Genomic DNA, 57,025 nt, shown 5'->3' with positions numbered 1-57,025 from the left:
TGTGGAGGAGTCTTCCATGTCCGCGAGCCAGACCTTCGCGCCGGAATTCAGCGCATTGATCGTCATCTTCTTGTCCACCGGGCCGGTGATCTCCACGCGGCGGTCCTCCAGCCCCGGGGCCGGGGGAGCGACGCGCCAGTTCGGATCGTTGCGGACTGTTTCGGTTTCACGCAGGAACCGCGGATCGTGGCCCTTGGCGATCTGCTGGCGCCGCTCCCGGCGGCCCTGCAGCAGCTCCAGGCGCCGATCCGCCGTGGCCCGGTGCAGCTTCGCGATGAACGCCAAAGCGTCCGGCGTCAGGACCTCGCTCTGCCGGCAAATGGGCTGTGCGGTCAGCGTGATGCCGTTGATGGTGAAGTTGTCAGTGAAGCTGTTCATTTCTGTCTCCTTAAAGACGAAAAGGGGATTGCGACGACGGTTGGCGGGCGTCAGGCGAGATTCGCACGGGTCCGAAGGCCGGACGCAAGGACCGCCGTCGAACGCTAAGTGTTAGTGGAACTGGCCTTCTTCGGTGGATCCCACCAGGGCCAAAGTGGACGCGTTCGGGTTGAGCGCGGTCGCGATGTCGTCGAAGTAGCCGGTACCGACCTCGCGCTGGTGCTTGGTAGCAGTGTAGCCGCGGGCTTCGGAGGCGAATTCCTTCTCCTGCAGCTCGACGTAGGCGCTCATGCCGTCCCGGGCGTAGCCGTGGGCAAGGTCGAACATCGAGTAGTTCAGTGCGTGGAACCCGGCCAGGGTGATGAACTGGAACGTGAAGCCCATGGCGCCGAGTTCGCGCTGGAACTTCGCGATCGTGGCGTCATCGAGGTGCTTGCGCCAGTTGAACGACGGCGAGCAGTTGTAGGAGAGCATCTGGTCCGGGAACTCGGCCTTGACCGATTCGGCGAATTTGCGGGCCAGCTCCAGGTCCGGCGTGCCGGTCTCCATCCAGATGAGGTCGGAGTACGGGGCGTAGGCCTTGGCGCGGGCGATGCAGGGTTCGATCCCGTTGCGGACCTTGTAGAAGCCTTCCGGGGTGCGGACCGGCTGTCCGCCTTCGCGGAGGATGAATTCCTGGTCCCGCTCGTCGACGTCGGAGGTGATCAGGGTGGCTGCTTCCGCGTCGGTGCGGGCGATGATGACCGACGGCGTGCCGGCGACGTCGGCGGCGAGGCGGGCCGCGTTCAGCGTCCGCACGTGCTGCTGGGTGGGGATCAGGACCTTGCCGCCGAGGTGGCCGCACTTCTTCTCCGAGGCGAGCTGGTCTTCCCAGTGCACGCCCGCGGCGCCGGCCTGGATCATCGACTTCATGAGCTCGTAGGCGTTCAGCGGGCCGCCGAAGCCGGCCTCGGCGTCGGCCACGATCGGAACCATCCAGTCCTCGACAGTCTGGATGCCTTCGGAGAACTCGATCTGGTCCGCGCGGAGCAGGGCGTTGTTGATGCGGCGCACCACGGTCGGGACGGAGTTGGCCGGGTAGAGCGACTGGTCGGGGTAGGTGTGGCCGGAGTTGTTCGCGTCGGCGGCGACCTGCCAGCCGGAGAGATAGATGGCACGGAGGCCCGCCTTGACCTGCTGCACGGCCTGGTTGCCGGTCAGCGCGCCGAGGGCGTTCGTGTAGTTGCCGGTGCTGCGCTCCTCGGTGAGCTGCTTCCACAGCTTCTCCGAGCCGCGCCGGGCCAGCGTGTGTTCTTCGGAGACACGGCCGCGGAGGCGGACGACGTCGGACGCCTTGTAGTCCCGGGTGACACCTTCCCAGCGCGGGTCGGCGGCCCACTCGAGCTCCAGGGCGGCGGCCTGCTCGCTTGCCGTGTCCTGCACGGACGGCTGCCGGGTGGGCTCAAATGCTGCAGTCATCTTTGTCTCCTTGGTGGGGTCCGGGGCCGGCCGGCCTGCGTCTCTGCGGGCCTGCCAGGTTGATCCCCGGGTAGTGAATCTTTCCGTAAGACCTACTTTTCTGTACTTTCAAGGGTCTTTCTAGAGCAAGAGTGTGGAAAGAACCGCACTTCTTCACGTATTCTCAAAAAATGCACCCCGCCAGTTGGAACCGCCCGGCTTCGTCACCGTCGTTGCCCTCTGCCCCGGAAGTCGATGTCATCAGCATGGGCCGCCGCGTCCGCCACCTCCGCAAGGCCGCCGGGCTCACGCTCGATGACCTGAGCGCCGCCGTCGGCACAGCACCGAGCCAACTGAGCCTGATCGAAAACGGCAAGCGCGAGCCCAAACTCGGACTGCTCCAGCAGCTTGCCGCAGCGCTCGGGGTCAGCATCGACGAACTCCTCGGCGCGGAACCGCCAAACCGGCGCGCGGCCCTCGAAATCGAGCTGGAGCGCTACCAGCGCAGTCCGATCTACGAGTCCCTCAAACTGCCCAAAATCCGCATCAGCTCGCGGCTTCCGATGGATGTGCTGGAGTCCATGGTGGGCCTGCAGCACGAGCTCGAGCGCCGGCTCAACGAGCAGATCGCGACGCCGGAAGAGGCCCGCCGCGCGAACGGCGCACTGCGGGCGATGATGCGCGAACGGAACAACTACTTCCCGGAGTACGAGGCCGAGGCGCAGAAGGTCCTGGCCTCGGTGGGCCACACGAGCGGGCCGCTCTCGCACCACGTCATCGCGGACATCGCCGGCCACCTCGGTTTCAGCCTGCACCACGTGGGCGACCTGCCGCATTCCACCCGGTCCGTGACGGATCTTAAGAACCGCCGGATTTACCTCACGCAAAACGCCCGGAGCGATCACGACCCCCGTTCGGTGCTGCTGCAGGCCTTGGGCCATTACGTATTGGGGCACCAGACCCCCACCAACTACGGGGACTTCCTGATGCAGCGCGTGGCGACGAACTACTTCGCCGCGGCGCTCCTGCTGCCGGAGCAGGCCACCGTGGAGTTCCTGCAGAAAGCCAAGCAGGCCAAGGAGATCGCCGTGGAGGACATCCGGGACGCCTTTGCCGTTTCCTATGAGACGGCGGCGCACCGCTTCACCAATCTCGCCACCCAGCATTTGGACATCCGCACGCACTTCCAGAAGACGCACAAGAGCGGCATCATCTACAAGGCGTATGAGAACGACGGCGTGACGTTTCCGCAGGACCATACCGGCGCCATCGAGGGCCAGTTCTCCTGCCGGAACTGGACGTCCCGGGTGGTCTTCGACGTCGCAGACAAGTTCAGCGCCTACAACCAGTACACGGACACCCCGGCGGGGACCTACTGGTGCACGGCCCGGACGGAGCGCTCCGCGAACGGCGAGTTTTCCCTCTCCGTGGGCGTGCCCTACGCGCAGGTGAAGTGGTTCCGCGGCCGCGACACCACCGAGCGGTCCAAATCGACCTGTCCGGACGAGAGCTGCTGCAAACGTCCGCCGGCGGCCCTGGCCTCGGAGTGGGCGGGCCACGCCTGGCCCTCGGCGCGGGCACATTCGCACTTGCTGGCCGCCATGCCGCCAGGTGCTTTCCCCGGCGTGGACGAAACCGAGGTCTACTCGTTCCTGCAGGCGCACTCCGGGAACTGACCCTCTCTCACTTCCTGCGCGTTTTGGCCTGACGCTCCCTCCCTTCCGGCGGCTTTTTGGGGGATGCTCCCTCAGGGCCCGCCACAAGTTGCCCGACGCTCCCTCAGATCAGGTGAGGGAGCGTTCGTCGATCTGTTGCGGAAGGTGAGGGAGCGTCCGGGGATCTGTTGCGGAAGGTGAGGGAGCGTTTGTCGATCTGTTGCGGAAGGTGAGGGAGCGTCCCCTGGACGCGGCTGACAGCGGTCCGGACTATATTGGCCTGTGTCAGCTCATCGATCCACCTCGCGGGAGTGCGCACCCATGGCCAAGGAACTTGCAACCCAGCTTGTCGAACAACTCAAGGCTGCCGGCGTGCAGCGCATCTATGGGATCGTCGGCGACAGCCTGAACCCGATTGTCGACGCCGTCCGCAAAACCGGAGGCTCCAAAAACGGCGGCATTGACTGGATCCATGTCCGGCACGAGGAGGCCGCGGCGTTTGCCGCGGCGGCGGAAGCCCAGCTGACCGGCCGGCTCGCGGTGTGCGCAGGCTCCTGCGGGCCCGGCAACCTGCACCTGATCAACGGGCTGTACGACGCCAACCGCTCCGGGGCGCCTGTCCTGGCCATTGCCTCGCACATCCCGAGCAAGCAGATCGGCAGCAGTTTCTTCCAGGAAACCCACCCGGACCGGCTCTTCAACGAATGCTCGGTCTATTCCGAACTGATCAGCACCGCCGAGCAGGCGCCGAGGGTGATGCACAGCGCCATCCAGCACGCCGTCGCGCTCCGCGGGGTCGCCGTCGTCACCCTTCCCGGTGACATCGCCGGACTGGAAGCGGCCGCCGAAACCCCGTCCCCTGCGGCATTCCGGCCGGCGAGCCTGACACCGGACCACGCCAGCGTGCAGGAACTGGCCGACGCCATCAACGCCGCCGGCAAGGTGGCCATCTTTGCCGGTGCCGGGGTCGAAGGCGCGCACGATGAGGTCATTGCGCTCGCCGAACGGATCAAGGCGCCGATCGGCCATTCGCTGCGCGGCAAGGACTTCATGCAGTACGAGAACCCCTACGACATCGGCATGACAGGGCTCCTGGGCTACGGCGCGGCGGCCGAGGGCATCGAAGATGCGGATCTGCTGATCCTGCTCGGCACGGACTTCCCGTACGACCAGTTCCTTCCGGGGACGCGCACGGCGCAGGTGGACCGGGCCGCGCAGAGACTGGGCAGGCGGACCGACGTCGACGTCGCCGTGCATGGCGACATCCTGCCCACGCTCGCTGCCCTCATGCCCTTGATTGAGGCGAAAAAGAGCCGCCGGTTCCTGGACCAGATGCTGAAGAAGCACGACAGGCTCATGAACAAAGCCGTGGGGGCGTACACCCGCAAAGTGGAAAAGACCGAGCCGATCCACCCGGAATATGCTGCTTCCCTGCTGGACCAGGTGGCGGCGGAGGACGCCATTTTCACCGCGGACACCGGCATGTGCAACGTCTGGACCGCGCGGTACATCAACCCCCTCGGTACCCGCCGGCTGATCGGTTCCTACCTGCACGGTTCCATGGCGAACGCGCTGCCGCACGCGATCGGCGCCCAGGTGGCCTACCCCGGGCGGCAGGTGGTCTCGGTCTCGGGCGACGGCGGCCTGTCCATGTTGCTGGGCGAGCTCATCACCGTCGCCGCGCACCGGCTCCCGGTCAACGTGGTGGTCTTCAACAACTCCACCCTGGGCATGGTGAAGCTCGAAATGCTGGTGGACGGACTCCCCGACTTCGGCGTGGACGTGCCCGATGCCAACTATGCCGCGGTGGCCCGGGCCCTGGGTTTTCATGCCGTGCGCGTCACCGACCCGTCCAAGATCGAGGCCGCGTACCGGGAGGCCTTCGCGCACCCCGGGCCGTCGCTCGTGGAGCTCATCACGGACCCCAAGGCCCTGTCCCTCCCGCCGAAGATCAAGGGTGCACAGATCCTGGGCTTCGCCACGGCCATGTCCAAGGTGGTCCTTAACCGGGGCGCCGGCGAAGCCGTCAGCATGGCGCGGAGCAACCTGCGGAACATTCCGCGGCGCTGACAGCCCCGGCTGTGGCCCACCCCCGTTTCGACGGTTCCGTGCGGGTTCGACGTCGGGATGCATCGAGTGGGCCGGGAACCGTCGAAATGGCCAAGGGCTAGCGCGAGTGTAGCCCCCGCTGGTTGACTGGCCGTAGGCGGATTCCCGCCTACCGTCGCTGTGTGCGGGCCTTGGGGGCGCGATGAAACAGAAGTCTTTGGTAAGGATTCTCGCAGCCGCGGCTGCCGTGACGCTGGCGTTGACGGCCTGCTCGGCTACGCCGCCGGCGCTGCTCAAGGCCGACGGCGTCGAACGCGTTTCGGCGGACCGCTCCGCCTACCCGGCCGAGCTGGCCCAGCTCCGGGCGTCGGCGCGGCAGCTGGGCGCCGCGCTCCTGGCGGACGGTGGAGACGCCGGAAACGGGAACGTGGTCTCGTCCCCGGGCAGCCTGCTGATTGCCCTCGCCATGCTGCGGGCAGGCGCGACCGGGGCAACGGCTGCCCAGATGGACAACGCACTGAACCTCCCCGCGAACCACCGCGACGAAGCCATGAATGCGTTGCTCGCATCCCTGGAAGCCTTCGACGGCGATCCCGGCTCGGTGGACGAAAAGAACCCTCCGCGCCGGCCGGTCCTGCACACAGCAAACGGCCTGTTCGTCGACAAGGGCGTGCCCACCGGGGAGCGGTATCTGGACTCCCTTGCCCGGTATTACGGGAGCGGGGTGTACCCGGTGAATTTCCAGGACGAGGCCGCCACCAGGCCCGCGATTGACGCCTGGGTGAACAAGAACACCGGCGGGCGGATCAAGAAAGCCCCCGCGGGGTACCGCCGCGAGAACACCCTCAGCCTGCTCAACGCGGTGTACTTCGCCTCGGCCTGGAAAGTCCCCTTCGACCCGTCCGACACCTCCGATGGTCCCTTCACGACGGCGGACGGCCACCAGGTCACAGTCCCCACCATGTCCGGCGTTCAGGACCTCGCCTCCGCCCGGGGCGCGGGCTGGGAAGCGGTGGACCTGCCCTATGCCGACGGCTTCGTGATGCGGCTGGTGCTGCCGGATTCCGGGGCTGCCGCGCCCGGCGCGGAGGCCTTTGCCGACGCTGCCCGGGCGCTAGACTCTGCCACCCCCTCGCCGGTGCAGCTCTTCCTGCCGAGGTGGGACCAGAAGAGCACCTTTGAGCTGCGCAGGGTTTTTGCTTCCCTGGGCCTAAGGGAAATGCTCGAGACCGAGACGGGCTTCGACTCGATCCAGCACGGCCTCAAAATCACGCAGGCAGGCCAGTCCGCCAGCATCACCGTGGCGGAGAAGGGCACGATTGCCGCCGCCGTGACCCAGATCAACGCGGAGGCGGTGAGCGGCACAGCCGCCGAGAAGGTGGTCCGTTTCGACAGGCCGTTCCTCTACGAAATCGTCCACGTCGAGACGGAGCTGCCGCTGTTCATGGGCAGGGTGTCGGACCCCAGCGCGCCCGGGGCCTAGCGGTCGGGACGGCCGGGGCTAGCGCGGGCCGCCCTGCCAAAGGGCGTCGAACGGTGCGCCCGAAGCCACGCGGTTCCGGATCCCCGCGGTGACAAAGGCCTTCGCCGTGCGGGCGGCCTCCAGCGGCGTCGCGCCCTTGGCCAGCTCGGCCGTCACGGCCGCGGCCAGCGAGCAGCCGGCGCCGGAGACTGCCACTTCGCCGACCTTCGGGGCGGAAAGGACTTCCAGCGTCGTGCCGTCAAAGTAGACGTCGACGGCGTCGGGCCCGGCCACGCGGACGCCGCCCTTGGCGAGCACCGCGGCCCCGCTGAGCTCGTGGATGCGCACGGCCGCGGCCTTGAGGGACTCGACGTCGGTGATTTCCAGACCGGAGAGCGACTCGGCCTCGAAGTGGTTCGGCGTCACGAAGGTGGCCAGCGGCAGGATCTGGGCTTTGAGCGCCTGGTCGGTATCCAGCGCATGCCCCGGCTCCTGGCCCTTGCAGATCAGCACCGGATCCAGCACAACGTTGGCGAACTGCCCGTCCGCCAGTGCCGCGGCCACGGTCGCAATCGTCGCGGGGCTGCCCAGCATGCCGATCTTCACGGTGTCCAGCACGGACGGAGCCCCGGACGCGGCACCGTAGGCCGCCGTCGTCGACTCCAACTGGTCCGCGATGACCTGCTGGTCCATGGGGACGAAGCGGTGGTTCCAGTTGTCCTTCGGATCGAAGGAAACGATGCAGGTCAGGTTCGCGATGCCGAAGACGCCGAGTTCCTGGAACGTCTTGAGGTCGGCCTGTGCCCCGGCGCCGCCGGTGGCTTCAGAGCCTGCGATGGTCAGGACGACGGCGGGGGAGGAACCGTCGTCCGAGGCGGTATCGGAAGCAGCCAGGGCAGCGGAATCAAAGGAAGTGGAAGTCATAGACCCATCCTGCCATCCCGCCAAACCAACGCATTGGGCTCATGGACGGGCATTCCATGAACAGTATGAACAAAACCCGCGTGTTCCGCATCACGCGGACTAAGGTGGCCGACGGTGTTGCTTACTGGCGGCGCCGAATCGAGGAAGGTTCATTGATGAGCACCCAACTGTCCGAATCGGCACAGACCAGAAGAGCCGTCGGCAACATCCTTAAAGGCTCCGCCGGCAACCTCGTGGAGTGGTACGACCTCTACGTCTACACGGTCTTCGCAGCGTATTTCCAGTCGCACTTCTTCAACTCCAAGGACGAGCTCCAGGCAGGCCTTGAAGCCATGGCTGTCTTCTCGACGTCGTTCCTGATGCGCCCGATCGGGGCCTGGTACTTCGGCCGCTATGCCGACCGGAAGGGCCGCAAGGCCGCGCTGACCCTGAGCGTGACGATGATGTCGGTGGGCTCCTTCGCGATCGCGATCCTGCCGACCCAGGACGTGATCGGCCTCTGGGCCATGATCCTGCTGGTCCTGATCCGTGTGCTGCAGGGCTTCTCCGTGGGCGGCGAGTACGGCACCAGCGCCACGTACATGTCGGAGGCGGCGACCACCAAGCGCCGCGGATTCTTCTCCAGCTTCCAGTACGTCACCCTGATCGGTGGCCAGATGCTGGCCTTGCTGGTTCTCGTGGTCCTGCAGAACGCCATGCCCAAGGCTGACCTGGGGACGTGGGGCTGGCGCATCCCGTTCGCGATCGGCGGTGTGGCCGCGCTGGTGGTCCTGTGGCTGCGGCGTTCCATGGAAGAGACGTTGTCGGACGAGCAGGTCGAGGCCGCCAAGGCTCCCGCGGCGGCCGGCGAAGCGCGCCCCGGCTCGATGAAACTGCTGTTCACCAGGCACTGGAAGCCGCTGCTGGTCTGCATCGGCGTCACTCTCGGCGGAACCGTTGCCTTCTACACGTACACCAACTTCATCCTGAAGTTCATGAACGATACGTCCGGGATCGCCAAGACGGACACGTCGGTGATTAACTTCTGGGCGTTGTTCATCTTCATGCTGCTGCAGCCGGTCTACGGCATCATCTCGGACAAGATCGGCCGCAAGCCGCTGCTGCTGTGGTTCGGCATCACCGGCGTCCTGTTCACCTGGCCGCTGCTATCCACCCTGGCCGGGACCAAAGATCCGTTCACGGCCTTCCTGCTGATGATGGGCGGTCTCGTGATTGTCGGCGGCTACACCTCAATCAATGCGCTGGTGAAGGCTGAGCTCTTCCCGGCGTCGATCCGTGCCCTCGGCGTCGGACTCGGCTACGCGATCGGCAACTCGCTCTTCGGCGGCACGGTTCCGCTGATCGGCGCCGCGTTCCAGACCGTCGGCCGGGAAGACCTCTTCTTCACCTACGTGACCGTGGCGATCGCGCTTTCGCTGCTGGTGTACATCTTCGCGCTGAAGAACAAGAAATCCACGCACCTGGACCACGAGCAGGGCCATGCTTGGACGCCCGTTACTGACAAGGACGAGGATCTCATCGACGCCTCGCGCCGTTAGGGTTCCTGGGAGCCCCCGCCGCCGTTTCGACGGTTCCGCACCCAAGTCGCCGGAAAGCTGCGGGGTCGCCGTTCGGTAACGGCGACCCCGCAGCTTTGCGGCGATTTCACAGCTCGGTGCCGTGTCGACGACGGCCCGGCCCCGGAGCCTACTGGGCGTTGTCAGCAAACCGCAGTTGCAGGATCGTCGCGGCGGTGCCCGCTACGAACATTCCCGCGAGCACCACGTAGCTGCCTGCCGGGAGCATGTCGACCGGGTCGGCCACCATGCCGATCAATAGCGGGACGATCGAGTAGGGGAACCACTCCGCCCAGCCGGTCTTGCCGAACAGGTTTCCCAGGGCCAGCATCACGAGCGAGAAGGCGATGGGGGCCACTTCGCCGCGGCCCCACACGGCGATCCAGGCGATCAGCGGCGCGAGCAGGAACGAAATCGTCGCTGCGAGTAGCACGTTCGTGATTCCGGTCGCGGCCAGGCCCGCAGAGAACTGCGGCAGCTCCATCGCCAGTCCGATCGCCAGCGCCTCGACGAGCACTATGACGACGAGCGCCATCCACCACACCGCCGCGACCGCCAGCTTGGCCGCGGCGAACCAGTGACGGGCCACGGGCAGCGCGAGCATGTTCTTGGCAGTGGCATCACGGTACTCCCGGCCAAACAGGTAGGCGACGATGAATGCCAGCAGCAGCATCCCGCCGATGCCAACGATCAACGTGAGCATGTAGAAGTACGCGGGCCACGTCGCTTCGAGTCCTGCGAGGCTCGCTTTGGTGCCCAGGAGCCCTAGCTGCGCCGCCCGACCCGGTTCTCGCACGATCCACATGAACAGGGCGATACCAGGCGGCATCATTGCGAGCACCGCCAGGGTGGCCCACGGCGCCTTGGCACGGTGGAGCTTCATGAACTCGGTGGCGAGAACCTGACCGAACATCAGGCATCGCCACTCTTCGGACCATCGCCGGTGCGCGCGAGGAAATAGCGCTCCAGATCCAGGGTGAGCAGCGACTGCTCGCGATCTTCCGGGGTATAGGCGTCAGCCGCGAAGGCGCGCGCCTTCGCGGCGAGTTCTTCGCGCGACGATTCCTCGATGAGGCGGCCGTCGTGGACTATGCCGATACGGTCGGCCAGGTGCGCGATCTCGGCGAGGATGTGACTCGACATGAAGACGGTGACGCCGCGCTCGTCGGTGAGCGAGCGGAGCAGCTCGCGGATCTCGACGATCCCGGCCGGGTCGAGGCCGTTGGCGGGCTCATCGAGCACCAGCAGTTCGGGGGAGTGCAACAGCGCGCGGGCGAGTGCGAGGCGCTGCTTGTTGCCAAGTGAGAGCTGCCCGGCGCGCCGGTCTGCGTACGCATCGAGGCGCAGCAACCCGATCGAGTAGGCGACCGATCGCGGCGGCGAGCCGGTAAGACGCCGCTGAATGTCGAGGTTCTCGCGCACGGTGAGGTTGGGGTAGGCGGTCGCGGTCTCGACCACGAAGCCGATCTTCGAGAAGATGCTCGTCTCCCCGGGCCGGATCCGCCGGCCGAGTACGTTAATTTCGCCGCTGCTCGGACGGATCAGGCCGAGCAGCATGCGGATCGTGGTTGTTTTACCCGCGCCGTTCCTGCCGAGGAACCCGTAAATTTCGCCTCGGCGGACGTCGAGGTCGAGCGAGTCGACGGCGGCGACATCGCGGTAGCGCTTGACGAGTCCGCGCGTGGAAACCGCGGTCTCAGGCAAAGGTCTCCTCCATGGCCCCATCCTGCCACCAGACCCGGAGCCTTCACAGGGTCAGTGCTGCCTCCCCGGGGACGGGACGGGTAGGGGCGCCCTTCACAGAGTCAGGGCCCTGTTCGGTCGGCCAGGGCTCGAAGCAGTCGGTTCTTGAACTCCTGCTCACGGAACAGGTGCTGCCACTCAACGCGGACGAAGCGCCAGCCCTCCTCCATCAAGGCCTTCTCCCGGCGCCGTTCCTCGAAGATCACCTCGGCTGTGGGCCTGTAGTCGAAGTATTTGGTCTTGCCGTCGAACTCGAGGGCGACTTTCTCCTCCTTCCACGCAAAATCCAGCCGGTGGCGCCCGGCGCGGCTTGACACTTCCAACTGCGGCTCAGGAAGCTTGATCCGAAACCGCAGAATCAGCTCGCGGGCCAAGGTCTCGCCGGGAGATTCGGAGCGTGGATCGGCTGTGGCGAGGACGCGGCGGAACGTCCGGATCCCGCGGCGGCCATCCAGGGCATCAGCCATGGCTTGCAGGGCGGCTGGGGCCGCACCGAGGCGGAGCGCATTGTCCGTGAGGATCAATGCCTGCCGGTAGCGCAGCATCATGGCGCAGTCGGCGGTCGTCCGCTCCAGGGAAGTTGTCCGCAGGCCGTTCACTAGGGTGACGTCGTGTTCGGCGAACGGACGGGTGTGGCAGCGGACGTCCCTGCCGTGGCGCTCGTTCGACGGCCGCACCTTCTGGAGGACATGGATGGCGTCATCCACGTCCCACAGATAGAGGCGGCGGAGGCGCGCCGCGGACGTGTGGCTGTAGAGGAAGCCGCCTGTCGACGTCGTACGCGTTCCGTGGGCGTGCGCGAAGATGAGCTGCCTGCTCCGGACGGCCGGGGACTGGGCGTTCCAGAGGCTGGCACGGATGTAGCAACCGTGCCGGAGCCGGACGAGGTCGCCGGCATCCAGGAATGAGCGGACGGCCCGCGAGCCGTAGCCGAGATCAAGTAGTTGTTCGGTGCGCCAGAGGTTGCCCGTCGGCGGCAACTCCAGCAATCTGTTCTGCGCCATGCCACCAGCTTCAGGTGCCGCGGGGGCGCGCGGAAGGCGCCGGCGTCGCTATGTGGAAAAGGCCAGGTCGCCCGACGCAGCCGGAGGTGGTGCCGCACGAGATCGCTGGATCGTGGCGGGGTCGCCGGGAACTTCCGGCGATTTCGGGCCTTTCCGGCGATTTCGACAGCGGGCGGGAGCATAGCCGCGTCTGCGGCGACCGGAGCAGCCTGTCAGCCGGAACGCCGGAGGTGCTGCGGCCGACGAGGGCCGGCTCGATCAGCGCCCCGGGGAGAACCGTGAGATCGCCGGAAAGCTTCGAGATCGCCGGAACCAACCGGCGATCCGGCAGCGTTCCGGCGATTTCGACGCCGGGGAGGGCTGCGGGACGGCGGCCGGGCCGCGGGCGGCTCTAGGAGTAGTACTTCCCCAGGGTCTCGGCCTTGAACTCGAAGAAGTCGCCGGCCTCGATGGCCAGGCGCGCGTCGTCGACCATTTTCACCACGAAGCGCTCGTTGTGGATTGAGATCAGCGTGGCCGAGACCATCTCCTTGGCCTTGAACAGGTGGTGGATGTAGGCCCGGGAGTAGTTCAGGCACGCGTAGCAGTCGCAGCCTTCCTGGAGCGGGCCGAAGTCCCGCTTGTACTTGGCGCCGGAGAGGTTGTACCGGCCCGTGGGCGTGTAGAAGGCCGAGTTGCGGGCAACCCGGGTGGGGGACACGCAGTCGAAGGTGTCCGCCCCGTTCTCGATAGCGGTAAAGATGTCGTCCGGCTCGGAGATGCCGAGGAGGTGCCGCGGCTTGTTCTCCGGCAGCTCCTCGTTGCACCAGCGCACGATCGTGCCGAGGTTCTCCTTCTCGAGCGCACCGCCGATGCCGAAGCCGTCAAAGTTCATGGCGCCGAGGTCGCGGCAGGCCTTGCGCCGCAGGTCCTCGTACTGGGCACCCTGGATCACCCCGAACAAGGCCTGGTACGGCTTGCCCGCACGCTCGGCGGTCAGCCGGAAGTGCTCGGCGATGCAGCGCTCGGCCCAGCGCCGGGTCCGTTCCAGGGATTCCTCCTGGTAGCCGCGCGAGTTCTGCAGCGTGGTGAGCTCGTCGAAGGCGAACATGATGTCCGCGCCGATCCGGTGCTGGACATTCATGGAGATCTCGGGGCTGAAGCGGTGCCGGTCGCCGTTCAGGTGGCTCTTGAACCACACGCCGTCCTCGTCCACGTGGGCCAGGCGTTCCTTGCCGGGGGCGACGGCGTCGTCCGGGCCGGAATGGTCCACCGACTTCATGTCGATGACCTTCTTGAACCCCGAGCCCAGGCTCATCACCTGGAACCCGCCGGAATCCGTGAAGGTGGGCCCGGGCCAGTTCATGAAGGCGCCCAGCCCGCCCGCCTCGTCCAGGATGTCCGCACCCGGCTGCAGATACAGGTGGTAGGCATTGGCCAGCACGGCCTGCGCGCCCAGTTCGGCGATGGATTCCGGCAACACCGACTTGACCGTGGCCTTCGTGCCGACGGCGATGAACGCGGGCGTCTGGATCTCGCCGTGCGGGGTGGCGATCGTCCCGGTCCGGCCCAGGAACTCCCCGCCGTTCTCCGCCACCTGCCCGGCCGACGGCGGGCACGCCTCGCTCAGGCGTTTGCCCACGCGGAAGGAAAACTCGGATTGCCGGGCGGGCGCGGCGGGCAAAGGACCGGAGACAGGATTGGCTGGCACCGTTCAAGTGTGCCAGCTAACAGCCGTCAACCTTTAGTGCAGGGGTTCGGATGTGGGGTAGTTCTCAGCCCGCCATTTGTCCCAGTAGTTGCGGACCGACTCCAACTGATGCGCCCCGAGATCGTAGGTCGAGACGATCACGAGGGAGCCGCCGTCGGGCCGGATAACAGGGATGGCGGGCTGGTCCGCCACGATCACCAGGCCCTCCCCGTGTTCGGCGTAGTGGTGGACCGTGAGCCCCACCTGGTGGTTGCTGCGGAACCACACCTTGCCGGCAACTTCCTCGCCGGTGGCCAGGGTGAGGGAGTAGGGTTCGCCGGGCTTCGGGACATCGCTGAGCCCCAATCCTTCGATCGCCGACCCGCCGCTCCCGGGAACGGAGAAGAAGAACGTCCTCCGCTTCCCGTGCGGGTGGCGCTCGAGGACGAAGCGCAGCTGCTGCAGGAAGGTCAGCCAGCCCTGCGTGATGTCCTCGTCCCACGCGGCCCACTCGGAATTGTGGTCCACCGCGGCCCGGGTGACGCTGACTTCCGTGCCGGCGGGGACCGGCCTCAGGGTGAAGATATCTCCGCCGTCGACCACGAGGGAGGTGTGGTCCGCGCCTTCGACCACCTTGGGACTGAAGTAGATTTCGTTGATTTCGGCGGCCTGGTCATCGGCTTCCCAGCCGTGCCACTGTGCCACCTTGGACGGCTCGCGCAGCATGGTCCAAACTTGCTGCGCGTCGGAGTTGATCACAACGCTCAGATTGTTCGTCATGGGCTGAATCTACAACGCCCTGCCACGGGCGGGTAGGGCCAAGCAGCTTCCAGTTCTCCGCCGGGCCTGGGCGCGCCCCCAGCCGGCGTCCCCAGCCGGCGCCCCCGCCGGGCGCCGCGGCGCCCGCCCCAGCCGCGGCGTCCCTGTGCGGGTCAGGAGCGGACGGATTCGAGTTCGTTGGCGATCCTGCGTTCGAGCTCAACCGCGCCGATGGTTTCCGAGCCGCCGTGGGCGCGCAGGAACAGCAGGGCCTCAAGCCGGAGCCGCCGCCATTCGCGTTCCGCGTCCGGATTGGAGTTATCGATCGAGCGGAAGATTTCCTTGTCGTACAGGTTCGGTTCGTTGAGCGAGCGCTGCCGGACCTTGGCGTTGATCCGGGCCTTGAACGGATCCGCTTCCATGGCGTCCGGGGTGCGGAGGAACTTCTCGTAGACTGCAGCGCGTTCCTCCTGGCCAAGCTGGCGGCAGATGAAGCTGGACAGGGCCAGGGACGCCTCCACCGACGCCCAGCGGCCCGGGTTGCCGTCGAAGGGGAGGACGTTGAGCAGGTCGGCGACGGCGAGGGCGTTCTCGGCGTCCTTGAGCATGATGAACAGCTCGTGGGCGAGGTCGCTGAGGTCCTTCAGGCAGCTGCCGGACTTGGTGTTGATGCCCTTCGCCAGCCGCTCGCTGACCAACAGGACGCCTGCGGCGCCCGGGTGCGCCTCCGCCACGGCTTCCACCACGGACTCCGGGGTGCCTTCAAGTGAGGGGATCAGCGCCAGGTCCTCCTCGCTGGGCCCGCTGACGGCAGGCGGTGCGGCCGGCAAGGGCGGCACGACGACGGCGGGCGCGGCTGTCTCGCTGCCCTCAGTCCCTTCCTCCGCCGGGAGCCGGCCGGCAGCCACCGGGGAGCCTGCGTCCTCGGAGTCGGCCGGGGCGGTATCAGCGGCGGCCGCGATTTCCGTGGTCTCCGGGGCGGATTCGGCGCCCGTGGTCAGGACCGTGGAGCCGGCAGCGATCCGCAGCACGCCGCCGCCGGTGAGGGTGGCCAGAACCATGGCGGGCGAGCCGAAATCGTCGGATTCGACATCCACCCGCTGGATCTCGGCCGATCGGTTCCCGTCGGGCAGGAGCAGGTGGTCGCCGCTCTGCAGAGATCCAGCCTGCTGTTCGCTGTAGTTCCGGGAGGCTGGCAGGTGGGTCATCGGGAGTCCTTAAATTCTCTTGCGGTCCGCCCACTAGTCTACAAAGGCGGATGCGTGAAGTCGGGGACGCAGGGGACCCCTCGAGCGTCCCGGGCGTGGCTCCGGGACCGCCCGCAGGGCTTAGTTGCCGACGCCGGCGAAGGCCAGCGCCTGCCGGATGAGGGCGCCGCGGCCGCCGCTGAATTCGAGCTGCACGTCCGAGCTCATGACTTCCTGCGGTGTCATCCAGGTCAGTTCGAGGGCGTCCTGCCTCGGGGTGCATTCGCCCGTGACCGGGATGATGTAGGCCAGTGCCACGGCGTGCTGCCGGTCGTCGGTGAAGCCCGTGTGGGACGGGGACGGAAAGTATTCGGCCACGGTGAACGGCACGGGGCTGATGGGCAGCTGCGGGAAGGCCAGCGGGCCAAGGTCCTTCTCCATGTGGCGGAGCAGTGCTGCGCGGATTGTCTCGCGGTAGAGCACCCGGCCGGAGACCAGGGAACGGACCATGGTGCCGTCTTCGTCGGCCTGCAGGAGGGTGCCGACTTCGTTCACGAACCCCAGGGGGTCCAGCCGGACGGGAACGGCTTCGACGTAGACCATCGGCAGCCGGCCGCGCGCCTCAAACAAATCGTCGTCGGAGAGCCAGCCGGGATTCGGGTCAGGGGTGCGAACGTTCATGGTTAAGTTCTACCCCATCCCCGCGTGTCCGGCTCGCCGCACTCACTCGGCAGAGGGCGCCGCGGAAATCCAGATGGCGTGTGGGTGGGCGGCGTGGCCTTCAGCATCCGGGCTGCCCACATGGAGTGTGGGGACCGCGGATTCCTCGATGACGGCCACGTCGTACCCTGCCTCGCCAAGGCGTTCACGCAGGGCGTCAAGGTCGCCGCCGTATTCGAATCCCAGTCCTGCACGCCCGGACCCGGGCCCGGCGCCGACCATCAGGACGCCGCCGTTTTTCGTCGTGAACGCCTCCGCCTCGCTGCTGTCGGCGCCGCCGCTGCCCGGAACCGGGCGCGGCAGCGCACCGATGCTGCGCAGGGTCTGTGCCGCCGCCGCGGCATCCTCGGCAAACCAGACGCCGACGACGGCCAGTCCGGGGTCTGCCTCCGCCGAGCCGCCCCAGCTGCCATCGGCCGCGCGCGTTGCCGGGTCGGCCAGGAAGCTGAAGCCGTCCCGGGCAGTGACGCGGCAGGATGAGCCGTGGTCAGCCTCGATGACCTCCGCCGACGTGCCGCCGTCGGACGCAGCCTCGTTGGTCCGCCGGGCGAACTCCGCCAGGTCGCCGACTTCGACGCCGAGTGAGGTGGTGCCGTCCTCGGCGGAGCCGTCCTCCACGCGGTGGAGCGCGAGCCGGCCGGAGCCGGCGTCGAACTCCCGCCAGGTGGGCTCATCAACGGTCTTGACCATGCCGAGGTCGGTGAGGAGCCGCTCCCACTCGTCCAGGCGGGAGGTGAAGTGAATCGGGCGGACGCGCAGCATGGTTTCTCCTCGGTGTGGACGGGTTCCTGCTCTCAGGGATATCGTGCCACCTAGGCGCCGCGTGCGCTCTGCCCGGGAGAAGATACGCAATGGCCATTGAACTTGAAGAACTGCTGGTGAAGGACGCCGCCGACTGGCGCGCGTGGCTTCAGGCGCACCACGCGCAGAGCCCCGGCGTGTGGCTGGTTCTGCACAAAAAGGGCGGTTCGGTCACGGAACTGGACTACGACGCCGCCCTCGACGAGGCGCTGTGCTTCGGTTGGGTTGATGGCCAGCTCAGGCGACGCGACGAGGAAAGCTATTGCCAGCGGATGACCCGCCGCGGACCCAGAAGCCCGTGGTCGGCCCGCAACGTGGGCCACATCCAGCGCCTCGAAGCAGCCGGGAAGATGGCCGCAGCCGGGCGTGCCGCCGTCGAACGCGCCAAGGCGGACGGCCGGTGGGAGGCTGCCTATTCCGGCGCGGCCGAGGCGGAGGTGCCGGAGGATCTCGCCGCCGCGATCGCCGCCGTTCCCCGCGCGCAGGCGATGTTCGAGATCCTGACATCCGTCAACCGGTACGCCCTGATCTACCGCACCAACGCGGTCAAGCAGGCCGCGACCCGGGAGAGGAAGATCGCCGGGTTCGTGGAGATGCTGGCCCGCCACGAGACCCCGTATCCGCAGGCCAAGAGACCCGGCCCCTAGCGGGCCCCCAGCGAGTTCCCAGCCGTTGTCTTGGGTACCTGCAGATACGGATGGCAGACTTGATCGATGCTCTCTGTCCAGCGCCAGCCGCGCACCTCTTCCCTTCCGCCGCTGCGCTCCCAGCGCGCCATCTTCTTCGGCGCCGCAGGCTTGCTGGTGGCCGGGGATGCGGTCTTCTGGGTCGTCCTGGCCGCGGTCCAGTCCAACAGCGGCCTGGCTGCGCTGGACGCCCCCGTTCATGACGGTCTCGTCGCGTCGCGGAACCCGCTGGCCACCGCACTGCTCACCGCCGTGACCACGGTGACGTCCCCGCTGTGGATGACCGTGATCGGGGTCGCGCTGGCCCTCGTGTGGGCCGTGTGGAAGCGGGAAGTCTGGCGGCCGGCCCTCCTGATCGGCGCCATGGCGGCAACCTCTGCGGTGTCCACGGTGATCAAACACCAAGTGGTTCGCGCCAGGCCCTCGGCAAGTGATTTCATGCTCGGCCCGGACGACGCCTTGTCATTTCCCTCCGGCCATACCTTCGGTGCCGGCGTCTTCCTGTCCGTCCTTGTCTATCTGCTGGTGGCAGGCCGGGTGAAGCGGACGACGGCGGTGGCCGCCTTCGCGGCGGCAGGCCTCGGAACCGCCGCGGTGGCCCTCAGCCGGCTATACCTGGGCTATCACTGGCTGACGGACGTGCTCGCCTCAATGGGCCTGGCGGTCGCCGTCACGGGAATCGTCATCCTTGCTGACGGCCTGCGCACGGCCAGGAACACCCGGGTCACTCCGGTTCCCCAACCCCCAGCACCCGGCTCCGCAGCACCCGGCTCCTCAGAACCCGACACCCATCGCCTGGGCGAGAACCACGGCGGACGCTGAGGACCACGCCTGCGGGTGGCACGACGCCGGATACGGGACCGCTGCGCCGGACTCCTCAGACCGGACTCCGGCAAACACCTCCGGCAGCCGGTGCCCGAACGAAGCCGCAGCCGCGAGCAGGCCGTCGGCAAGGGTCCGTGCCTCCGGCATGAAGCCTTCGACCAGGAGCCCGCGGACCGCAATGGCGCTGTCGTGGCTCCAGACGGAGCCGCAATGGTAACTGAAAGGCCAGAAGCCCGCGGCACGCCGGGAGATGGTGTGCACGCCATAGCCGGAAAAAAGCTCCGGGCTGAGCAGCCGGTCTGCGACCAGCCGGGCTTCGGCCCCGTCCAGGATGCCAGTGCCCAGCAGGTGTCCCATGTTGGAGCCCGGGATGTCCAAGGGGACGCCGTGCCCGTCGAGGGCCATGGCGGGGAAGGGCCCGCCGTCGTCCTCCACCCAGAAGTGCTCGCGGAATTTCTGCTGCAGGGCCCCGGCGAAGTCCCGCAGCGCCTGGCCGCCGGGTTCGCCGTAGGCATCGAAGAGCTCCGCCGTCTGCAGCGCGGACTGGTAGGCGTAGGCCTGCACCTCGGACAGGGCGATCGGGCCCTCTGCCTGCCGGCCGTCGCGGAACTGCATGGCGTCCCGGGAGTCCTTCCAGCCCTGATTGCTCAGGCCGTGGCCGGTGGCATCCCTGTAGCTCAGGAACCCGCCGTCGCCGCCCGCAGAGAGCATCCACTCCGCTGCCCGCCCCGCGTTCGGGAGCAGGGCCCGGACGGCGTCGTCGTCCCGGCCGGCACGCCAGAGCTCGCCGAGCAGGCAAAGCCACAGCGGGGTGGAATCCACGGCGCCGAAGTACACCGGAGGCAGGCGCAGGCCCTGGCTCTCGAGTACCAGCTCCTTGGACCGGAGCTCGTGGAGGATCTTTCCGGGCTCTTCTGCGGCCGCGGGGTCGGTCTTGGTGCCCTGGTAAGCGGCGAGGGCACGGAGCGTGCCCTCGGCCAGCCCGGTGTCCAGCGGCAACAGCAACCGCGCCGCCCACAGGGAATCCCGTCCGAACAACGTGAAGTACCAGGGTGCCCCGGCGGCAAGGAACGGCGCATCCGGAAGTTGGCGGGTGGCCAGGCGCAGCCCCGCCACTTCATCGAGCGAATTGTCCAGGAGCAGTCCCAAAGTCCCGGACGGGCTGGTCCGGGGGCGGCGTGAGGCCAGCGGGCGGGCGGCCACCACGGCATCGTCGGCATCGGCCAGCACGGCCTGCCATTCCGCCTCGAACGGGCGTCCGCGCCCGGCCGTCCCGCGCCAGATGAGCCGTTCTCCGGGTGTTACGTTGCCTGCGGCCGCCACCGTGAGGCTCCTGCCGCCGTCGCGCCAGCGCAGGGCCGAATCGTCCGCCGACAGCGGCTCGACGGGATCCCGGAAGCGGCTGAGCCGGATGGCGGCCATGTCCGTGAAATCCGCGGCCAGCTCGATTTCGATCTCCACATCGAGGGCCTCAAGCGAGGTGCTCAGGTGCAGCGAGTGCCTGACCACTCCCGGTGTGACCGTCCAGACCTGGAGGAGCTCGACGGCGGGATCCTCCGTGGGCCCCGGGATGCCGCGGACGAGTCCCCTCACGCGCAGCACACCGCCGGGTTCGGCCTCGACAGTGGCTGGTTCGGGCTCGAAGCCGTTGACCCGGACAAGGGCCCGGCACAGCATCCGGGTATCGCCATGGAGCAGCCCGGTGAACCCGCCGTCGCCGGCCGCGCCGCCCGCCAGGCGCCCGTCAGGGTCCAGCCACAGCTGTGTAGGGGCGGCAATGGAGCAATGCTGGCGGTGAAGCCCTGGCTGAACAGTCATGCGCTCCACACTATGCCGGGCGCGGGGCGCGCTCAATGCTCCGCGCCGGGTTCGGCGAGCCGGAGGCAGCGGCCGGCAGGGCGCCTATTCGGCCGCGGTGTCCTCCATCGGGAACGCAACGCCCTCGCCGACGACGCGCAGGGACAGCTCGGTTCCCGGGCGCGCGATCGAGGCGTTCCAGTGCCGGATGGTGATGATTTCGCCGCCGCCGGGGTAGCGGTGATCGGCGACGGCCCCGGCTGCGAGGAGCGGCGGGACGGCGAGCTTGAGCCGGACGGTGGTCTCGGGTCCGAAGTAGTCGGTGTCCACCACCACGCCGCGGATGGGTCCGTCCTCGGCGATGCGGATCTGCTCGGGACGCAGCATCAGCTGGACCCGTCCCTGGGCCGGCGGACGGCGCACGGGGATGCCGCCCAACGAGCACGTGGCCAGTGAGCCCTCCATCCAGGCATCAAGGATGACGGCGTCGCCCAGGAATTCCGCGGTGGCCCGGTCCGCCGGCCGGGTATAGACGACGAACGGGTTGCCGATCTGCGCCAGCTTCCCGCCGCGCATCACCGCAACCTGGTCCGCAAAGGACAAGGCCTCAGCTTGATCGTGCGTCACCAGGATCGTGGTCACGCCGGCGTCATGCAGGACTTTGCCCACGGCGCGGCGTGTGGCCACCCGGAGGCCGGCGTCGAGGGCGGAGAACGGCTCATCCAGGAGCATGAGCTCCGGCTCCCGGGCAAGCGCGCGGGCCAGGGCGACGCGCTGCTGCTGGCCGCCGGAAAGCTGGTGGGGCCTGCGCTTCGCCATGGCCGCGTCCAGCGAGACCATGTCCAGCAGCTCGCCGACCCGCGCTTTGACGCCGCGCCGTCCGCCGGGGAGTTTGTCTGCGTCGAGGCCGAAGGAGATGTTCTGCCCGACTGTCAGGTGCGGGAACAGGGCGCCGTCCTGTGCCACGTAACCGACGTGGCGCCGGTGCGCCGGGACCCAGACGCCGTCGCCCGCCACCTTGTTGCCGTTGAGGGAGATGGTGCCGGTGTCGGGGTGCTCAAAGCCCGCGATCAGCCGCAGGAGAGTGGTCTTTCCAGAGCCTGACGGGCCGACAATCGCTGTCGTTCCGCCTTTGGCCACGGAGAGGTTCACGCCTTTGAGCACGGACTGGGGGCCGAAGTTCTTGGTGACCGCATCGACCTCCAGGTGGCTGTTGGTGCTGGGGGCCACGGATGCCGCGATCCGGGGTTCCGGGAGCCGTGCGGAGGAGTTGTGCGAAACGGAACGCTCGGTCACTGTCCGGCTACTTTCTTGGACTGCTGGAAGAGGAGATAGGTCATGGGTGCCGAGATCACGATCATCAGCAGCGCGTAGGGGGCCGCGCCGGCATAGTCGATTTCGCTGCTCTTGCTCCAGAACTCCGTGGCGAGCGTCCGCGTGCCGTTGGGGGAGAGCAGCAACGTGGCCGTGAGTTCATTGACGATTCCGAGGAACACCAGCGCGGCCCCGCCCGCGGCGGCGGGGGCGGTGAGGCGCAGCGTCACGAGGAGGAATGACAACAGCGGAGGCTTGCCCAGCGCCTGGGCCGCCTCGTCGAGTTCCCTGGGCGCCTGGGACAGGCCGGAACGGATATTGACCAGCGCCCGCGGCAGGAAGAGCAGCACGTAGGCGGCGATCAGCAGCCCGGCCGTCTGGTAGAGGCTGGGGACCATCCGGATGCTTACCGTCACGAACGCCAGCCCCACCACGATCCCGGGCATGGAGCTGGTGACGTAGTTCGACAGTTCCAGCGACTTGCTGAACCAGCTGGGATGCCGCACGGCCAGATAGGCCATGGGGAACGCGACGGCGGTCGTTGCCACGGCGGCGGCCACGCCGTACGCGAGTGTCTGAAGCAGCGCCGGCAGAAACTCATCCGCTGCCCAGATCCCCGGGCCGCCGGCGACAATCCAGCGCAGGACGAACGTCAGCGGAAGGCCGAAGGCCAGCCCGGTGAGGGCGAGCAGGGAGAGCTGGGCGGGGAGCTGGTAGCCGCGCAGGGGCAGGCGCAGGGCGCGGGCCTGGGCGCCGGAGCCGACCCTGGCGTACCGGGCGCTGCCACGGCTGCGGACTTCGACGAGCAGCAGGATGAGGCACAGGAAGACCAGCACGCTGGCGAGCATGTTACCGGCGGTGCCGTTGAAGGTGGACTGGTACTGCACCATGATCGCGGTGGTGAAGGTGTCGAACCGGATCATGGCGAAGGCCCCGTATTCGGCCAGCAGGTGCAGGGAGACCAGAAGGGCGCCGCCGGTCATGGCGACGCGGAGCTGGGGCAACACCACGCGGAAGAAAGCGCGCCACGCGCCGAGGCCCAGGGAGGCCGCGGACTGTTCGATCGCCGGGTCAAGGCGGCTGAGCGTCGCGGCGGCGGGGATGTACACGAGCGGGAAATACGACAGTGTGGCGATGAGGACCCCGGACCACAGGCCGCCGAGGGCGGGAACGGCAGAAACCCAGGCATAGCTGTTGACGAAGGCGGGGATGGCCAGCGGCGCGGCCAGGAGCACGGCCCACCATTTGCGGCCCCTCAAGTGCGTGCGTTCCACCAGCCAGGCGCCGCCCACGCCGAGAACCAGGCACAGCGGCACCGTCACCACCGTCAGCAGGACCGTGTTCAGCAGGAGTTCGCCCACCCGTGCCCGGAAGATCAGGCCGACGGCGGTCTCCCAGCCGGTGGACGCCGTCATGACGATGACGTAGCCCAGGGGAATCAGCGAGAACACGGCGATCAGCACCGCCACGATCGCCACAACAGAAACGCCGAAAGGCGGGCGGGGGCGCGTGCCCCGGCCCGCCGTCGTCGTGTCCCCGGCTTTGCCGGGAACCGCCAGCTTGTTTGTCACCTCGGTTACAGCAGTCCCGCCTGGGTCATCAGCTCGGTGACCTTGGCGGAGTTGAGCTTGGCCGGATCCACGGTGGGTGCCTGCAGGTCCTTGATCGGCACGAGCTTGTCATTGGACGCGACGTCGGAGGCAATGGCGTACTCGAAGGAGGTGCCCTTCTGGAGCACTTCCTGGCCCTTCTTGCCGGTGATGAACTTCAGGAACGCCTGGGCTGCCGCCGTGTTCTTGGAGGACTTCAGCACGCCGCCGCCGGAGATCGAAAGGAACGCGCCCGGATCCTGGTTCTTGAAGTAGTAGGGCGTGACGTTCTTCGAGTTCTCGCCGGTCTTGGCCATGTCGCCGTAGTAGTAGTAGTGGTAGATCAGGGCGGCGTCGACCTCACCGGCGTTGACAGCCTTCATGGCCGTGCTGTTGCCCTTGTAGGACTTGTAGTTCTCCTTCATGCCCTTGAGCCAGTCCTTCGTGGCGGCTTCGCCCTTGAGTTCCAGCAGGGCGGAAACGACCGCCTGGAAGTCGGCGCCGGACGGCGACGCCGCCCATTTGCCCTTCCACTCGGGTTTGGCCAGGTCCAGCATGGACGTGGGCAGCTTGTCCTCACTCAGTTTGGTCTTGTCATAGACCAGGACTGTGGAGCGCGCCGCGATGCCGGTCCACTTGTTGGTGGAGGGGCGGAACTGGGCGGGCACCTGGTCGACGGTGGCCTTGTCGACGTCGGTGAACAGGCCGGCGGTTTCGACCTGGGCCATGGCGGGGGAGTTCTCGGTGAGGAAGACATCGGCCGGGGAGGCCTGGCCTTCCTGGACGATCTGGTTGGACATTTCAGTGTCGTCACCTTGGCGGAGGGTGACCTTGACGCCGGTTTCCGCCGTGAACGCGTCCACCCATTCCTTGGTCAGGGCCTCATGCTGGGCGTTGTAGACCGTGATTTCGCCGGACACTTTGCCGTCCGCGCTGCTGCCGGAGGGGGAGGCCCCGGAGCCACAGGCGGAGAGGCCGAGGGCTGCGGCGGCGGCAAGGGCTATGCCCGCCAGCGCGTTGGTGCGGATCTTCATGGGGCTACTTTCTGCCAGGAAACGGTTAGTAGCCCTAACCCCCGTGAGCGGGGAAGTTAGGGCATGCTCACTAACAAAAACTGTAGGTTAGCCAAACCTAAGCAACCAACCCGGATGCCTGTTAAGTGACAAGGATCACAGGAATTACGCAACTATTGCGTGACTTAATTCCCGATGGGCCCCTCTGGGGCGGATCGCGGCGCAAGATGTTCGGGTCTCCTCCCGATTGCAGCGGCTGCCTCCAGTGCCATCCAGGCCTGGAGCTGGGTGGAAAGTTCGACGGCGGCGCCCGCTGGGTACCTGCGGCGCGCCGGCACGTCGGGGTGGCTGGAGAAGACCAGCCGGCCGCCCCTGCGCGCCAGGGGTTCCTGGGCGGAAACGATGCGGCGTCCTTCCCAGAAGGCTTCGGCGGTGTCGTACACCAGCATGGCTGCGGTGGCGCGGGTCGCGGCAGGGAGCCGTTCGTCGGCGGCGGCCAGCGCCAGGTAGCGGACCAGGATCCCGGTGAACAGGCCGCCGTCGCCGGTTCCTTCGCAGCACAGCACCGTGGCACCGCGTCCCGTCAGCGGGGCCGGCAGCGTGAGGCTCCGGGCCACGGAGGCCACGAGGTCCGACGCCCGCGCCAGGTTGGCATCGCCGCCAAGCTCCAGGAGGGCACCGAGGACGGGGCCCTGGTTGTAGGTGTAGATGGCGCCTTCCAGGACCGTGTCGCCGGTGCCGGTGATCCGGAGCCCGTCCTGGTACATGCCTTGTTCCGGGTCGTAGAGCCGCGCGTCGAGCCAGTCCAGCAGGGCCTGCGCCCGGTCCCTCCGCCCGGACCGGGCGCAGAAGAGGGCCACAGGCGCCGTGGCGGGGGTGTTCTTGAAGTCCCGCTTCTTGCTCCAGAAGATCCCGCCGCCCAGATCGTCCGTGGCGGCGGATTCGAACTGCAGTGTGAGGCGCTGCAGAACCCTGGCGTTGCGTGGGCCGCCCGGCTTGCCGGCATCTTCGGCAAGCTGCTTCAGCCGCAGGACGGAAAGGGCCAGCCAGGCCATGTCGTCGTAGTAGTTGTTGACCACGGTGAAGAAGTTCCGCAGCCGGATGCCCGTGAGCAGCCGGGAGGCGAGCCTTCCGGCGCTGGGCCGGTTCTCGCCGTCGAACCTTGCCTTAGGACGGAACCCGCTGCCCTGTTCCCGGTGGGCGGCATCGACGAGGCAGTCCAGATAGTGTGCCTGCCACCAGTAATGCCAGGGCCGGCCCAGGTTCTTCAGCCCGCTGGAGGGCCGCACGGTGGCGGCGATGTGGGTCTCCGGCAGGAAGAAGAGCCGCTGACCGAACAGCCTCGTCACTGACCGGGCCGCCTCGTCGGCGCGGAACAACCAGTTGGGGCTGGCAGGGGGTTCTGCGGGGGTCATGGCCCCAGCCTAGTTGCGGCGGCGCTGAAGATCCGGCATCGTCGCCGTCCTTGGTGCCGGGACCGCCGGGGCGAAGGTGCGGAATGTGCGCATTCCAGTTAACATTCACTAACTAACGTTCCTTGGAGGCCGGCGGCTGCAGCGCAGTCCGCGGCGGCACTTCACGGCCGGAATCGGGTTCCACATCAAGGAGGATGCATGGACATCAAAGGTACTGTTGCGCTGATTACGGGCGGGGCCTCAGGACTGGGGGCCGCGACAGCCCGGCGCCTGTTCGACGCCGGCGCGTCCGTTGTGCTGGTGGACCTGCCCGGCTCGGCCGGGGACGCCTTCGCCGCCGAACTGAACGCCCGGAGCGCGGTGGGCGCGGAGGCCCCGGATGCGGGCACGTCCGCAGGGCCTGCCAACAGGGCCGTCTTCGTCGCCGCAGATGTCACCAGCGAAGAGCAGGTACAGGCCGCCGTCGACGCCGCCGCCGCTGCGGGCCCGCTGCGGATTGTGGTGAACTGCGCCGGAATCGGCACCCCCGGCAAGGTCCTGGGCCGCGACGGCGTGCTCCCGCTGGAGAACTTCAACCGCGTCATCCAGATCAACCTTGTGGGTACCTTCAATGTGATCCGCCTGGCCGCCGCCGCGATGGCGGCCACCGAGCCCGCCGTCACGGAGCTGGGGGGTCCGGAACGGGGCGTCATCATCAACACTGCCTCGGTCGCCGCGTTCGACGGCCAGATCGGACAGCCCGCCTATGCCGCCTCCAAGGGCGCCGTGGCGGCAATGACGCTGCCGATTGCCCGGGAACTCGCGCGCTCGCTGATCCGCGTCGTCACGATCGCGCCGGGCATCTTCGAGACCCCCATGATGGCAGGCCTGCCGCAGGAGGCCCAGGATTCCCTCGGCCACCAGGTCCCGCACCCTTCCCGGCTGGGCCGCCCGGCCGAGTACGCGAACCTGGCCGCGCACATCGTGGACAACGCCATGCTCAACGGCGAGACCATCCGCCTCGACGGCGCCATCCGGATGGGACCCAAGTGACCGCTCCGGCCGCCCCGTCCGCAGCCTCCACGGCGGGACTCCCCACGGCTGACTTCTTCGACTTCGAATCCCTGCTCAGCGCAACTGAGCAGGAGAAGCTGAACGAACTCCGGGAGTTCCTGGCCCGCGAGGTCGCCCCCTTCGCCGCCGACTGGTGGAACGAGGCAGAGTTTCCCGCGGATATCCTGCCCAAGCTGGCGGCGCTGGAGCTCAGCGCCCCCGCCCAGCGCGGCTACAGCAACCTGTTCGCCGGGCTGGTGATCGCGGAGATGACCCGGGTGGACACCTCCATAGCGACGTTCTTCCTGGTCCATCACGACCTCTTCGTGGAGTCGCTGTACGGCTTCGGCTCCGAGGACCAGAAGGCCAGGCTGCTCGCCGACGCCGCGAACCTCCGGACCACCGGCGCGTTCGCGCTCACCGAGCCGGAGCACGGCTCCGACGTCGCCGGCGGCATGGAGACCCGGGCCCGGCGCATCCCCGGGGGAGCCGACGGCGGCGGTGACTGCTGGGTGCTCAACGGCGCCAAGCGCTGGATCGGCAACGGGACTTTCTGCGACTACATGCTCGTATGGGCCCGGGACGAGGCCGACGGTGGCATCCGCGGCTTCATCGTCGATGCCACGTTGCCTGGAGTCAGCCGCAGCAGGATCGAGAACAAAATCGCCCTGCGCACGGTGCAGAACGCGGACATCGTGTTTTCGGATGTCCGGGTGGCCGAGGCGGACCGCTTCGCCGGCATCAACAGCTTCGAGGACACCAACGAACTCCTGCGCGGCTCGCGGATCATGGTTGCCTGGCAGGGCGTCGGGCAGCAGCTGGCGGCGTTCGACGTCGCCCGGCAGTACGCCGTCGAACGCCGCCAGTTCGGCCGGCCGCTGGCGAAGTTCCAGCTGGTGCAGCAGCAGCTGGTGACGATGCTCGGCAACGCCGTGGCGAGCATGGGGATGATGGTCCGGATTGCGCAGTTGCAGGACAAGGGCGCCGCCGACATGGCCCAGGTGGCACTCGCGAAGTCCTACGTCAGCGCCAGGATGCGGGAAACCGTGGCGATGGGACGGTCCCTGCTGGGCGGCAACGGGATCGTCACCGACTACCGGATGGCCAAGATCTTCGCTGATGCCGAGGCGATCTACACCTACGAGGGCTCGTACGAGATCAACACCCTGATCGTGGGCCGGGCCGTGACCGGGGTGTCCGCGATCGTCTAGAACACGGTCGCCCTAGAAAAGGGCGGGCTCCTTCTCGCCGGCTTCGATCCGGTAGTCCAGGCTGTTGTTCTTCACCGGCATGGGGCACGTCCCGTACGGCGTGAACGCGCTGGGGTAGTTGATGGCCCGGTTGAAGTCCAGGGTCACGGTGCGGTTTCCCAGGGCATCGACGCGGGGCCGGGCCGTGGAGACCTTGCGCCATTCATCGGTGGATTCCCCGTTGGTCTCGTCGTGGAACGTGACCGTCAACGCGCCGAGCTTCTCCTCCTCGGCCTGAAGATGGAACTCGTGGTCCTTGCCCGGCAGCCGGAACACGAGCTCGCCCACGGAGCGGTGGACCCCGTCCACCAGCGGGTTGGCCGTGCCGATGGGAACGTCCACGGGTTCCGGGTACGGCACGAACCTGGCTTCGACCTCGAGGTCCGGCCGGAAGTCGAAGGTGGGCACGCCGTCGAATTCGGTGAAGACCGGCGACTTTGAATCCCGCGTGCGGATCGCGTACTGGTCCGCCCGCATGGCAAGTTCCACCACCACCTGGCGGCCGTCCTCACCGCCGTACTGCACCCACATCAGCGATTCCTCATCCGACAGCGCCGCCCTGATGGTGCCGTCTACGGGCTCGCCGGTCTCCACGAGCGTCAGCCCGTCGGCGGCAGTGGCGGTGAGGAACGCCGTCGTGCCGTCAGTGGACCACAGCCCCGGGGTGAGGTCGACGGCGGCCGGCCGGCGCTCCAGCCATTGGAACGAGGTCAGGGTCAGCCAGCCGTGGTCGGCGGCGAGGGCCGCGTTGCGGCTGTGCCGGAAGCGCTGCCAGCGGGCGAGCCGGGGGTTGGTCGCTGAATCGGGTGCGGGCCTCGAGCCAGCCCCGGGTTCAGAAGCATTCACGGGCACCTCCAGGGGGTGTCAGCCCAACTAGCTCGCACTTGGGGCCGTTTTGAGGCCTCAAAACGGCCCCTGCTGAGAGTCAGTTGGGCTGGATGGGGTTCCGAGGCTGAGGTTCACCAGCTGGGCGGCAGCGGCGCGGGCCGCGGCGGCGGCGGCCGGGTCGCCGTCGAGCACGCCGCTCGCCAGGCCGCCGTCGAGCAGCAGGGTGAGGCTGCGGGCGAGCTGGTCCGGATCCGCCGCCCCGGCGCGGACGGCCAGGTCCTGGATCCATGCCCGGATGTGCTGTTTGTGGGCCACGGTCCGCTCATGGACGCGGGTGCCGGACGCGGACTCGGCCGCGGCGTTGATGAAGGCGCAGCCACGGTAGCCGTCGCGGCGGCACGCCGTTCCCAGGGCGTCGAAGAGGCCTGTCAGCTGGGCGGCAGGGTCCGGTCCGGCTGCCTCGGCCGCGGCGTGGAGCTGGCCGGTCCAGATGCCGTCCACCTTCTCCAGATACGCCAGGACGAGGTCGTCCTTGGCCGGGAAATACTTGTAGAACGTGGCCTTGGCGACGCCGGATTCGGCGATGATCGTATCGATTCCGGCCGCCCTAAGCCCCTGGGCGTAGAAGAGCCGGAAGGCGGTGGCCAGGATCTTCTCCTTGGCGTGACCGGCGGGTGTGCGGGCACCCGGGGTGGCGGTGGCTGCGGGCGGCGTCATGACTCAATGGTACACAGACAAGTCTGTCTATGCTTGCCGTAGACAGATCTGTCTGATAGCGTCAGGCCCAACGGTAGACGGACCTGTCTGCTTCATCGATTCAGAGTGAGGATGCTATGAAGATTGCTGTAATGGGAACGGGCATGGTTGGCCGCGCGATCGCAGGCGCGCTGGCAGGCCTCGGCCACGATGTTGCCATCGGAACCCGCGATCCGCAGGCGACGCTTGCCAGGACAGAGCCGGACATGATGGGCACCCCGCCGTTCGCCCAGTGGCACGCTGCGCACGGCCAGATCGCTGCTGCCACCTTCGCGGACGCCGCCGACGGGAGCGAACTCATCGTGAACGCCACCAACGGCGGAGGATCCCTCCAGGCGCTGGGCGCCGCCGGGAACCTGGCGGGCAAAGTGATCATGGATGTCTCCAACCCCCTCGACTTCTCCCAGGGCATGCCGCCGTCGCTGAACCCCGTGAACACGGACAGCCTCGGCGAACAGATCCAGCGGACGTTCCCCGAAGCGAAGGTCGTCAAGACGCTGAACACCATGACCGCGAGCGTGATGGTCGATCCCGCCCACGTGGCCGGGGGGGACCACTCGGTGTTCGTCTCCGGAAACGACGCCGATGTCAAGGCGGCCGTGACGGAGATCCTCAAGGGCCTCGGCCACCGGGACGTGATCGACCTCGGCGACATTACGAGCGCCCGCGGCGCGGAAATGATCATGCCGATCTGGCTGCGGCTCTGGGGCGCGCTGGGTACCGGCGACTTCAACTTCAAGATCGCCCGCTAGCCCCGCCTGCGGCCCCAATCGGCGCGCAGTTGGTGCCGTTCCGACGCCTCGGAACGGCACCAACTGCGAACTGTGCGGGCCTCGTGCGCCGGTCTGGGCGCGCCTGACACTATCTGAGACGGATTCCAGCGTTGCCCGGGCTGCGGGTAACATTCCTTGGGAAGAAGTAACCGGGCTCACAGTATCCAGCGCAGTGTACGAGCCAAGTCGAACCCTCGAAAGAATCGTTTCCATGGCTGACACTGCAATGCATTCCGACACCGATCTCGCCGCCGAACTGCGGGCCGACGTCCGCCGGGTCTCCACCCTCCTCGGGGAGTCCCTGGTCCGCCAGCACGGCCCCGAGCTACTGGAGCTCGTGGAGCAGGTGCGCCTGCTGACCAAGGAATCCAAGGAAGCGGCGCGGGGCGGCGCGGACGCCACCGGCCCGTGGAGCTCGTACGACGTCGTCGCCCAGGTCCGTGAGCTGCTCGGCTCCCTGCCCCTGGAACAGGCCACCGACCTGGTCCGCGCCTTCGCGTTCTACTTCCACCTCGCCAACGCCGCCGAGCAGGTCCACCGGGTCCGCGGCCTGCGCACCCGGGCGGAAAAGGACGGCTGGCTCGCCAAGGCCGTCACGGACATCGCCGACCAGGCCGGCACCACGGTGCTGCAGGAAGTCGTGAACGAACTCGATGTCCGCCCCATCTTCACCGCCCACCCCACCGAGGCCTCCCGCCGCTCGGTGCTGGACAAGATCCGCCGGCTCTCGGACATCCTGGCCGAATCCACGGAGGAGGGCACCTCCGCGCGACGCCGCCAGGACCGCCACCTGGCTGAAGTGATCGACCAGATGTGGCAGACGGACGAGCTCCGCCAGGTCCGGCCCACTCCTGTCGATGAGGCGCGGAACGCCATCTACTACCTCACGGGCATCCTCGGCGATGCCTTGCCCGAGATGCTCTCGGATCTCTCGGAACTGCTTGGCGAGCACGGTGTCACGCTCCCCGCCGGGAGGGCGCCGATCAGGTTCGGCTCCTGGATCGGCGGTGACCGGGACGGCAACCCGAACGTCACGGCCGCCGTCACCCGCGAGATCCTGCAGATCCAGAACCAGCACGCGGTGCGGATCAGCATCGGCCTCATCGACGGCCTCATCTCCATCCTGTCCAACTCCACGGCGCTCGCAGGGGCGGACCAGGCGCTCCTGGACTCGATCAACGTCGACCTGGGGAACCTGCCCGGCCTGGACCGCCGCGTCCTCGAGCTCAACGCGCAGGAGCCCTACCGGCTCAAGCTGACCTGCATCAAGGCCAAACTGCTCAACACCGCCCGGCGCGTGGCTGCCGGGGCGTCGCACGAGGCCGGCCGCGACTACACCGCCACCGCGGAGCTCCTGGGCGAGCTCAGCCTGCTGGAACGGTCCCTGCGGAACCACCACGGGGCGCTTGCCGCCGATGGCGCCCTGGCCCGCGTCCGCCGGGCCATCGCCTCCTTCGGCCTGCACCTGGCCACCCTGGACATCCGCGAGCACGCCGATCACCACCACGACGCCGTCGGCCAGCTCATGGACCGCCTCGGCGGCCCGGGAGTCCGGTACGCGGAACTCAGCCGTGCCGAGCGCCTGGAGGTGCTCGGCTCCGAGCTTGCCTCCCGCCGGCCGCTCTCCGGCCACCCGATCAAGCTCGACGGCGTCGCAGACGGCACCTACGACGTCTTCCGTGAGATCCGCCGTGCCCTGCGCACCTACGGCCCCGACGTCATCGAGACGTACATCATCTCCATGACCCGCGGCGCGGACGACGTCCTGGCCGCGGCCGTGCTCGCCCGCGAGGCCGGACTTGTGAGCCTCTTCGGCGAGACGCCCTACGCCAGGATCGGCTTCGCACCGTTGCTGGAGACCGTGGAGGAGCTCCGTGCCTCGGCCGAGATCGTGGACGAGCTGCTCTCTGATTCGTCCTACCGCGAGCTGGTCCGGCTGCGCGGCGACGTGCAGGAAATCATGCTGGGCTACTCGGACTCCAACAAGGAATCCGGGGTGATGACGAGCCAGTGGGAAATCCACAAGACCCAGCGCAAACTCCGTGACATCGCGGCGAAACACGGCGTCCGGGTGCGGCTCTTCCACGGCCGCGGCGGCTCCGTGGGCCGCGGCGGCGGTCCGACCTACGACGCCATCATGGCCCAGCCCAACGGGGTGCTGGAAGGCGAAATCAAGTTCACCGAGCAGGGCGAGGTCATTTCTGACAAGTACTCGCTGCCCGAGCTCGCCCGCGAAAACCTTGAACTTTCGCTGGCCGCCGTGATGCAGGGTTCGGCGCTGCACCGGACCCCGCGCACCTCGGAGGACCAGCGGGAACGGTACGGTCACGTCATGGAGACCATCTCCGACGCCGCCTTCGCGCGGTACCGGACCCTCATCGATGATCCCGATCTGCCCGCCTACTTCATGGCCTCCACACCGGTGGAGCAGCTGGGCTCACTGAACATCGGCTCGCGGCCGTCCAAGCGGCCAGATTCCGGCGCCGGGCTGGAGGGCCTGCGGGCCATCCCGTGGGTGTTCGGCTGGACGCAGTCCCGGCAAATCGTCCCGGGCTGGTTCGGCGTCGGGTCCGGCCTCAAAGCCGCCCGGGAGGCAGGGCACGCGGCCCAGCTCGTGGAGATGATGGACGGCTGGCAGTTCTTCCGCTCGGTGCTCTCCAACGTGGAAATGACGCTGGCCAAGACGGACATGGACATCGCCGGCTACTACGTCTCCACCCTCGTGCCCGGGGGCCTGCACCACCTGTTCCGCGCCATCCGGGCCGAATACGAGCTCACGGTTGCCGAGGTCCAGAACCTTACGGGGGAGGACCTGCTCCTCGATGCTCAGCCCACGCTCAAGCGCTCCCTGGAGATTCGGGACCAGTACCTGGACCCGATCAGCTACCTGCAGGTGGAACTGCTCCGCCGCGTCCGCGCGGAGGCTGCAGCAGGGGAAAGCCTGTCCGGCGCCGAGATCGACGAGCGACTCCAGCGGGCCATGCTGATCACCGTCAACGGGGTGGCGGCCGGCCTGCGCAACACCGGCTAACCTCCACCCCTTTCGACGCTCCCTCAGGTGTGGCGGGTGGTTTTGGGATGCTCCCTCAGGTGTGGGGGGTGGTTTAGGGACGCTCCCTCAGGTGTGGCGGGTGGTTTTGGGATGCTCCCTCAGGTGTGGGGGGTGGTTTTGGGATGCTCCCTCAGGTGTGGGGGGTGGTTTTGGGATGCTGCCTCAAGACCTGAGGGAGCGTCTGTGGGATTCGGGCAGGATCTGCGGGAGGGTCCGGTCGTCTCGGGAAGGATCTGCGGGAGGATCGGAGGGGCGGCTAGGGTTGTTGTATGCCGTCGTTCCAGACCAGACTGAAAATCACCGGGCTCAAGCCGGGCAACCCGCCGGAAGCCGTGATGGCGGCGGCCGTGGAGGCGCTGGAGACCAGGCACCATGTGGAATCGAACCAGCTCGATCTGGCCGGCGGCGTCCCACTGCTGAACCTGCGCTTCCTGGTCGACCCCGCCTCCTACAGTGGCGAGAACAGTCAGGCGAGGGAATCCGCGGGGATGATGCGCGACGCCGTCGAACGCGTTGCCCTGACCGGAACCCTCACCGTGCTCCGCCGCAGCCGCGGCCGCTGGGTGCGAGTCTAAGGTCAGAAGTCCAGTTCCTCGTCGGGGTCGTTGGCGTGGGAATCCACGGGGGAGCGGCTGCCCCGGCGTCTCGTGACGATGACGCCCACGGTGGCGCCGATCACGAGCCCGACGCCGACGCCGATCAGGGAGCTGGCCCAGAACGGCAGTCTTGTTGCCGAACCGGTGAAATAGCCGAGTGCGACGGACCAGATGGCCCAAAGGACTCCGCCGAGGGCAGCGCAAAGGCTGAAGCCGCGGGTGGATACGTTGGCAATTCCTGCCGCGGCTGTCGTCGCGAGCCGGCCGCCGGGGATGAAGCGGACGCCGATGATCGCTCCGTAGGTGGAGGACCTGCCCGCCCGGGCGATGGCCGCGTGGACTCCCGCGTGGAACGTCCGGCCCCATTTCCAGCGGTCGAGGACATGGCTCAGGCGCCGTTTGAAGAGCTGGAACACCATGAGGTCGCCGAGCCAGGAGGCAAGAGCCGCGAGAAGTGCCACGAGGAAGCCGTTGGCACGTCCCTCGGCGGAGAGCGCGCCGCCGGTGATGACCAGCATTTCGGAGGGGATCGGGGGAAAAATGGCGTCGCCGACGACGATGGGGAAGATCCAGAGATAGATCGCGGCACCCCAGCTGTCCGCATTGCCCAAGTCCATGGGCACAAGGTACCGCACTTCCGGCTGCGTGGCGGCTGCGGGCGGTCGTCCGCGGCCGGGTGCGGCGACGTGACGGGTTTAGCGGGCCTGGCTGAGGTCCAGTCCGCTGCGGTGTTCCACCGGCTTGCCGGTGATGGGATCCACGAAGCGGATGCCGCGGGCCAGGAGCTGCAGTGGCCTGGAATAGTCGTCCGGGGCCTTGTCCAGCAGCTCGGGGTAGAAAGCGTCGTTGATGATGCCCAGGCCCAGGGACGCCATGTGGACCCGGAGCTGGTGGGTCTTCCCCGAATGGGGTTCGAGCCGGTACAACGCGTGTCGCCGGGGTTCGCCTGCGGATTCACGCTCGCCGGCGGTGAACGTCCGCAGTCGTTCGATCCGGGTCTCCGCGTTGGGCTCGCCGTCGATCACCTGGGCGAGCAGGTAGCTGCGGGACTTCGTCATCCGGTTGCGGACCACCACGGGGAAATCGACGCCCGGATGTCCGGGTGCGGGCTCCGCGGCGGCCACGCACTCGTACTCCTTCTGGACCTGGCGCTTCTCGAAGAGCACCTGGTACTTGCCCCGGGTCTCGGGATTCGTGGACAGCAGCAGGATCCCGGCGGTCATCCGGTCCAGCCGGTGCATGGGGATGAGGTCCGGGAGCTTGAGCTGGTTCCGGAGCCGGACCAGCGCGGATTCCTGGATGTAGGTCCCCCCGGGCGTGGTGGGAAGGAAGTGCGGCTTGTCCACCACGAGCAGGTGGTCGTCCTGGTGCAGGATGGCCAGCTCCACCGGGATGCGGTTCTCCGGCGGAAGCGTGCGGTAGTACCAGATGAAGGTGTGGTCCCGCAGCGGGGTGGCGCGGTCCAGTGCGGTGCCGGCTTCGCCGACGATCTCCCCGGCGTCGAACCGGTCCTCGATGCCCTGCGGGTCGATGTGCCCCCAGCGGTGCATCATGTAGTCCATGGCGGTGTCCCACGGGCCCTCGTCCGGGAGGCGCAGGCGGGTCGCGTTGACGCCGTCGCGCACAGGGAGAGGGGATTGCATCACCGGTCCATTCTACGTGTCCGCCCCTTAGGCCCGTCGCGCCGGGAACCGACCACGGCCCCGCCCGGCCCTGCTTCGCGCCGCCAGATGGTGCGATCGTCCCCCGCCGGGCCGCTCCGTGCCCGTCGATGCACCCCTCCACCGCCGAGCCGCTCCGTCCCGCGCCGCTTCGTGCCCCGATCTGCGCGCCAAATCGCCGGAAGCCTGCGGGTTCGCAGGGAAACTTCCGGCGAATCCGCACGCTTCCGGCGAACTCGGCGAAGTCGGAGAACTCGGCGAGCGCGGACGCACCGTCCACGGACGAGAAAAAAGTTCTTGACAAATAAAATTGTCGGTGAGCATGATTGATGCATGCTGGACATCGAAGTGATCGAGGACCCGGCCGCGGCGGAGGCTTCGCTGGACCCGATCCGGACGCGCATCCTGCGGGAGCTTTCCGAGCCCGGGTCCGCCACGCAGCTTGCCGCTAAAGTGGGGCTGCCGCGGCAGAAGGTGAACTACCACCTCAAGGCGCTCGAGCGGCACGGTCTCGTGGAGCTCGTGGAGGAACGCCGCAGGGGCAACGTCACCGAACGCATCCTGCAGGCAACGGCGGCCTCTTACCTGATTTCCCCGGCGGCGCTGGCGTCCGTAGCGCCGGACCCGCACCGGTTCTCTGACCGGTTCTCTGCCTTCTGGTTGCTGGCGCTCGCCGGCCGCATGGTCCAGGAAATGGGCCAGCTGATTGCAGGCGCCGCGGCGGCCCGGCAGAAACTCGCCACCTTTGCCATCGACGGCGAGATCACCTTTCGTTCCGCCGCGGACCGGGCTGCCTTCGCCGAGGAGCTCGGCGTCGCAGTGACGCGGCTCGTGGACAAATACCACAACGGAGGAACCGGCTCCGGAATGGGCTCCGGGGCGGACGACGGCGGTGCAAGCACCGAGGCAACGGCCTCGGAGGGCGGCGGCCGAAGGCACAGGATCGTCGTCGCCCTTCATCCGGCACTGAAGGCATCACCTAAGGCATCGCCCAGAACCCCATCCGCAAAGGAGCAGGACAATGACTGACAAACGGAACTTCGAAATCGTCTACGACACCGAGCTGCCCGGCACTCCGGAGCGGGTCTGGGAGGCCGTCACCGAGGGCACCCCGGCGTGGATGTTCCCTACGGACCAGTGGCCGGCCGTCCGGACCGTGGATGAGCACCCCACTCACCTGGTGTCCCGGATGGAGGGGCCTGACGGCTGGTTCAACCAGTTGGAACACGTGCTGGAGCCGCTCGACGGCGGCCGCGCCCGGCTGCACTATGTCCACAGTGGCATCTTCGCGGACAACTGGGACGAGCAGTACGACGGCGCCAGCAAGCACACCGCGTTCTACCTGCACACCCTGGGCCAGTACCTGCAGTATTTCGACGGCAGGCCTGTGGTCTTCACGGACGTCCAGGCGCCCGCCGCGTCGCACACCCCGGACGGCTTCATGCGGCTGAAGAGGGCACTCGGCGTGGGCGGCTCGGCAGTGGGCGACCCGGTCGAGCTCGAGCCCGACGGCGTGGGCCGGCTGTCCGGGGAAGTCGACTTCTCCAATGAAGATTTCCTCGGCCTGCGCACGTCCGACGCGCTGTACCGATTTTTTGGCCGCAATGCGTTCGGCGCACCGGTGGGTATGACCGTCCACGATTTCAGCGGCCGCGGGGACTCGGAAGCGACGGCCAAGGCCTGGGGCAGATTCCTGGAGAAGACCTACGCCTGACCCCGCGACGCGCATATTCTCTGGTGACGCGCGAATGCCCTGGCGCGACCCGGATTCGGCGTCGCCAGATCATTTGCGCAGTGCAGGATCGACTCGGCGTCGCCAGGTCATTGCCGGCCAGAAATCGCCGGGGCGGCCCTGCTGGCGCCACGGTCAGGCGATGGCGGCGGCGGGCACGGTTGCGGGATTGCGCCGCAGTTGTGGCGCCGCCTCCAGCCGGTCCTGGGCCGCGCGCAGGGCCAGCACGGCGGTCTCCAGCTGCTCCGGCGGAAGGGTGAACGGTACGCGCAGGTAGTGCTCAAAGGCGCCGCCCACGCCAAACCTGGGTCCGGCCGCGAGCCGGATGCCGAACTCCGGAGCGATCACGGTCAAGGCCGTGCTGATCGGAACGGGGAGGCGGCACCACACGGACAGGCCGCCGTCGGGCCTTTCCGGTTGCCAGGTGGGCAGATACTCGGCCAGGAGCGCAAGGAGCGTGTTCCTGTTGTCGCGGAGGGCCGCCAGCCGGGCCGGGAGTGGCTCCGAGAGCGCATTGACCAGATGGGCCGCCGCCAGCTGCTCGACCACCGGACCGCCGAGGTCCATCGTGGTGCGGGAGGCGGCGAAGCGCTGGATGAGCGGCTCGCCGGCCCGGATCCAGCCGGTCCGGAGCCCGGCCCAGTGCGATTTGCTGAGTGAACCGATGGACACCACCGCCGGACTGAAAGCCGCCAGCGGCGTGGAGGGAGCGGCGTCGAGGTTCAGCTCCCGCAGGGTCTCGTCCACCACCAGCACGGTCCCGGACGCAGCAGCCGCCCGGACCAGCCGGCGCCGCTGGGGATCGGACATCAGCCGGCCGGTGGGATTGTGGAAGTCCGGCACCACGTAGGCCATCGCCGGCCGCTGCTGCCACAGGGCGGCCTCCATGGCCTCGAGATCCCAGCCGGGCTGACCCATCGCGGCGGCGGGTGGCATGGCCACCGCTACGGGCCGGCACCCCGCGGCACGGATGGCATCCAGCGCGTTGGGGTAGCTGGGGTGCTCCACGAGGACCTTGTCCGAACGGCCGGCCAGGGTCCGCAGTACGATATTCAGGGCGTGCTGCGCGCCCGAGGTCACGAGGATCTGGGCGGCGGTGGTGGGCACCCCAGCGGCGGAATACCGGGCCGCGATCGCCTCGCGCAGTGCAGCGACTCCGAAAGCGTCGTAGCCGAAGCCCGGCAGCAGCGCCGGTAATTCCGTCAGCGCGGCGGCAAAGGCGCGGTGGACGACTTCGCCGCTGGCGGGCAGGGAGGCGTAGGCCAGGTCCAGGAGCCCGTCCGGTACGGCCACGCCGGGCGCGCCGCTGAGGTGGGGTTCTCCGTCCGGGCCTCGGCCCTCGCGGTTGCGCGACTGCGGCCCGCGGTGCGGAATGCAGGTTCGGCCGCGGCTGCCCTGGCCCGTGCTCAGGAAGCCCTGTTCCCGCAGCGAGGAATACGCGGCGGTCACGGTGGTCCTGCTGATGCCCAGTGTTGCAGCCAGGGAGCGTTCGCTCGGCAGCGCGACGTCCAGCGGGACGCGGCCGTCCAGGACCAGGAGACGTACGACGTCGGCCAGCTCGCGGTAGGCGGGGGCGGCGCCAAGGTTCCACTCGCCCAGGAGCCGGGCGAGTGAACTGGACGTGAGGGAACCGGACATAAGGCCAGTATCTCAAACTGGCTATGGATTACAAGGCCAGTTATCCGAGAGGATGGGTTCCATGATGACCCGCAGACTCCTCCAGCTCCTGCTCGGCCTCGCCATGTACGGCGTCTCCCTGGCGATGTTCATCCGGGCGGGACTCGGGCTGGACCCCTGGGATGTCTTCCATCAGGGCCTCGCGGTCAAGACCGGGCTGAGCATCGGAACCGTGGTGGTGGCAGTCAGCTTCCTGGTGCTGCTCCTGTGGATCCCGCTGCGGCAGTGGCCCGGGGTCGGCACGCTCTGCAATGCCGTGCTGGTCGGAGTCTTCGCGGATCTCGGCCTGGCGCTGATCCCGGAGTTCTCGCATCTCGGCGGACAGATCGGCATGCTCGCCGGAGCCGTGCTGCTCAACGCAATCGCGTCCGCCTGCTACATTGGCGCCCGTCTCGGCCCCGGGGCCCGGGACGGACTGATGACGGGCCTGGCCCGGCGCACGGGATGGTCGGTGCGGACGTCCCGGACAGGCATCGAAGTGGTGGTGCTGGGTGCCGGCTGGCTGCTGGGCGGTTCCATCGGCGTCGGGACCGTGGTCTATGCGCTGGCCATCGGCCCGCTGGTGCAGCTGCTGTTGCCGCGGTTCACCGCGCCGGAAGTGAAAGTACCCGAGGTTCCGGCGGTGGCCGGCGATCCGGCGGTAGCCGCGCCCTGAGCCACGGCCGCATTCAGCCGCCCGTCCGCCCCGCCCGTCCGCCCCGCCCATCCGCCCGCCCGCCCGCATCCGGGCCAGCAAGCTGACGACGCGGTACTTTTCTCGCGACGCGCAGATCCCCGCTCGCTACCGGAGTTCGGGTGACCCTGGATATTTAGCGCGTCGCAGGCTCGTTGCCGCGTCATGAGTGTAGCTATGACGGGCTCGGGCCGGTCCCCGGGAGGGGCTGGCACGTCGGGCAGTAGTAGATGTCCCGCTCCTCGGTGCCCGTGTCCCTGGCCAGGACCCCCCGGCGGACCGGGGTCCGGCACTTGAGGCAGGGCTGGTGCTCGCGGCGGTACACCCAGTAGCCGGGCAGGCCCGATGTCCGGCCGACGGGCACACCGCGCGGATTGAGAACGGTGGTGCGCCGGCCCGGTCCACGATTGGCCGCCAGCAGGACCTGGGCATGGGTGATCATGGCGGCCAGGTCCGGCACCGCGGATACCGGTGATGCCGGGTGGACCCCCGAGAGGAAGCACGCCTCGCAGCGGTAGATGTTGCCGATGCCCGCCAGGTTGCGCTGGTCCAGGAGTGCGACGCCGATCGGGACGTCCGGGGCGTCACGGATGCGCCGCTCGGCCTCGGCCAGGTCCCAGTCCGGGCCCAGGAGGTCGGGGCCGAGGTGCCCGACGATTGAGTCTTCCTCCGAGGTCCGCACCACCTCCAGGATTCCCAGGGAAAATCCGACGGCGTCTGCCGCCGCGGTCCGAAGCACGCACCGGGCCGTGAATCCGGGCTTCCGCCACCGGCCTCCCGGCGGGTAGATCTGCCAGGCCCCTTCCATCTTCAAATGCGAATGGATAGTCAGCCCGTCTTGTTGTGCCGGACCCTGCACCCGCATGAGCAGGTGCTTGCCGCGCGGCACTACCTCGGTCACCGTCCAGCCCTCCAGCTTGAGGGTGGCGAAACGTGGCACCCGGAAGTCGGAGGAGATGAGCTGCTGGCCGGCGAGGGCGGCGTGCAGCTGCGCGGCCACGCGATAGACGGAGTCACCCTCAGGCACGGATTCTCAGTCCCTTCGGGGTGGAGTAGGCGCCGGCATGGGCAAGGGCCACGGCGACGGGTGTGTCCAGGATGCCGTGGCCGTTGACCTTTTCCATGATCAGCTTGTCCACCGCACCGCGGGTCACGACCCCGACCAGTGCGGCGCCGGCCGCGGCCAGGATCTCGGCGTCGTCGTCGAACGCGAGCAGGGTCTTGCCGCCGCGCTCGACATAGAGGACCAGGGCGCCGTCGACCAGCACCACCAGGGCGCCGGCTTTCCGGCCCGGCCGGTGGCCGGTCCCGGCCTCGATGCTGAGTGCCGGCCACGGCAGGGCCGCACCGTAGGGGTTCGCGGGGTCCGTCGCCGCGAGGGCCAGGGCCACGGGCTCGGCTTTGGAGAGCTGGGTGTCTTCCGTGAAGGACCGGAGCCGGTCCACCGTGGCGGGGACGGCGAATTGCGCCGCCCCAAGGTGCTCGATGAAGTAGCCGCGCCGGCACCGCCCGGCTTCTTCCAGCCGGGCAAGCACCTTGTACATCAGGCCGAAGCCGCCCAGGATGTTCTCCGCCATGACCGATCCCCGCGTGACCACGCCGTAGCGGTCCAGCAGGAGCTCCGCTGTGGCGCGGGCGTGGATGGTGGCGTCGAGTTCGGGGGCCGGGAGTGCGGACCAGCGGCCCGCGGCCAGCGGAGGTGTTGGCGCCGCTCCGGTGACCGTTCCGTAGCGGCCGCCGGTAAGGCCCGGAGAGCCCAGGAGCCCGGTGCCGTGGGCGCGTCCCAGCCGGCTCAACCGGGGTGCGCGTGCCCGCGGTGCCCGCGCGACCTGCCTGTGGGCCGTGTGGCCGCCGGCGATCAATGCCCGCACCGGGGCAAAGGTGTCGCCGGTGACCCGGCCCGCCCAGGCGAGGTCCCAGAGCGCGGAGACCACCGCCTGGTCACTGAGGACGGAGTCCATGCCGCCGGCAATCTCGGTAAGTTGCCGGAAGAAGTAGCCGCCGCCGTTGTTCTGCAGGTGGTCCAGCAGCCGCTGCTGGGCATCGCCGGGCTCGAAATCCACGGCAGGGTTCAGCGTCAGTTCCGCCGAGTCGGCCAGATGCAGGCTCACCCATCCGTCATTTCCCGGCAGCGAGCCGGCGCCGGACCACAGGACCTCGCCGGCGGCCATGAGTTCGTCCAGCATGGCGGGCTGGTAGTCGGCCACACGGCTGGCCAGGATTAGCGGCTCCCAGGCGGAGGCCGGAACCGGCACGCCGGACAACTGGTCGATTGCCGTGATGATCCCGTCCAGCCCGCGGAGAGCAGGTTGGCCGCGGCGGCTGCCCGGCGTGCGGACGTTCTGCCAGGCCGGGAGGAAGCGGCCATACGCGGCGGCGTCGACTGGCTCCACCTCGGCGCGCAGTGCGGCGAGCGAGCGGCGGCGGAGCTTGCGCAGGACCTCGGCGTCGCACCATTCGCTGGCTCCGGTCAGCGTCGGAGCGGCGGGAACGGCTGGTGCCGGCATGGCTTCAGTGCCCGGTCCCGTTGCGGCGGCTGGTACTTCCGGGGACGAGATGTGCGGGCGGAACTCGCCTTCCACCACACGACCGTCCGCGGCGAGACGCTTCAGCGCGGTGCCGACGACGGCGACACCGAGTCCCAGCCGGGCGGCGGCTTCGGCGGCCGTAAAGGGCCCGTGGGTGCGGGCGTACCGCGAGACGAGGTCACCCAGTGGATCCGCGACCGGTTCAATGAAGGCCAGGGGCACGCCCATGGGTAGCGGAACGCCGAGCGCATCCCGCAGCCGGGCGGCGTCCTCCACTGCCGCGTAGCGTTCGGCGCCTGCGAGGTTCACGCGGATGGCGCGGTTGGCCCGGTGCAGGGCCGCGAGGTGGGTGCCTGCTTCGGCGACGAGGGACGGGGTTTCGACAAGCCCGGCCTCCGCGGCAGGCTTCACCCCGGAGCCAGCAGCTCCGTCGACTGGCTCAGCTCCGTCGACCGGCTCGGCTCCAGCGGCTTCCCCGCCGTGCGGGGGCTCGAGCCGGACGGCGACTTCGTGTGCCGTGAGCGGTCCCAAGAGGCGCAGGAGATCAGCAACCCCCTCCAGCCCGCGCACTTTCCGGTCCGGCGTCAGCCGCTGCAGTTCCCGCTCGGTGGCGTCGATGACGCTGGCATCGAGGAGCTCGCGCAGCTCCACGCGGCCGAGGAGCTCATTGAGCAGGGTCGAGTCCAGGGCCAGCGCGGCCGCCCGGCGTTCGGCCAGCGGGGAATCGCCCTCGTAGAGGAACTGTGCGGCATAGCCGAACAGCAGGGATTTGGCGAACGGTGAGGGCTGCTGGGTGGTGGTCTGAACGATCCTGAGCTCGCGGCGTTCGATCGAGGCGGCAATGTCTTTCAGCGCGGGGAGGTCGTAGACATCCTTCAGGCATTCGCGCACCGTTTCCAGCACGATGGGGAATGTGGGGTATTTCCGGGCGACATCCAGCAGCTGGGCCGAACGCTGGCGCTGCTGCCACAGGGGCTGCCGTTTCCCGGGGGTCTGCCGGGGCAGGAGCAGCGCCCGGGCGGCGCACTCGCGGAACCTGGAGGCGAAGAGGGCGCTCCCGCCGACCTCTGCCGTGACGATCTGCTCAAGTTCCTCGGGGTCGAAAAGGAACAGCTCGGCGCCGGGGGGCTCGTCCTCCATCATGGGTACGCGGAGCACGATGCCGTCGTCGGCTGCCATGGCGGAGCCGTCCATCCCGTAGCGCTGGTGCAGCCGCTGGCCCACGGCCAGCGCCCAGGGCGCGTGGACCGGCATGCCGAAGGGGCTGTGCAGCACCACCCGCCAGTCGCCGAGTTCGTCATGGAAGCGCTCCACCACGAGGGTGGTGTCGCTGGGAACCACTTCGGTGGCGAGTTTTTGTTCGGCGAGATACTGGATCAGGTTGTTGGCCGCGTAGTCGTCGAGGCCGCTGGCCTTGCAGCGGTCCGTGGCGGGCCCGACGTCGGACGCGGACAGTTCGCGGACGAAGGCGCCCAGGGCCCGGCCCAGATCCACGGGCCTGCCGAGGGAGTCGCCCTTCCAGAAGGGGAGCTTGCCGGGCTGCCCGAAGGCGGGAGAGACCAGCACGCGGTCGTGGGTGATGTCCTCGATCTTCCAGCTGGTCGCGCCGAGGGCGAAGATGTCCCCGACCCGGGATTCGTAGACCATCTCCTCGTCGAGTTCGCCGACGCGGCGGCCGCCCTTCGCCGCTGCTGTGGACGGGCTGGCGGCTCTGCCGTCGGCGCCTGCACCGCCCGAGGAGCCAGCCCCTTCCACCTCGGTGCCGATGATGTAGACGCCAAACAGTCCGCGGTCCGGGATGGTTCCGCCGGAGACGACGGCCAGCCGCTGCGCACCGGGCCGGCCCTCGATGGTGCCGGCATTGCGGTCCCAGATGATCCGGGGCCGGAGTTCCGCGAACTCGTCGGAGGGGTACCGTCCGGCCAGCAGGTCCAAGGTGGCCTCGAAGGCGGACCGGGGGAGCGAGGCGAACGGCGCGGAACGCCGGACCGTGGAGAACCATTCCTCTACATCAATGGCGCCTAGTGCGGTGGCAGCAACGGTCTGCTGGGCCAGAATGTCCAGCGGGTTGGCCGGGACGCTGAGGCGTTCGATCTTGCCGTCGAGCATCCGTTCCACGGTGATGGCGGTGTGCACAAGGTCGGCGCGGTGCTTGGGAAACAGGACGCCCTGGGAGATCTCCCCGACCTGGTGCCCGGCCCGGCCCACGCGCTGCAGGCCGCTGGCTACCGACGGCGGCGACTCGACCTGCACGACGAGATCCACGGCGCCCATGTCGATGCCCAGTTCCAGCGAGGACGTGGCGACAACGCAGCGCAGCCGCCCGGATTTGAGGTCGTCCTCGATCATGGCGCGCTGGTCTTTGGACACGGAGCCGTGGTGCGCCCTGGCGAGGACGGGATCGGCGCCGGCCGTGCTGCCGGCCTGGGCCATCATGTGCGCGGGCGTGGCAGTCGACGCCGGCACTGAACCGCCGCCCGCGGGCCCGCCGCCCGCGGGCCCGGCGCCCGCGGGAGCGTCCCAGCCGCCGCCGGCCGCTACCAGCTGGCGTTCGGCGTAGATCTCGTTGAGGCGCGCGGTCAGCCGTTCGGCGAGCCGGCGGGAGTTGGCGAACACGATGGTGGACTGGTTGGCCAGCACCAGGTCCACGATCTTTTCCTCAACGTGCGGCCAGATGGAGGCCTGCGGCTGAAGCCCGGACGACGGCCCGGAGTCGAACGCCGCCGCGGCGCCCGGCAGGTCGGACATATCCTCCACCGGGACCGAGACGGTCAGGTCCCAGTTCTTCCGGGACGGCGGGGACACGATTTCCACCGGTGCCGAACCGGCCAGGAACTGCGCCACGAGCTCCCGCGGCTCCACCGTGGCCGAGAGCCCGATCCGCTGGGCAGGCTTGGGCAACAGGGCGTCCAGACGTTCCAGCGACACCGCCAAATGCGCGCCGCGCTTGGTCCCGGCCACGGCGTGGACCTCATCGATGATGATGGTGTCCACTTCGCTGAGCGTCTCCCGTGCCTTGGAGGTCAGCATCAGGAACAGCGATTCGGGCGTGGTGATGAGGATGTCCGGCGGGTGGCTGAGCAGCGAGCGGCGGTCCGCCGTCGTCGTGTCCCCGGACCGGACGCCCACGGTGATCAGCGGGGCGGGCAGGTTCAGGCGTTTGGCGGTCTGGGTGATGCCGATCAGCGGGGCGCGGAGGTTGCGTTCGACGTCGACGCCAAGGGCCTTCAGCGGGGAAATGTACAGCACCCGGGTTTTCCGCTTGGGTGCTTTCCGGCGGGCGCCCTTCCCTGCCTCCGCGGCCATGCCGGGCAGCTGCTCGGGCTCGGCCGGCGCGGAGACCAGCAGCCTGTCCAAAGCCCAAAGGAACGCCGCGAGCGTCTTGCCGGAGCCGGTGGGGGCGACCACCAGGGCGTGGGAACCGGAGGAGATGGCGTGCCAGGCGCCGTTCTGGGCCGGGGTGGGCGCGGAGAAGGCACCCAGGAACCAGTCCCGGGTCGGCCGGCTGAACCGGTCCATGGCGTCGGCCGCAAGTGTGCCGCCGGCGAGCTCCTGCCCCTTCATTCCTCCATCATGCCTTACCGCACCGACACTATTTGGCGCCGGTGCTGGCGCCGGAATCAGTGCGCGGTATCCGAGCCGGTTCCGCGCAGCGGACTCCAGCGCGGTGCCGTCCCGGCGTGCCCGGCACAGGCTACTTGGCCTGGAAGGCCCCGATGGTCAGCAGGTTGATCCCCGCATTGCTGCAGGCGTCAGTGGGCTGGGCGAGGAACAGCGATGCGGTGTCTTCCGGAGGATAGATCCGGTAGCCGGCAGCGGACACAACCGTGCAGTCCGGGTAGTTGCGGGCCTGCGTGTAGCGGAGCACCGCAGATCCGGCCAGCCCCGGCGCGAGCAGCACGTCCGCGACCGGGGTGGATTCGTCACGCGTGGCGGCGGCGCCGATCGGCTCGCCGTTAGCGTCGGCTGCCAGGGAGACGCCCGCGAAGCCCTTCAACAAGCACGGCTCGGTGCCCGTGTTCGTCAGGATCAACTTCATGTAGACGCTGCCGGCCGCGCCGCCACCGGTGGAGTCCGTGCTGGCAGCCAGGGTTGCTGCCTTGCACAGGGCCGGTCCCGCCTGCGTGGACGGCTGCGCAGCCTGGGTGGTGGAAGCAGTCGCACTCGGGCCTTGGGCCGCGCCCGAAGCGTCGGACTGGCTCGGGGTGCTCGCCGCGGACGACGCCGGGGAGTTGGATGCCTGGCCCTGCGGCTGGCTGGCCCCGCAGCCGCTGAGCAGGAGCGCTGCTGCGGCAGCCGCCGTCGTGACAAGCAGTCCGTTTTTCATTCGCTGAGACCTCATGGCTCAACTTTCGTGGCCGGAGTTGCCTTAGTCAACGACGCCACGTCGGCGGAGCCTGATTGATGCCCGGATTGTAATTTCCGGGCATCAACCGAGGTCAGCTACTCCTTGCGTCCCGAATCGGGTGCCGAACCGGCCGCGCCGAGTCCCCTTTTCGTGCGGCTGCGGACCAACGCCAGCCCGCCGAGCAGCAGACCGCCAAGGCCGGCAGCCAGTCCGGCCCAGCTCCGGGCACCGGCGCCGTCGTCGGTCACCGCCGCGGTTGGGACTGCCGTGTCCGGGGCTGCCGCGGAGCCGGCCGCGTGGGCGCTGTGCCCGTCGGCGGCCGCCGGGGTGATCGTCACGGACGGTGCCGGCGCCTTGAGGGCTTCCTCGTCCTGGCCGGGCTGCGGGACCTGGGACCAGTCGGTCTGCCCCTGCTGGCAGTTCTGCAGCGTGGGGAAGTAGAGGGTCTTCCCCGCAGCGTCCGGCAGTTTCACCGAGAGCACCAGGGTGTCGCGGAGCTCCGGGTCCAGCGGTGCCTTGGCCGTGTAGATGATCTGGCTGGTCCGTTTGGTGACGGACGTGCCATCGGCCATCTTCTTCGGTTCGGGAAGTTGCTCCACGACCTTCTGGGCGGTCCAGTTCGGGTTGACCGTGGGCTGCGCATCGTTGAGTTCGACGGGCAGCGTGATGCTCATCCTGGTGGTTCCGGAGGTGTCGCAGCCATGCGGGATCGCGAAGGTGAGCAGGGCATAGGAATTGGCGGCGGTCGAGTCGGGAGTGGCTTCGACGTGCGCGGAAGCGGCGGATGTACCGGCGAGCATCAGGGCCGCCGTACCCAGGGCTGCGGCCGTCGCCGGAAGGGGCCGCCGGAGCGCAGGCATGTTCGGTGATCGTTTCAAGAGGGGTTGCCTTTCAGGCGTGCGCGCAGCACTGCAGGCTGGGGCGCAGAAGCGGGACGGCGCGGCGGAATAGCCTGCGATGGTCAGGCAGAGCGGCCGCAGCCGGGGGATGTCAGGGAAGGGCGACGGAGGCGGGCGGGCCGCGGCGGCAGTCCGGCCGCTCGTTCCGCCAGGGCAGCGGGGCAGCGGCCTCCGGCCAGCCGGCGGCCGCCGGAACCGCGCCCGCCTCGGGCCGCACCGGGGTAGGGAGCTGGATCAGCGGACGGAGCCAGGCGGCGAGGGCCCACAAGGCGTCCTCGCCCCGGGCCAGCAGCAGCGCGCAGGCGAGGGTGGCCAGCGCCCAGAAGGGCCCCCACCGCCGGGAAGCCAAGCTTGAGGCGGGTGGCCGCGGTGCTGGCGAGCCCGGCCAGTGCGACGACGGCAAACAGGATCCCGGCCGCCGGAAGCTGGCCGCCGGCCAGGACGTGGGCGCAGGCGGCAAGCGTCACCATGGCCGTGGCGATCATGGCCGCACGGAGGCAATGGAAAGGCGTCCGGGCGGAGTGTTTGCGCACGAAGTCCTCCCTGGTGACTAGCGGCCGGCGTTCCCCAGATTCTATCGGGAATCCGGGGAGGTCCTCCTCCTAGTCCGTTTCGGGTCCCGAACAGTAATGGCAGTCGTCCGGGCAGGATCCGTTGGCGGCCGGCCACGCGTCCATCCCGGCGAGGGTGCCCTGTGATGCGCTGGCCGTTTGTGCCAGGGCTGCCGGAGCGTCGACGTCGTCCCAGCGGGCGGGGCCGCTGGCGGCCCGGATGTATTGCAAAGTCACGATGATTCCTGGGGTCACGGGGGAATGTTGATGTGACTTAGCTAACCGCGGGGAGGTTGCCGGATTCAATGGCCAAACGGCTGAGTCGCAGGGGCCTTGTTGTGCAGGCGTCCAGCCGCCAGGCGGGGTGGCGCCCGTCGGCCCGGATGCCAGAGTGCGGTCAGAGTGCCCGGCGGCGGCGCAGCTCCAGGGCGAGGCTCTCCTGGCCACGGGCCATGGCCCACCGGTGGTTGGCTGCGAACGCTGGTTTCAGTATCCAGCCAAGCCGCCGCAGCAGCGGCTTTGCGGCCGTGACCCGCCAGTCATAGGTGATGACGGTTTCCGGGCCGTCCTGCTCGAAAGCCCAGCGGCCCGTTCCGATGAGGTCCCCGTCCGCCGTCAGCGCGAAGCCGCGGCTCGTCACGGGCTCGGTGACCGTGAGGGTCCAGCGCAGCGTATAAGGAAGCCAGCCCTTCGCATGGACCCGGACGGGCCGGGGGAGCCCGGCCCGTCCACTCTCCGGTGCGCCGGTGACCGGTTCGACGCTGAGGTAGACGGACGGCCACCAGCGGGGCAGCGTGGTGACGTCACCGAGTATGGCCGCAGCTTCCTCCGGGGACCCCGCTACCCGCCACACGGTCGTGAATTCGTAGTCTGCGCTGCCCATCGGAGCCTCCTGTTGGTGACGTCGCGAGCCCGGTAGATGCGCACGACCGTACTCAGCCGCGGGCCCGCGGTCAACAGGCCCTGGTGCGGACCCTAGGCGCGTTTGCGGCGCAGGAAGCGGTTGACCCGAAGGAAGAATTCCTCGCCGTCCGACGCCGGGCCCTGCGGCAGGGCGCGGGCCGGGCTCTCCAGCGGGGCAAGTCCGTCATTCACGGCGGCCTTGGACGCCCGCAGGGACGCCTGCGACATCGCACTCCACCGCCCGGTCAGCCGGGCCACCTCCTCGGGGGCGCCGCCGGCGGGCACGACCGTGCTCACCAGGCCGATCGTCAGGGCCTCCATGGCGGTCAGCAGCCTGCCGCCGAAGAGGAGATCCTTGGTCCGGGACGGACCGATCCGCAAGGACATCCGGTTGGCGAAGGTCGGTGGAATGAGCATGCCCAGCCGTGCGATCGGCATGCCGATCTGCGCGGGTGCTTCGAGGACCTGGAGGTCGCAGGCCAGCGCCAGCTGGCAGCCGGCCCCCGTGGCGACGCCTTGCACCATCGCCACCGTGGGAACGGGGATGGATTCGATGGCCTGCAGCGCCCCCTCGATGGCGGAAAAGGCGTCGGAAACGTCGGCTCCGGTGGCGTCCTGCCACTCCCTCAGGTCCGAGCCCGAGCAGAAGGTTCCGCCGGCGCCGCGTATGACGACCGCCCGGACTGAGGGATCGGCTGCCAGGTTGCGCGCCGACACTTCAAGCGCACGCCACTGGGGGGAGCTGAGTGCATTGAACCGTTCACCGGTTCCCACCTCCAGGACGGCGACACGGCCGGCTGCGGCAGCGGGCGGAAGGTCAAGTCTTTGCTCCGCGGCGGCCGTCACTGGACTGCCCCGCTCGTATGCAGCGATCGGATCCGGTCCGGGTTGAAGCCCAGCCCCGCGAGAACGTCGTCCGTGTCCTGGCCCAGCGTCGGCGGGGCCGTGCGGACAGACGGTGGCGTCCTTGTCAGCCGGACGGGGCAGCCCACCACTTTCATGGGCCCTGCAGTCGGGTGCACGAGCTCGGACACCATGTCCCGGGCAAGGACCTGCGGATCCCGCAAGGCCTCGTCCACGGTCTGGATCGGTCCTACCGGTACTCCCGCCGCATCCAGGACGGCCACCCATTCAGCGGTGGTCCGTCCCCGCATGACGTCTTCGAGCAGCGGAATCAGCGTCTCCCGCTGGGCGACCCGCGACGGGTTCGTGGCAAAGCGGTCGTCCGCGGCCAGATCGCCGCGGCCGACGGCGGCGGCGTACTTCCGCCAGAGGCTGTCGTTTCCGACGGCGACCATGACGAACCCGTCCGCGGTGGGGAAGGCCTGATAGGGGGCGATGGTCGGGTGGGCCGATCCGTAGCGCTTGGGGATTTCCCCGCTGGCAAAATACCCGCTCGAAACGTAGGTCAGCCAGGAAACGGAGCCGTCCAGCAGGCTGATGTCCACCCACTGGCCCGTCCCGGTCCGCTGTTTCTCGTGAAGGGCTGCGAGGATGCCGATGGTGGCCCACATGCCGGCCACCAGATCGGCGCTGCTGACGCCCACCCTGACCGGGGGGCCGTCAGTCTCGCCGGTGACGCTCATGATGCCGCTGCGTGCCTGGGCGATGGCGTCGTACCCGGCCCGGTCGGCTTCGGGGCCGGTCTGCCCGTATCCGCTGATGGAGGCGTACACGAGCCCGGGGTTCTCGCGGGACAGTTCTTCATAGCCCAGTCCCAGGCGGGCGGCTGTTCCGGGCCTGAAGTTCTCGACCACGACGTCAGCCCGGCGCGCAAGCTCCTGGACGATCTGCAGGCCCTCCGGCGATTTGAGATCGACTGCGAGGCTGCGCTTGTTCCGGTTGACCGAAAGGAAATATGCCGCCTCGTCGCCTTGGAACGGCGGCCCCCACTGCCGGGTGTCGTCGCCGGTCCCGGGCTGTTCAATCTTGATGACGTCGGCACCGAGATCGGCAAGGGTCATGGTAGCAAAGGGGCCCGAGAGGATACGGGTGAGGTCCAGTACCACCAGATCGCCCAGGGCGGTGCCCGGATCGGTTGCCGTGGGCAGTCCGGCTGCCCGCGCGGCGGGCCTGTCGCGTCCGCGTGCGCTCCAGCCCGGGGCAGCGTCATTGATCACGTCTGTGCCGTTCACGCCGGTGCTGTGGACGCTCATACCAGGCCCTCCACACGTGCCGGTGCCGGGGCAGCGAGTGACTTGGAGAGTTTCGGCAGCAGGATCAACGCGAGCATGCTGATGGCGCAGCAGATGATGATGTAAATGGAGATGGCCGTGGAGTCGCCGGTGGCCTGCAGCAGGGCGGCCGCGATGAGCGGGGCGGGTCCGCCGGCGACGACGCTTGCGAGCTGGTAGCCCATGCCGGCCCCGGTGTAGCGGATATCGGCGTCGAAACTTTCAGCAATCAGGGCCGCCTGCGGCCCGTACTGCACGTCGTGGAGCAGCAGGCTGAGGATGATAGCCAGCCCCACCAGCAGCGCATTGCCGGTGTTGAGCAGGCCGAAGTAGGGGAAGGCGAAGACGGCGGTCAGGACAATGCCGATCCCGTAGACGCGGCGCCGGCCGAACCTGTCCGAAAGCCGGCCGAAGACCGGAATGCTGATCAGGCCCAGCGCGGCGGCAATGAGGGTGTCGTCCAGGATCGAGTTGCTGTTGAGCTTGAGCTGTTTGACTGCATACGTGAGCACGAAGGTGATGAAGAGGTAGAACGGCGCCTGCTCCGAGGTGCGGACCAGTGCTGTCAGCAGGACCTGCTTGGGCTGGCGCTTGAAGACCTCGATCAGGGGGTTCTTGACCACCTTGTTGGCCTTGCGGACAGCCTCGAACTCCGGGCTTTCGACGACGCGCATCCGGACGAAGAGGCCAACGCCGATCAGCAGGATGCTGAGGATGAACGGAATCCTCCAGCCATAGGCGGCGAAGCCCTCCGTACCCGTGATTCCGGACGTGATGCGGACGACGCCGGTGGAGAGGACGAGCCCGATAGGCACGCCCATCTGCGGCCAGCTGGCGGAGAGGCCGCGGCGCTTTTCGTGGCCCCACTCCATGCTCAGCAGGACCGAGCCGCCCCACTCACCGCCGACGCCGATCCCCTGGATGATGCGCAGCAGCACGAGAATGATCGGCGCAGCGATGCCGATGCTCTGGTAGGTCGGCAGCAGGCCGATGAGCACGGTGCCGAAAGCCATCAGGAACAGCGTGGCCATGAGCGTTGTCTTGCGGCCGATGCGGTCACCGAAATGCCCGAAGATGGCCGCGCCCACAGGGCGGGCTACGAAGCCGACGAACTGGGTGGCGAACGCCGCCAGGACGCCGGCGAAGGCGTTCTGGCCGGGAAAGAACAGCTGCGGGAACACCAGCGCCGCCGCCGTGCCGTAGAGGAAAAAGTCGTACCACTCGATCGTGGTCCCGACTACGCTTGCGATCGTGGCACGCCGTACGGCCTGCGCACGGGTCACTTCCTGAACTGTCATCATCACTCCATTGTTCTGACGCGTGTGGGCGTGCTGCCCACGTTGGATTTGTTTACTGGCGACTAGGCTGCGGCGACGGGCGCCATGAGGCCCGAAAGCAGCCGTCCGGCGCCGTGAATGGCCGGCTCGTGGCCGAGTGCCCGGAGGATTTCGTAGGTTGTGGCCGTGGCCGCCGTGACGACGGGGATCCCGAGCGCATCCTCCACTTCCTGGACTGCTGCCAGGGAAGGCATCTGGACGCAGGCGGAAAGCACCAGGGCGTCAATGCCCGTGTGGTTCAGGCGTGCGGCTATGGAGGGCAGCTGGGCCGCGTCCAGGCGGCCGACCGCCAGGTTGTCCGCCACCTCAAGGCCGATCACGTCCTGCACTTCGATCCCCGCGCCCTCGATGTAGTCGGCGACCATTTTGGTCAGCTCGGGCAGGTACGGGGTGACCATGGCAACCTTGCGTGCGCCCATTGCCTGCAGGGTCCGGACCAGCGCCCCGGCGCTGCTGGTGACGGGAGCGGGATGCCCGTTCCCGGCGGCTGCCGCGGCGATGACCTCCTCGGAGCCCTCATGGGCTCCGGGCCCCTGGGCCATCACGGCCACCAGGCACGCGTAGGCAATGACGTCGACGTCGGCGTCGGACACGGCCGTTGCGCATTCCCCGGCCTTGGCGACCATGGCCGCCAGTTCTTCAGGTGTCACGCTCTTCAGGGCCGCCCTGGCGGAGTGGAACGTGTAGGAGTGCCCGGTGGCGTTGGATTGCCGGCGGAACATCTCCGGGAGTTCGGTCTCCATGGTCGTGTTGGAGCTGGGAACGATCAGGCCGATCCTTGAGCTGCCCTCACCGTTTCCGGACGCCTGGTGGGCGCCTTGTGCTTCAGGTGCTGTCATTGCCGCTTCCATATCCTTATCCGGATCTTCATCCGTCTGCCTGTGACTGGCATGAACTAAACCCACATTGTGGTTTCCCAACCCATCCTGCGGGTTTATCCTGAATGTGTCAACGGTCATGGCCCCGGAGGAGGGACGGCTGGCTAGGATGAACACTCGAGAAGAAAGTCGGTGGCAGGTGGCAGGCGGCAGCCCGGTGGCGAAAGAAACAGTGGCGAACGAAACGGTGGCGAAAGAACAGGGCGCCGGGACAACTCCGATCCTTGTGCTGCGCAAGGTCAGCGAAATTCTCAACTGCTTCTCCATCGAGTCTCCTGAGCCGACGCTTCAGCAGATCGCCCGCACCACCGGATTGCCCGCCAGCACGTGCCAGCGGCTGGTTCAGAACATGGTCCGCGAAGGGTTCCTGGACCGTGACGGGGACCGCTACAGGATCGGGTTGCGGATGGTCCAATGGGCCGCCCCCGGCACACTGGGCCTGGATGTGGTGCGGCTGGTGCGGCCGGTCCTTCAGGAGCTCCGGGACGCGACCGGGGAATCAGCCTGCCTGTACATGCGCGACGGCGCGTACCGTACGGTGGTGGCCGTGGCGGAGACCCTCCACGTCGTCATGCGCCCCTTCCTTGTCGGTCAGGTCATGCCGATACACGCCGGCGCACCGGGGAAGATCTTCCTCGCCTTCGATCCCGGCGCCCGGGAGGCCCTGCTCGGGACGGAGCTCAGCCCGTTTACGCCGTCGACCCCGGTCAGCTGGACGCAGCTGGACGAGCAGGCCGAGCTGGCCCGCACGCAGGGGTTTTTTGCCGCCTTCGGTGAACGCAACAGCGACGTCGGGTCAATCAGCGCCCCCGTGTTCAGGTATGACGGCCAGCTCGCCGCGGTCCTGGGCCTGGGCTTTCCGACCCAGCGGGTCAGCAGCGACGACGTCCCGAGGCTCGGTCCGATGGTCGCTGCAGCGGGCAAAACAGCCAGCGCCGCCCTGGGATACCGGGCCCCGGGCCAGGGCTGACAAGAAAACACCCCGGTCCGAAGACCGGGGTGTAGTCGTCCGTGGCGGGACAGGCATGAAGCATGCCCCGCGACGTCATCGGCTCGTTCTTAATCGGCGGCCAGTGCCTCGGCTGCCTGGGCGGCGCCCGCCAGGCGGAGCCACGTGTCCACCACCGTGTCCGGGTTCAGCGAGACGGAATCGATGCCTTCGCTGACCAGCCACTCGGCGAAGTCGGCGTGGTCGCTCGGCCCCTGGCCGCAGATCCCCACGTACTTGCCGCGCTCCTTGCAGGCCTTGATGGCCATGCTCAGGAGTTTCTTGACGGCCGGGTCGCGCTCGTCAAAGCTGCCGGCGACGATGGCGGAATCCCGGTCCAGGCCCAGGGTCAGCTGGGTCATGTCGTTGGAGCCGATGGAGAAGCCGTCGAAGTGGTCCAGGAACTCGTCAGCGAGGAGCGCGTTTGACGGGATTTCACACATCATGATGACTTCCAGCCCGTTTTCGCCGCGGCGCAGTCCGTTCTCCGCGAGCAGGTCGATGACCCCGCGGCCTTCGTCGACGGTGCGCACGAAGGGGATCATCAGCTTGACGTTGGTCAGGCCCATCTCATTGCGGACGAACGACATCGCCTCGCACTCGAGGTCGAAGCAGTCCCGGAACGAGGGTTCCAGGTAGCGTGAGGCGCCGCGGAACCCGATCATGGGGTTCTCTTCGTGCGGCTCGTAGGCGGACCCGCCAAGGAGGTTGGCGTATTCGTTGGACTTGAAGTCGGACATGCGCACAATCACCGGCTCGGGTGCGAAAGCCGCGGCGATGGTGGCAACCCCTTCGGCGAGGCGTTTGATGTAGTAGTCGCGCGGGCCGTCGTACGCGGCGATCCGTTCCCGGATTTCCGCGGCCACGTCGGCCGGCTGCTCGTCCAGGTTCAGCAGGGCCTTGGGGTGGATGCCGATCTGGCGGTTGATGATGAACTCCAGCCGCGCCAGGCCCACGCCGTGGTTCGGCAGCTGGGCGAAGGTGAACGCCTGTTCCGGGGTGCCGACATTCATCATGACCTTGACCGGAGCCTCGGGCAACTGGGTAATCTCGGTTTCCTCGACGTTGAAGTCGAGAAGTCCTTCGTAAATGACGCCCGTCTCGCCATCGGCGCAGGAGACGGTGACGTCGATTCCGTCGGACAGGGAGTCCGTGGCGTCCCCGGTTCCGACGACGGCGGGAATCCCCAGTTCCCGCGCGATGATGGCCGCGTGGCAGGTGCGTCCGCCGCGGTTGGTCACGATGGCGGAGGCGCGCTTCATGATCGGTTCCCAGTCCGGGTCGGTCATGTCGGCGACGAGGACATCGCCGGTCTGGAACGCGGCCATCTGGTCGATGGAGGTGAGGATGCGGACGCTGCCGGCCCCGATGCGCTGGCCGATGGCGCGGCCTTCGGCCAGCACCCGGCCGGTCCCGTTGAGGCGGAAACGGCTGAGGCTGCCGGTTGCCCGGCGCGACTGCACGGTCTCCGGGCGCGCCTGCAGGATGTACAGGCCGCCGTCGATCCCGTCCTTGCCCCATTCGATGTCCATGGGGCGCCCGTAGTGGTTCTCGATGGCGACGGCGTGGCGGGCGAGCTGCTCGACGTCGTCGTCCGTGAGGCTGAAGCGGTTCCGCAGCGACGCCTCAACCGGGACAAAGTCGATGGTGCGGCCGATTTCGCGGCTGGTGGTGTACGTCATCTGGAGGGCCTTCTCCCCGAGTCCGCGCTTGAGGATGGCGGGACGGCCGGCCTGCAGTGCGGGCTTGTAGACGTAGAACTCGTCCGGGTTGACGGCGCCCTGGACGACGGCCTCGCCGAGGCCGTAGGAGGAGGTGACGAAGACGGCGTCATTGAATCCCGATTCGGTGTCCATGGTGAACATGACGCCGGAGGCCCCGACGTCGGAGCGCACCATGCGCTGGATTCCCGCCGAGAGTGCCACCTCGGCGTGCTCGAATTTGTGGTGCACGCGGTAGGCGATGGCACGGTCGTTGTAGAGGGACGCGAAGACATCCTTGATGGCGTGCAGGATGTTCTCGATGCCGCGGACGTTCAGGAAGGTCTCCTGCTGCCCGGCGAAGGAGGCATCCGGGAGGTCTTCCGCCGTCGCGCTGGAACGGACGGCCCAGGACAGGTCCTCGGAGCTCCCGTGCTTCTCGACCAGCTGCTGGTAGGAGTCGCGGATCTGCGCCTCGAAGTCCGGCAGGAAGGGCGTCTCGCGCATCAGGGACCGGATCTCCTGGCCGGCGGAGGCCAGCGCCGTCACGTCGTCGGTGTCCAGGCCGATCAGCCGGTCGGCGATCTTCTGGTCCAGGCCCGAATCGGCCAGGAAGCGGCGGTACGCGTCCGCCGTCGTGGCGAAACCGTCGGGCACCTGGACGCCGGCAGAGGTCAGGTTCTGCACCATCTCCCCGAGGGAGGCG

At 68.3% G+C, this 57,025-nt stretch carries 48 protein-coding genes (2 of these 48 only partly in view); 15 read left to right on the top strand and 33 right to left on the bottom strand.

What is annotated here, in order from left to right; translation table 11 throughout:
• Both aceB and aceA read right to left on the bottom strand, forming a co-directional pair.
• Window positions 1–378, bottom strand: the 5' end (the start) of a protein-coding gene (aceB, locus tag AC1DES_RS03860; protein ID WP_476894354.1) for a malate synthase A. Its footprint begins 1,287 nt before the window's first position; only the first 378 of its 1,665 coding nucleotides appear in the window; it begins with the start codon at window positions 376–378; the stop codon falls past the left edge of the window.
• A gap of 111 nt (window positions 379–489) precedes the next feature.
• Complete coding sequence (gene aceA / locus AC1DES_RS03855; protein ID WP_476894353.1) at window positions 490–1,836, bottom strand: isocitrate lyase; 1,347 nt, start codon at window positions 1,834–1,836, stop codon at window positions 490–492.
• 170 nt (window positions 1,837–2,006) lie between these two features.
• Between aceA and AC1DES_RS03850 the strand changes: the two genes are divergently transcribed.
• The 3 genes from AC1DES_RS03850 (at window position 2,007) to AC1DES_RS03840 (ending at window position 7,002) form a co-directional block, all read left to right on the top strand.
• The gene (locus AC1DES_RS03850) at window positions 2,007–3,491 is read left to right on the top strand and encodes a helix-turn-helix domain-containing protein (RefSeq protein WP_476894352.1); all 1,485 of its coding nucleotides are present in this window, start codon (window positions 2,007–2,009) and stop codon (window positions 3,489–3,491) included.
• 300 nt (window positions 3,492–3,791) lie between these two features.
• Window positions 3,792–5,540: a pyruvate dehydrogenase gene (locus AC1DES_RS03845; RefSeq protein WP_476894351.1), complete on the top strand. Its 1,749-nt coding sequence runs from the start codon at window positions 3,792–3,794 to the stop codon at window positions 5,538–5,540.
• A 181-nt stretch (window positions 5,541–5,721) separates the two neighbouring features.
• Window positions 5,722–7,002 carry a serpin family protein gene (locus AC1DES_RS03840; RefSeq protein ID WP_476894350.1) on the top strand — a complete coding sequence of 427 codons (1,281 nt, stop codon included), beginning with the start codon at window positions 5,722–5,724 and terminating at the stop codon, window positions 7,000–7,002.
• 18 nt (window positions 7,003–7,020) lie between these two features.
• On the opposite strand, the gene AC1DES_RS03835 is transcribed toward AC1DES_RS03840, so the two are convergent.
• Window positions 7,021–7,905: a hydroxymethylpyrimidine/phosphomethylpyrimidine kinase gene (locus AC1DES_RS03835; RefSeq protein ID WP_476894349.1), complete on the bottom strand. Its 885-nt coding sequence runs from the start codon at window positions 7,903–7,905 to the stop codon at window positions 7,021–7,023.
• 155 nt (window positions 7,906–8,060) lie between these two features.
• On the opposite strand from AC1DES_RS03835, the gene AC1DES_RS03830 reads away from it, so the two are divergent.
• Window positions 8,061–9,443 carry an MFS transporter gene (locus AC1DES_RS03830; protein WP_476894348.1) on the top strand — a complete coding sequence of 461 codons (1,383 nt, stop codon included), beginning with the start codon at window positions 8,061–8,063 and terminating at the stop codon, window positions 9,441–9,443.
• A gap of 148 nt (window positions 9,444–9,591) precedes the next feature.
• On the opposite strand, the gene AC1DES_RS03825 is transcribed toward AC1DES_RS03830, so the two are convergent.
• The 8 genes from AC1DES_RS03825 to AC1DES_RS03790 form a co-directional block, all read right to left on the bottom strand.
• Window positions 9,592–10,374 (bottom strand): ABC transporter permease, encoded by a 783-nt coding sequence (locus tag AC1DES_RS03825; protein WP_476894347.1) that lies wholly within the window; start codon window positions 10,372–10,374, stop codon window positions 9,592–9,594.
• A complete protein-coding gene (locus AC1DES_RS03820; RefSeq protein WP_476894346.1) occupies window positions 10,374–11,165 on the bottom strand; it encodes an ABC transporter ATP-binding protein in 792 nt (263 codons plus the stop codon). The genes AC1DES_RS03825 and AC1DES_RS03820 overlap by 1 nt, the downstream gene beginning before the upstream one ends.
• Before the next feature lie 101 nt (window positions 11,166–11,266).
• Entirely contained in the window at window positions 11,267–12,208 is a 942-nt protein-coding gene (locus tag AC1DES_RS03815) for a type IV toxin-antitoxin system AbiEi family antitoxin domain-containing protein (protein ID WP_476894345.1), read from the bottom strand.
• Between the two features lie 391 nt (window positions 12,209–12,599).
• Window positions 12,600–13,898 (bottom strand): tRNA guanosine(34) transglycosylase Tgt, encoded by a 1,299-nt coding sequence (tgt, locus tag AC1DES_RS03810; RefSeq protein WP_476894344.1) that lies wholly within the window; start codon window positions 13,896–13,898, stop codon window positions 12,600–12,602.
• 33 nt (window positions 13,899–13,931) lie between these two features.
• Window positions 13,932–14,657: an SRPBCC family protein gene (locus AC1DES_RS03805; RefSeq protein WP_476894343.1), complete on the bottom strand. Its 726-nt coding sequence runs from the start codon at window positions 14,655–14,657 to the stop codon at window positions 13,932–13,934.
• 152 nt (window positions 14,658–14,809) lie between these two features.
• Window positions 14,810–15,844 carry a DUF6707 family protein gene (locus AC1DES_RS03800; protein ID WP_476894342.1) on the bottom strand — a complete coding sequence of 345 codons (1,035 nt, stop codon included), beginning with the start codon at window positions 15,842–15,844 and terminating at the stop codon, window positions 14,810–14,812.
• Window positions 15,845–15,964: 120 nt separating this feature from the next.
• Complete coding sequence (locus AC1DES_RS03795) at window positions 15,965–16,504, bottom strand: NUDIX hydrolase family protein (RefSeq protein ID WP_224048472.1); 540 nt, start codon at window positions 16,502–16,504, stop codon at window positions 15,965–15,967.
• A gap of 42 nt (window positions 16,505–16,546) precedes the next feature.
• Entirely contained in the window at window positions 16,547–17,305 is a 759-nt protein-coding gene (locus AC1DES_RS03790) for a VOC family protein (RefSeq protein WP_476894341.1), read from the bottom strand.
• Between the two features lie 89 nt (window positions 17,306–17,394).
• Here AC1DES_RS03790 and AC1DES_RS03785 point away from each other — a divergent pair, with 89 nt between their 5' ends.
• Window positions 17,395–17,991, top strand: a complete 597-nt coding sequence (locus tag AC1DES_RS03785) for a YdeI/OmpD-associated family protein (protein ID WP_476894340.1) — start codon at window positions 17,395–17,397, stop codon at window positions 17,989–17,991.
• Between the two features lie 66 nt (window positions 17,992–18,057).
• The gene (locus AC1DES_RS03780) at window positions 18,058–18,852 is read left to right on the top strand and encodes a phosphatase PAP2 family protein (RefSeq protein WP_476894339.1); all 795 of its coding nucleotides are present in this window, start codon (window positions 18,058–18,060) and stop codon (window positions 18,850–18,852) included.
• Here AC1DES_RS03780 and AC1DES_RS03775 read toward each other — a convergent pair.
• The 5 genes from AC1DES_RS03775 to AC1DES_RS03755 all read right to left on the bottom strand — a co-directional run bounded on the left by AC1DES_RS03775 (window position 18,805) and on the right by AC1DES_RS03755 (window position 25,983).
• Entirely contained in the window at window positions 18,805–20,673 is a 1,869-nt protein-coding gene (locus AC1DES_RS03775; protein WP_476894338.1) for a glycogen debranching N-terminal domain-containing protein, read from the bottom strand. The genes AC1DES_RS03780 and AC1DES_RS03775 overlap by 48 nt on opposite strands.
• Window positions 20,674–20,757: 84 nt before the next feature.
• Window positions 20,758–21,894 (bottom strand): ABC transporter ATP-binding protein, encoded by a 1,137-nt coding sequence (locus AC1DES_RS03770; protein ID WP_476894501.1) that lies wholly within the window; start codon window positions 21,892–21,894, stop codon window positions 20,758–20,760.
• A 50-nt stretch (window positions 21,895–21,944) separates the two neighbouring features.
• The gene (locus tag AC1DES_RS03765; protein ID WP_476894337.1) at window positions 21,945–23,537 is read right to left on the bottom strand and encodes an ABC transporter permease; all 1,593 of its coding nucleotides are present in this window, start codon (window positions 23,535–23,537) and stop codon (window positions 21,945–21,947) included.
• A 5-nt stretch (window positions 23,538–23,542) separates the two neighbouring features.
• Window positions 23,543–24,589, bottom strand: coding sequence for an iron ABC transporter substrate-binding protein (locus AC1DES_RS03760; RefSeq protein WP_476894336.1), 1,047 nt, complete (start codon window positions 24,587–24,589; stop codon window positions 23,543–23,545).
• A gap of 164 nt (window positions 24,590–24,753) precedes the next feature.
• Window positions 24,754–25,983: a glycoside hydrolase family 76 protein gene (locus AC1DES_RS03755; protein ID WP_476894335.1), complete on the bottom strand. Its 1,230-nt coding sequence runs from the start codon at window positions 25,981–25,983 to the stop codon at window positions 24,754–24,756.
• Between the two features lie 198 nt (window positions 25,984–26,181).
• Between AC1DES_RS03755 and AC1DES_RS03750 the strand changes: the two genes are divergently transcribed.
• Window positions 26,182–27,015 carry an SDR family NAD(P)-dependent oxidoreductase gene (locus tag AC1DES_RS03750; RefSeq protein WP_476894334.1) on the top strand — a complete coding sequence of 278 codons (834 nt, stop codon included), beginning with the start codon at window positions 26,182–26,184 and terminating at the stop codon, window positions 27,013–27,015.
• Window positions 27,012–28,226, top strand: a complete 1,215-nt coding sequence (locus AC1DES_RS03745) for an acyl-CoA dehydrogenase family protein (protein WP_476894333.1) — start codon at window positions 27,012–27,014, stop codon at window positions 28,224–28,226. The genes AC1DES_RS03750 and AC1DES_RS03745 overlap by 4 nt, the downstream gene beginning before the upstream one ends.
• 12 nt (window positions 28,227–28,238) lie before the next feature.
• Here AC1DES_RS03745 and AC1DES_RS03740 read toward each other — a convergent pair whose 3' ends face one another.
• The gene (locus tag AC1DES_RS03740; protein WP_476894332.1) at window positions 28,239–29,111 is read right to left on the bottom strand and encodes a DUF1684 domain-containing protein; all 873 of its coding nucleotides are present in this window, start codon (window positions 29,109–29,111) and stop codon (window positions 28,239–28,241) included.
• A gap of 57 nt (window positions 29,112–29,168) precedes the next feature.
• Window positions 29,169–29,810, bottom strand: coding sequence for a TetR/AcrR family transcriptional regulator (locus tag AC1DES_RS03735; RefSeq protein WP_476894331.1), 642 nt, complete (start codon window positions 29,808–29,810; stop codon window positions 29,169–29,171).
• Between the two features lie 116 nt (window positions 29,811–29,926).
• Here AC1DES_RS03735 and AC1DES_RS03730 point away from each other — a divergent pair, with 116 nt between their 5' ends.
• From AC1DES_RS03730 to AC1DES_RS03720, 3 genes are all read left to right on the top strand, one after another.
• Window positions 29,927–30,601: an NADPH-dependent F420 reductase gene (locus AC1DES_RS03730; protein ID WP_476894330.1), complete on the top strand. Its 675-nt coding sequence runs from the start codon at window positions 29,927–29,929 to the stop codon at window positions 30,599–30,601.
• A 232-nt stretch (window positions 30,602–30,833) separates the two neighbouring features.
• Window positions 30,834–33,653 carry a phosphoenolpyruvate carboxylase gene (ppc, locus tag AC1DES_RS03725; RefSeq protein WP_476894329.1) on the top strand — a complete coding sequence of 940 codons (2,820 nt, stop codon included), beginning with the start codon at window positions 30,834–30,836 and terminating at the stop codon, window positions 33,651–33,653.
• Window positions 33,654–33,943: 290 nt separating this feature from the next.
• Window positions 33,944–34,249 carry a hypothetical protein gene (locus tag AC1DES_RS03720; protein WP_476894328.1) on the top strand — a complete coding sequence of 102 codons (306 nt, stop codon included), beginning with the start codon at window positions 33,944–33,946 and terminating at the stop codon, window positions 34,247–34,249.
• 2 nt (window positions 34,250–34,251) lie between these two features.
• On the opposite strand, the gene AC1DES_RS03715 is transcribed toward AC1DES_RS03720, so the two are convergent.
• Together AC1DES_RS03715 and AC1DES_RS03710 are read right to left on the bottom strand one after the other, a co-directional pair.
• A complete protein-coding gene (locus AC1DES_RS03715; RefSeq protein ID WP_476894327.1) occupies window positions 34,252–34,887 on the bottom strand; it encodes a DedA family protein in 636 nt (211 codons plus the stop codon).
• Window positions 34,888–34,965: 78 nt separating this feature from the next.
• Window positions 34,966–35,913, bottom strand: coding sequence for an RluA family pseudouridine synthase (locus tag AC1DES_RS03710; protein ID WP_476894500.1), 948 nt, complete (start codon window positions 35,911–35,913; stop codon window positions 34,966–34,968).
• Window positions 35,914–36,264: 351 nt separating this feature from the next.
• On the opposite strand from AC1DES_RS03710, the gene AC1DES_RS03705 reads away from it, so the two are divergent.
• Window positions 36,265–36,960 (top strand): helix-turn-helix domain-containing protein, encoded by a 696-nt coding sequence (locus AC1DES_RS03705; protein ID WP_476894326.1) that lies wholly within the window; start codon window positions 36,265–36,267, stop codon window positions 36,958–36,960.
• Window positions 36,953–37,645, top strand: a complete 693-nt coding sequence (locus AC1DES_RS03700; RefSeq protein WP_476894325.1) for an SRPBCC family protein — start codon at window positions 36,953–36,955, stop codon at window positions 37,643–37,645. Before AC1DES_RS03705 ends, AC1DES_RS03700 begins: the two co-directional genes overlap by 8 nt.
• Window positions 37,646–37,798: 153 nt before the next feature.
• Here AC1DES_RS03700 and yczR read toward each other — a convergent pair whose 3' ends face one another.
• Window positions 37,799–39,301: a MocR-like transcription factor YczR gene (gene yczR, locus AC1DES_RS03695; protein ID WP_476894324.1), complete on the bottom strand. Its 1,503-nt coding sequence runs from the start codon at window positions 39,299–39,301 to the stop codon at window positions 37,799–37,801.
• A 61-nt stretch (window positions 39,302–39,362) separates the two neighbouring features.
• Between yczR and yczE the strand changes: the two genes are divergently transcribed.
• Complete coding sequence (gene yczE, locus AC1DES_RS03690) at window positions 39,363–39,995, top strand: membrane protein YczE (protein ID WP_476894323.1); 633 nt, start codon at window positions 39,363–39,365, stop codon at window positions 39,993–39,995.
• Between the two features lie 193 nt (window positions 39,996–40,188).
• Here yczE and AC1DES_RS03685 read toward each other — a convergent pair whose 3' ends face one another.
• From AC1DES_RS03685 to AC1DES_RS03635, 11 genes are all read right to left on the bottom strand, one after another.
• Window positions 40,189–41,040, bottom strand: a complete 852-nt coding sequence (locus tag AC1DES_RS03685) for an Fpg/Nei family DNA glycosylase (protein WP_476894322.1) — start codon at window positions 41,038–41,040, stop codon at window positions 40,189–40,191.
• Window positions 41,033–46,105 (bottom strand): Lhr family helicase, encoded by a 5,073-nt coding sequence (locus AC1DES_RS03680; RefSeq protein WP_476894321.1) that lies wholly within the window; start codon window positions 46,103–46,105, stop codon window positions 41,033–41,035. Before AC1DES_RS03680 ends, AC1DES_RS03685 begins: the two co-directional genes overlap by 8 nt.
• Window positions 46,106–46,235: 130 nt before the next feature.
• A complete protein-coding gene (locus AC1DES_RS03675) occupies window positions 46,236–46,883 on the bottom strand; it encodes a DUF4232 domain-containing protein (protein ID WP_476894320.1) in 648 nt (215 codons plus the stop codon).
• Between the two features lie 101 nt (window positions 46,884–46,984).
• The gene (locus tag AC1DES_RS03670) at window positions 46,985–47,749 is read right to left on the bottom strand and encodes a YcnI family copper-binding membrane protein (RefSeq protein WP_476894499.1); all 765 of its coding nucleotides are present in this window, start codon (window positions 47,747–47,749) and stop codon (window positions 46,985–46,987) included.
• Window positions 47,750–47,879: 130 nt separating this feature from the next.
• Window positions 47,880–48,137: a hypothetical protein gene (locus AC1DES_RS03665; RefSeq protein ID WP_476894319.1), complete on the bottom strand. Its 258-nt coding sequence runs from the start codon at window positions 48,135–48,137 to the stop codon at window positions 47,880–47,882.
• A gap of 253 nt (window positions 48,138–48,390) precedes the next feature.
• On the bottom strand, window positions 48,391–48,576 hold the full coding sequence (locus AC1DES_RS03660; protein WP_476894318.1) for a hypothetical protein: 186 nt from the start codon (window positions 48,574–48,576) through the stop codon (window positions 48,391–48,393).
• A 160-nt stretch (window positions 48,577–48,736) separates the two neighbouring features.
• Window positions 48,737–49,222, bottom strand: a complete 486-nt coding sequence (locus AC1DES_RS03655) for an SRPBCC family protein (protein ID WP_476894317.1) — start codon at window positions 49,220–49,222, stop codon at window positions 48,737–48,739.
• Window positions 49,223–49,314: 92 nt separating this feature from the next.
• Complete coding sequence (locus tag AC1DES_RS03650) at window positions 49,315–50,088, bottom strand: enoyl-CoA hydratase/isomerase family protein (protein WP_476894316.1); 774 nt, start codon at window positions 50,086–50,088, stop codon at window positions 49,315–49,317.
• A complete protein-coding gene (locus AC1DES_RS03645; protein ID WP_476894315.1) occupies window positions 50,085–51,398 on the bottom strand; it encodes a CaiB/BaiF CoA transferase family protein in 1,314 nt (437 codons plus the stop codon). Before AC1DES_RS03645 ends, AC1DES_RS03650 begins: the two co-directional genes overlap by 4 nt.
• Window positions 51,395–52,717: an MFS transporter gene (locus AC1DES_RS03640; RefSeq protein WP_476894314.1), complete on the bottom strand. Its 1,323-nt coding sequence runs from the start codon at window positions 52,715–52,717 to the stop codon at window positions 51,395–51,397. The genes AC1DES_RS03645 and AC1DES_RS03640 overlap by 4 nt, the downstream gene beginning before the upstream one ends.
• A gap of 59 nt (window positions 52,718–52,776) precedes the next feature.
• Entirely contained in the window at window positions 52,777–53,592 is an 816-nt protein-coding gene (locus AC1DES_RS03635) for a maleate cis-trans isomerase family protein (protein WP_476894313.1), read from the bottom strand.
• Window positions 53,593–53,803: 211 nt separating this feature from the next.
• On the opposite strand from AC1DES_RS03635, the gene AC1DES_RS03630 reads away from it, so the two are divergent.
• Window positions 53,804–54,601 carry an IclR family transcriptional regulator gene (locus AC1DES_RS03630; RefSeq protein ID WP_476894312.1) on the top strand — a complete coding sequence of 266 codons (798 nt, stop codon included), beginning with the start codon at window positions 53,804–53,806 and terminating at the stop codon, window positions 54,599–54,601.
• 89 nt (window positions 54,602–54,690) lie between these two features.
• Here the strand turns inward: AC1DES_RS03630 and ppsA are convergent, their stop codons facing one another.
• A protein-coding gene (gene ppsA, locus AC1DES_RS03625; protein WP_476894311.1) for a phosphoenolpyruvate synthase crosses the window boundary here: on the bottom strand, window positions 54,691–57,025 show its 3' portion. Its footprint extends 68 nt past the window's final position; 2,335 of the gene's 2,403 nt are visible here — the last part of the coding sequence; the start codon falls outside the window, past its right edge; it ends in the stop codon at window positions 54,691–54,693.

It is taken from the genome of Arthrobacter sp. 05T442 (assembly GCF_056395945.1).
Note: the sequence above shows the minus strand (reverse complement) of the source record. Positions and strands in the feature narration are given on the sequence as shown.

What these genes read in the sequence shown, in the direction of transcription:
- yczE (WP_476894323.1), top strand. Translation starts at nt 39,363, where the DNA reads ATGATGACCCGCAGACTCCTCCAGCTCCTGCTCGGCCTCGCCATGTAC.
- AC1DES_RS03670 (WP_476894499.1), bottom strand. Translation starts at nt 47,749, where the DNA reads ATGCCTGCGCTCCGGCGGCCCCTTCCGGCGACGGCCGCAGCCCTGGGT.
- AC1DES_RS03645 (WP_476894315.1), bottom strand. Translation starts at nt 51,398, where the DNA reads ATGAGCGTCCACAGCACCGGCGTGAACGGCACAGACGTGATCAATGAC.
- AC1DES_RS03750 (WP_476894334.1), top strand. Translation starts at nt 26,182, where the DNA reads ATGGACATCAAAGGTACTGTTGCGCTGATTACGGGCGGGGCCTCAGGA.
- AC1DES_RS03755 (WP_476894335.1), bottom strand. Translation starts at nt 25,983, where the DNA reads ATGACCCCCGCAGAACCCCCTGCCAGCCCCAACTGGTTGTTCCGCGCC.
- AC1DES_RS03790 (WP_476894341.1), bottom strand. Translation starts at nt 17,305, where the DNA reads ATGCTGCGCGTCCGCCCGATTCACTTCACCTCCCGCCTGGACGAGTGG.
- AC1DES_RS03835 (WP_476894349.1), bottom strand. Translation starts at nt 7,905, where the DNA reads ATGACTTCCACTTCCTTTGATTCCGCTGCCCTGGCTGCTTCCGATACC.
- yczR (WP_476894324.1), bottom strand. Translation starts at nt 39,301, where the DNA reads ATGTCCGGTTCCCTCACGTCCAGTTCACTCGCCCGGCTCCTGGGCGAG.
- AC1DES_RS03760 (WP_476894336.1), bottom strand. Translation starts at nt 24,589, where the DNA reads ATGAAGATCCGCACCAACGCGCTGGCGGGCATAGCCCTTGCCGCCGCC.
- AC1DES_RS03825 (WP_476894347.1), bottom strand. Translation starts at nt 10,374, where the DNA reads ATGTTCGGTCAGGTTCTCGCCACCGAGTTCATGAAGCTCCACCGTGCC.
- aceA (WP_476894353.1), bottom strand. Translation starts at nt 1,836, where the DNA reads ATGACTGCAGCATTTGAGCCCACCCGGCAGCCGTCCGTGCAGGACACG.
- AC1DES_RS03710 (WP_476894500.1), bottom strand. Translation starts at nt 35,913, where the DNA reads ATGCAATCCCCTCTCCCTGTGCGCGACGGCGTCAACGCGACCCGCCTG.
- AC1DES_RS03785 (WP_476894340.1), top strand. Translation starts at nt 17,395, where the DNA reads ATGGCCATTGAACTTGAAGAACTGCTGGTGAAGGACGCCGCCGACTGG.
- AC1DES_RS03735 (WP_476894331.1), bottom strand. Translation starts at nt 29,810, where the DNA reads ATGACGCCGCCCGCAGCCACCGCCACCCCGGGTGCCCGCACACCCGCC.
- AC1DES_RS03840 (WP_476894350.1), top strand. Translation starts at nt 5,722, where the DNA reads ATGAAACAGAAGTCTTTGGTAAGGATTCTCGCAGCCGCGGCTGCCGTG.
- AC1DES_RS03850 (WP_476894352.1), top strand. Translation starts at nt 2,007, where the DNA reads ATGCACCCCGCCAGTTGGAACCGCCCGGCTTCGTCACCGTCGTTGCCC.
- AC1DES_RS03845 (WP_476894351.1), top strand. Translation starts at nt 3,792, where the DNA reads ATGGCCAAGGAACTTGCAACCCAGCTTGTCGAACAACTCAAGGCTGCC.
- ppc (WP_476894329.1), top strand. Translation starts at nt 30,834, where the DNA reads ATGGCTGACACTGCAATGCATTCCGACACCGATCTCGCCGCCGAACTG.
- AC1DES_RS03730 (WP_476894330.1), top strand. Translation starts at nt 29,927, where the DNA reads ATGAAGATTGCTGTAATGGGAACGGGCATGGTTGGCCGCGCGATCGCA.
- AC1DES_RS03700 (WP_476894325.1), top strand. Translation starts at nt 36,953, where the DNA reads ATGACTGACAAACGGAACTTCGAAATCGTCTACGACACCGAGCTGCCC.
- AC1DES_RS03635 (WP_476894313.1), bottom strand. Translation starts at nt 53,592, where the DNA reads ATGACAGCACCTGAAGCACAAGGCGCCCACCAGGCGTCCGGAAACGGT.
- AC1DES_RS03805 (WP_476894343.1), bottom strand. Translation starts at nt 14,657, where the DNA reads ATGACGAACAATCTGAGCGTTGTGATCAACTCCGACGCGCAGCAAGTT.
- AC1DES_RS03705 (WP_476894326.1), top strand. Translation starts at nt 36,265, where the DNA reads ATGCTGGACATCGAAGTGATCGAGGACCCGGCCGCGGCGGAGGCTTCG.
- AC1DES_RS03655 (WP_476894317.1), bottom strand. Translation starts at nt 49,222, where the DNA reads ATGGGCAGCGCAGACTACGAATTCACGACCGTGTGGCGGGTAGCGGGG.
- AC1DES_RS03830 (WP_476894348.1), top strand. Translation starts at nt 8,061, where the DNA reads ATGAGCACCCAACTGTCCGAATCGGCACAGACCAGAAGAGCCGTCGGC.
- AC1DES_RS03775 (WP_476894338.1), bottom strand. Translation starts at nt 20,673, where the DNA reads ATGACTGTTCAGCCAGGGCTTCACCGCCAGCATTGCTCCATTGCCGCC.
- AC1DES_RS03675 (WP_476894320.1), bottom strand. Translation starts at nt 46,883, where the DNA reads ATGAGGTCTCAGCGAATGAAAAACGGACTGCTTGTCACGACGGCGGCT.
- AC1DES_RS03795 (WP_224048472.1), bottom strand. Translation starts at nt 16,504, where the DNA reads ATGAACGTTCGCACCCCTGACCCGAATCCCGGCTGGCTCTCCGACGAC.
- AC1DES_RS03815 (WP_476894345.1), bottom strand. Translation starts at nt 12,208, where the DNA reads ATGGCGCAGAACAGATTGCTGGAGTTGCCGCCGACGGGCAACCTCTGG.
- AC1DES_RS03715 (WP_476894327.1), bottom strand. Translation starts at nt 34,887, where the DNA reads ATGGACTTGGGCAATGCGGACAGCTGGGGTGCCGCGATCTATCTCTGG.
- AC1DES_RS03800 (WP_476894342.1), bottom strand. Translation starts at nt 15,844, where the DNA reads ATGACCCACCTGCCAGCCTCCCGGAACTACAGCGAACAGCAGGCTGGA.
- AC1DES_RS03720 (WP_476894328.1), top strand. Translation starts at nt 33,944, where the DNA reads ATGCCGTCGTTCCAGACCAGACTGAAAATCACCGGGCTCAAGCCGGGC.
- AC1DES_RS03780 (WP_476894339.1), top strand. Translation starts at nt 18,058, where the DNA reads ATGCTCTCTGTCCAGCGCCAGCCGCGCACCTCTTCCCTTCCGCCGCTG.
- AC1DES_RS03640 (WP_476894314.1), bottom strand. Translation starts at nt 52,717, where the DNA reads ATGATGACAGTTCAGGAAGTGACCCGTGCGCAGGCCGTACGGCGTGCC.
- AC1DES_RS03680 (WP_476894321.1), bottom strand. Translation starts at nt 46,105, where the DNA reads ATGAAGGGGCAGGAGCTCGCCGGCGGCACACTTGCGGCCGACGCCATG.